General features: G+C 59.9%; 55 protein-coding genes and 1 riboswitch (2 of these 56 cut by a window edge). Of the genes, 34 read left to right on the forward strand and 21 right to left on the reverse strand.

Annotated elements, in window-relative coordinates; genetic code table 11:
* From JZX87_RS15790 to JZX87_RS15870, 17 genes are all read left to right on the forward strand, one after another.
* Positions 1-442, forward strand: partial view of an FGGY family carbohydrate kinase gene (locus JZX87_RS15790; protein ID WP_206826673.1) — the end only. Its footprint begins 1,037 nt before the window's first position; 442 of the gene's 1,479 nt are visible here — the last part of the coding sequence; its start codon lies off the left edge, out of view; the stop codon is at positions 440-442.
* A gap of 254 nt (positions 443-696) precedes the next feature.
* Entirely contained in the window at positions 697-1,935 is a 1,239-nt protein-coding gene (locus JZX87_RS15795) for an ABC transporter substrate-binding protein (protein ID WP_206826675.1), read from the forward strand.
* A gap of 92 nt (positions 1,936-2,027) precedes the next feature.
* The gene (locus JZX87_RS15800) at positions 2,028-2,927 is read left to right on the forward strand and encodes a carbohydrate ABC transporter permease (protein WP_206826677.1); all 900 of its coding nucleotides are present in this window, start codon (positions 2,028-2,030) and stop codon (positions 2,925-2,927) included.
* Complete coding sequence (locus JZX87_RS15805; protein ID WP_206826679.1) at positions 2,924-3,799, forward strand: carbohydrate ABC transporter permease; 876 nt, start codon at positions 2,924-2,926, stop codon at positions 3,797-3,799. The genes JZX87_RS15800 and JZX87_RS15805 overlap by 4 nt, the downstream gene beginning before the upstream one ends.
* Before the next feature lie 27 nt (positions 3,800-3,826).
* A complete protein-coding gene (locus JZX87_RS15810) occupies positions 3,827-5,344 on the forward strand; it encodes a DUF5060 domain-containing protein (protein ID WP_206826681.1) in 1,518 nt (505 codons plus the stop codon).
* Between the two features lie 12 nt (positions 5,345-5,356).
* Positions 5,357-6,415, forward strand: coding sequence for an ABC transporter ATP-binding protein (locus JZX87_RS15815; RefSeq protein WP_206826683.1), 1,059 nt, complete (start codon positions 5,357-5,359; stop codon positions 6,413-6,415).
* 98 nt (positions 6,416-6,513) lie between these two features.
* Positions 6,514-6,625, forward strand: a riboswitch (TPP riboswitch).
* A 97-nt stretch (positions 6,626-6,722) separates the two neighbouring features.
* Positions 6,723-8,558: a phosphomethylpyrimidine synthase ThiC gene (thiC, locus tag JZX87_RS15820; RefSeq protein ID WP_206826685.1), complete on the forward strand. Its 1,836-nt coding sequence runs from the start codon at positions 6,723-6,725 to the stop codon at positions 8,556-8,558.
* Positions 8,558-9,544: a glycine oxidase ThiO gene (thiO, locus tag JZX87_RS15825; RefSeq protein ID WP_206826686.1), complete on the forward strand. Its 987-nt coding sequence runs from the start codon at positions 8,558-8,560 to the stop codon at positions 9,542-9,544. Before thiC ends, thiO begins: the two co-directional genes overlap by 1 nt.
* Positions 9,541-9,738: a sulfur carrier protein ThiS gene (gene thiS, locus JZX87_RS15830; RefSeq protein WP_206826687.1), complete on the forward strand. Its 198-nt coding sequence runs from the start codon at positions 9,541-9,543 to the stop codon at positions 9,736-9,738. The genes thiO and thiS overlap by 4 nt, the downstream gene beginning before the upstream one ends.
* Before the next feature lie 3 nt (positions 9,739-9,741).
* Entirely contained in the window at positions 9,742-10,515 is a 774-nt protein-coding gene (locus tag JZX87_RS15835) for a thiazole synthase (RefSeq protein ID WP_206826688.1), read from the forward strand.
* Positions 10,512-11,141, forward strand: coding sequence for a thiamine phosphate synthase (locus tag JZX87_RS15840; protein WP_206826689.1), 630 nt, complete (start codon positions 10,512-10,514; stop codon positions 11,139-11,141). Before JZX87_RS15835 ends, JZX87_RS15840 begins: the two co-directional genes overlap by 4 nt.
* Positions 11,142-11,338: 197 nt before the next feature.
* On the forward strand, positions 11,339-12,490 hold the full coding sequence (locus tag JZX87_RS15845) for an extracellular solute-binding protein (protein WP_206826690.1): 1,152 nt from the start codon (positions 11,339-11,341) through the stop codon (positions 12,488-12,490).
* A 59-nt stretch (positions 12,491-12,549) separates the two neighbouring features.
* Positions 12,550-13,371: an ABC transporter permease gene (locus tag JZX87_RS15850; protein ID WP_353654203.1), complete on the forward strand. Its 822-nt coding sequence runs from the start codon at positions 12,550-12,552 to the stop codon at positions 13,369-13,371.
* A gap of 1 nt (position 13,372) precedes the next feature.
* Positions 13,373-14,197, forward strand: a complete 825-nt coding sequence (locus JZX87_RS15855; RefSeq protein ID WP_206826693.1) for an ABC transporter permease — start codon at positions 13,373-13,375, stop codon at positions 14,195-14,197.
* Between the two features lie 8 nt (positions 14,198-14,205).
* The gene (locus JZX87_RS15860) at positions 14,206-15,240 is read left to right on the forward strand and encodes an ABC transporter ATP-binding protein (protein ID WP_206826694.1); all 1,035 of its coding nucleotides are present in this window, start codon (positions 14,206-14,208) and stop codon (positions 15,238-15,240) included.
* Positions 15,241-15,243: 3 nt separating this feature from the next.
* Positions 15,244-16,080, forward strand: coding sequence for a glycerophosphodiester phosphodiesterase (locus JZX87_RS15865; protein WP_206826695.1), 837 nt, complete (start codon positions 15,244-15,246; stop codon positions 16,078-16,080).
* A complete protein-coding gene (locus JZX87_RS15870; protein ID WP_206826696.1) occupies positions 16,077-16,886 on the forward strand; it encodes an inositol monophosphatase family protein in 810 nt (269 codons plus the stop codon). Before JZX87_RS15865 ends, JZX87_RS15870 begins: the two co-directional genes overlap by 4 nt.
* Before the next feature lie 357 nt (positions 16,887-17,243).
* On the opposite strand, the gene JZX87_RS15875 is transcribed toward JZX87_RS15870, so the two are convergent.
* From JZX87_RS15875 to JZX87_RS15910, 8 genes are all read right to left on the reverse strand, one after another.
* Positions 17,244-17,555, reverse strand: a complete 312-nt coding sequence (locus tag JZX87_RS15875) for a hypothetical protein (RefSeq protein WP_206826697.1) — start codon at positions 17,553-17,555, stop codon at positions 17,244-17,246.
* Positions 17,552-19,399 (reverse strand): DUF2264 domain-containing protein, encoded by a 1,848-nt coding sequence (locus JZX87_RS15880; protein ID WP_206826698.1) that lies wholly within the window; start codon positions 19,397-19,399, stop codon positions 17,552-17,554. The genes JZX87_RS15875 and JZX87_RS15880 overlap by 4 nt, the downstream gene beginning before the upstream one ends.
* 80 nt (positions 19,400-19,479) lie before the next feature.
* Positions 19,480-20,760, reverse strand: coding sequence for an ABC transporter substrate-binding protein (locus tag JZX87_RS15885; protein WP_183685625.1), 1,281 nt, complete (start codon positions 20,758-20,760; stop codon positions 19,480-19,482).
* 31 nt (positions 20,761-20,791) lie between these two features.
* Entirely contained in the window at positions 20,792-21,523 is a 732-nt protein-coding gene (locus JZX87_RS15890) for a DUF624 domain-containing protein (protein WP_206826699.1), read from the reverse strand.
* Positions 21,524-21,547: 24 nt separating this feature from the next.
* Positions 21,548-22,657, reverse strand: a complete 1,110-nt coding sequence (locus JZX87_RS15895) for an ABC transporter ATP-binding protein (protein WP_148146979.1) — start codon at positions 22,655-22,657, stop codon at positions 21,548-21,550.
* Between the two features lie 12 nt (positions 22,658-22,669).
* On the reverse strand, positions 22,670-23,842 hold the full coding sequence (locus JZX87_RS15900) for a glycoside hydrolase family 88 protein (protein ID WP_206826700.1): 1,173 nt from the start codon (positions 23,840-23,842) through the stop codon (positions 22,670-22,672).
* 4 nt (positions 23,843-23,846) lie between these two features.
* Positions 23,847-24,683: a carbohydrate ABC transporter permease gene (locus JZX87_RS15905; protein ID WP_148146983.1), complete on the reverse strand. Its 837-nt coding sequence runs from the start codon at positions 24,681-24,683 to the stop codon at positions 23,847-23,849.
* A 3-nt stretch (positions 24,684-24,686) separates the two neighbouring features.
* Positions 24,687-25,631 (reverse strand): carbohydrate ABC transporter permease, encoded by a 945-nt coding sequence (locus tag JZX87_RS15910; protein ID WP_404945559.1) that lies wholly within the window; start codon positions 25,629-25,631, stop codon positions 24,687-24,689.
* Positions 25,632-25,853: 222 nt separating this feature from the next.
* Between JZX87_RS15910 and JZX87_RS15915 the strand changes: the two genes are divergently transcribed.
* Both JZX87_RS15915 and JZX87_RS15920 read left to right on the forward strand, forming a co-directional pair.
* Positions 25,854-27,641 (forward strand): heparinase II/III domain-containing protein, encoded by a 1,788-nt coding sequence (locus JZX87_RS15915; protein WP_206826703.1) that lies wholly within the window; start codon positions 25,854-25,856, stop codon positions 27,639-27,641.
* Between the two features lie 10 nt (positions 27,642-27,651).
* Positions 27,652-28,440: a discoidin/SUN/FTP domain-containing protein gene (locus tag JZX87_RS15920; protein WP_206826704.1), complete on the forward strand. Its 789-nt coding sequence runs from the start codon at positions 27,652-27,654 to the stop codon at positions 28,438-28,440.
* Between the two features lie 32 nt (positions 28,441-28,472).
* Here the strand turns inward: JZX87_RS15920 and JZX87_RS15925 are convergent, their stop codons facing one another.
* Complete coding sequence (locus JZX87_RS15925; RefSeq protein WP_206826705.1) at positions 28,473-29,210, reverse strand: FadR/GntR family transcriptional regulator; 738 nt, start codon at positions 29,208-29,210, stop codon at positions 28,473-28,475.
* A gap of 261 nt (positions 29,211-29,471) precedes the next feature.
* On the opposite strand from JZX87_RS15925, the gene JZX87_RS15930 reads away from it, so the two are divergent.
* Together JZX87_RS15930 and JZX87_RS15935 are read left to right on the forward strand one after the other, a co-directional pair.
* Positions 29,472-30,338, forward strand: coding sequence for an SMP-30/gluconolactonase/LRE family protein (locus tag JZX87_RS15930; RefSeq protein ID WP_286194741.1), 867 nt, complete (start codon positions 29,472-29,474; stop codon positions 30,336-30,338).
* Between the two features lie 56 nt (positions 30,339-30,394).
* Complete coding sequence (locus tag JZX87_RS15935; protein ID WP_286194743.1) at positions 30,395-32,074, forward strand: acyltransferase; 1,680 nt, start codon at positions 30,395-30,397, stop codon at positions 32,072-32,074.
* 19 nt (positions 32,075-32,093) lie between these two features.
* Here JZX87_RS15935 and JZX87_RS15940 read toward each other — a convergent pair whose 3' ends face one another.
* Positions 32,094-32,993, reverse strand: coding sequence for a LysR family transcriptional regulator (locus JZX87_RS15940; RefSeq protein ID WP_148146996.1), 900 nt, complete (start codon positions 32,991-32,993; stop codon positions 32,094-32,096).
* Positions 32,994-33,112: 119 nt separating this feature from the next.
* Between JZX87_RS15940 and JZX87_RS15945 the strand changes: the two genes are divergently transcribed.
* A complete protein-coding gene (locus JZX87_RS15945) occupies positions 33,113-34,045 on the forward strand; it encodes a VOC family protein (RefSeq protein WP_206826706.1) in 933 nt (310 codons plus the stop codon).
* A 55-nt stretch (positions 34,046-34,100) separates the two neighbouring features.
* Here JZX87_RS15945 and JZX87_RS15950 read toward each other — a convergent pair whose 3' ends face one another.
* A complete protein-coding gene (locus JZX87_RS15950) occupies positions 34,101-34,664 on the reverse strand; it encodes a hypothetical protein (RefSeq protein ID WP_206826707.1) in 564 nt (187 codons plus the stop codon).
* A gap of 220 nt (positions 34,665-34,884) precedes the next feature.
* Here JZX87_RS15950 and JZX87_RS15955 point away from each other — a divergent pair, with 220 nt between their 5' ends.
* The 8 genes from JZX87_RS15955 (at position 34,885) to JZX87_RS15990 (ending at position 44,033) form a co-directional block, all read left to right on the forward strand.
* Complete coding sequence (locus tag JZX87_RS15955; RefSeq protein WP_210349063.1) at positions 34,885-35,796, forward strand: helix-turn-helix domain-containing protein; 912 nt, start codon at positions 34,885-34,887, stop codon at positions 35,794-35,796.
* Positions 35,797-36,253: 457 nt separating this feature from the next.
* Positions 36,254-36,946, forward strand: coding sequence for a hydrolase (locus JZX87_RS15960; RefSeq protein WP_148147001.1), 693 nt, complete (start codon positions 36,254-36,256; stop codon positions 36,944-36,946).
* A gap of 66 nt (positions 36,947-37,012) precedes the next feature.
* Positions 37,013-37,303: a XapX domain-containing protein gene (locus tag JZX87_RS15965; protein WP_206826708.1), complete on the forward strand. Its 291-nt coding sequence runs from the start codon at positions 37,013-37,015 to the stop codon at positions 37,301-37,303.
* Entirely contained in the window at positions 37,303-39,285 is a 1,983-nt protein-coding gene (locus JZX87_RS15970; RefSeq protein WP_206826709.1) for an amidohydrolase, read from the forward strand. The genes JZX87_RS15965 and JZX87_RS15970 overlap by 1 nt, the downstream gene beginning before the upstream one ends.
* A gap of 328 nt (positions 39,286-39,613) precedes the next feature.
* Positions 39,614-40,057, forward strand: coding sequence for a DoxX family protein (locus tag JZX87_RS15975; RefSeq protein ID WP_206826710.1), 444 nt, complete (start codon positions 39,614-39,616; stop codon positions 40,055-40,057).
* A complete protein-coding gene (locus JZX87_RS15980) occupies positions 40,054-41,658 on the forward strand; it encodes an MFS transporter (RefSeq protein ID WP_183685637.1) in 1,605 nt (534 codons plus the stop codon). The genes JZX87_RS15975 and JZX87_RS15980 overlap by 4 nt, the downstream gene beginning before the upstream one ends.
* Positions 41,659-41,971: 313 nt before the next feature.
* On the forward strand, positions 41,972-42,808 hold the full coding sequence (locus JZX87_RS15985; RefSeq protein ID WP_183685820.1) for an alpha/beta fold hydrolase: 837 nt from the start codon (positions 41,972-41,974) through the stop codon (positions 42,806-42,808).
* A 220-nt stretch (positions 42,809-43,028) separates the two neighbouring features.
* Complete coding sequence (locus tag JZX87_RS15990) at positions 43,029-44,033, forward strand: LysR family transcriptional regulator (RefSeq protein ID WP_206826711.1); 1,005 nt, start codon at positions 43,029-43,031, stop codon at positions 44,031-44,033.
* A gap of 82 nt (positions 44,034-44,115) precedes the next feature.
* Here JZX87_RS15990 and JZX87_RS15995 read toward each other — a convergent pair whose 3' ends face one another.
* The 10 genes from JZX87_RS15995 to JZX87_RS16040 form a co-directional block, all read right to left on the reverse strand.
* Positions 44,116-44,514, reverse strand: coding sequence for a RidA family protein (locus tag JZX87_RS15995; RefSeq protein ID WP_206826713.1), 399 nt, complete (start codon positions 44,512-44,514; stop codon positions 44,116-44,118).
* On the reverse strand, positions 44,511-45,515 hold the full coding sequence (locus JZX87_RS16000) for an ABC transporter ATP-binding protein (RefSeq protein WP_286194782.1): 1,005 nt from the start codon (positions 45,513-45,515) through the stop codon (positions 44,511-44,513). The genes JZX87_RS15995 and JZX87_RS16000 overlap by 4 nt, the downstream gene beginning before the upstream one ends.
* Positions 45,512-46,486 carry an ABC transporter ATP-binding protein gene (locus tag JZX87_RS16005; protein ID WP_206826714.1) on the reverse strand — a complete coding sequence of 325 codons (975 nt, stop codon included), beginning with the start codon at positions 46,484-46,486 and terminating at the stop codon, positions 45,512-45,514. The genes JZX87_RS16000 and JZX87_RS16005 overlap by 4 nt, the downstream gene beginning before the upstream one ends.
* Positions 46,483-48,024 (reverse strand): gamma-glutamyltransferase family protein, encoded by a 1,542-nt coding sequence (locus tag JZX87_RS16010; protein WP_206826716.1) that lies wholly within the window; start codon positions 48,022-48,024, stop codon positions 46,483-46,485. Before JZX87_RS16010 ends, JZX87_RS16005 begins: the two co-directional genes overlap by 4 nt.
* Positions 48,021-48,941: a polysaccharide deacetylase family protein gene (locus JZX87_RS16015; RefSeq protein WP_206826718.1), complete on the reverse strand. Its 921-nt coding sequence runs from the start codon at positions 48,939-48,941 to the stop codon at positions 48,021-48,023. Before JZX87_RS16015 ends, JZX87_RS16010 begins: the two co-directional genes overlap by 4 nt.
* Positions 48,942-48,956: 15 nt before the next feature.
* On the reverse strand, positions 48,957-49,742 hold the full coding sequence (locus JZX87_RS16020; RefSeq protein ID WP_206826720.1) for an SDR family NAD(P)-dependent oxidoreductase: 786 nt from the start codon (positions 49,740-49,742) through the stop codon (positions 48,957-48,959).
* 7 nt (positions 49,743-49,749) lie between these two features.
* Positions 49,750-50,619 carry an ABC transporter permease gene (locus tag JZX87_RS16025; RefSeq protein ID WP_206826722.1) on the reverse strand — a complete coding sequence of 290 codons (870 nt, stop codon included), beginning with the start codon at positions 50,617-50,619 and terminating at the stop codon, positions 49,750-49,752.
* Positions 50,616-51,542 (reverse strand): ABC transporter permease, encoded by a 927-nt coding sequence (locus JZX87_RS16030; protein WP_148147025.1) that lies wholly within the window; start codon positions 51,540-51,542, stop codon positions 50,616-50,618. The genes JZX87_RS16025 and JZX87_RS16030 overlap by 4 nt, the downstream gene beginning before the upstream one ends.
* Before the next feature lie 61 nt (positions 51,543-51,603).
* Positions 51,604-53,112 carry an ABC transporter substrate-binding protein gene (locus JZX87_RS16035; RefSeq protein WP_206826724.1) on the reverse strand — a complete coding sequence of 503 codons (1,509 nt, stop codon included), beginning with the start codon at positions 53,110-53,112 and terminating at the stop codon, positions 51,604-51,606.
* A 2-nt stretch (positions 53,113-53,114) separates the two neighbouring features.
* On the reverse strand, positions 53,115-53,894 hold the full coding sequence (locus tag JZX87_RS16040) for a GntR family transcriptional regulator (protein WP_206826725.1): 780 nt from the start codon (positions 53,892-53,894) through the stop codon (positions 53,115-53,117).
* Positions 53,895-54,230: 336 nt separating this feature from the next.
* Between JZX87_RS16040 and JZX87_RS16045 the strand changes: the two genes are divergently transcribed.
* The 4 genes from JZX87_RS16045 to modC form a co-directional block, all read left to right on the forward strand.
* Positions 54,231-55,733 (forward strand): ABC transporter substrate-binding protein, encoded by a 1,503-nt coding sequence (locus tag JZX87_RS16045; RefSeq protein ID WP_206826728.1) that lies wholly within the window; start codon positions 54,231-54,233, stop codon positions 55,731-55,733.
* Between the two features lie 200 nt (positions 55,734-55,933).
* A complete protein-coding gene (gene modA, locus JZX87_RS16050; protein WP_183685660.1) occupies positions 55,934-56,728 on the forward strand; it encodes a molybdate ABC transporter substrate-binding protein in 795 nt (264 codons plus the stop codon).
* Between the two features lie 51 nt (positions 56,729-56,779).
* The gene (modB, locus tag JZX87_RS16055; RefSeq protein WP_183685662.1) at positions 56,780-57,496 is read left to right on the forward strand and encodes a molybdate ABC transporter permease subunit; all 717 of its coding nucleotides are present in this window, start codon (positions 56,780-56,782) and stop codon (positions 57,494-57,496) included.
* On the forward strand, positions 57,493-57,671 hold the start of the coding sequence (modC, locus tag JZX87_RS16060) for a molybdenum ABC transporter ATP-binding protein (RefSeq protein WP_206826730.1). Its footprint extends 883 nt past the window's final position; only the first 179 of its 1,062 coding nucleotides appear in the window; the start codon lies at positions 57,493-57,495; the stop codon falls past the right edge of the window. The genes modB and modC overlap by 4 nt, the downstream gene beginning before the upstream one ends.

Below are 57,671 nucleotides of genomic sequence, written 5' to 3' on the forward strand. Positions count from 1 at the left end.
GGCTCTTGCCGGGTTGGGTGCACCGCATTGGAACGACAATGTTTCGGGCACGATTTCCGGCATGACGCTGGCGACGACCCGCGCTCATCTGGCGCGCGCTACGCTCGATGCCATCGTCCTGCAGATAGCGGACGTCTTTACCGCCATGGAAAAGGATCTCGGGGCAAGGCTTGATGGCTTGCTGGCCGATGGCGGTGCGTCCTCGAACGATTTCCTGATGCAGATGCAGGCAGATGTTCTGGATCGGCCGGTCGCGAGGAGCGGTCAGGCTGAGGTCGGGGCGATCGGAGTCGCGATGATGGCGCTGCTCAGCCTTTATGGGGATACGCCAGGCACCGATGAAACCCGGAGCGAGTTTCTGCCACAGGCCGATGCCGACGGTTGGCGGCTGGAAGCAATGCGCGGCTGGCAGGCTCTTCTGACGAGGTTGATTGCGCATTAGGGTGGCGAAAACCAACCCTGTCCGGAGCTGGCAGCGCTTCATTGCTGAAGTGTTGTTATGGCAGGTCGGCTTGGCAGAAGATCGCATAGGGATGTCGCTGGATGTTTCGACTACTTCCGCGAGTGGCTTTCAAATGAAAGCAACTTGGTTATGAAATCAAACAAATCGGATGAATTCGAAAACATTTGACATGAAACGAAAATGACTTGATAGTCTTCGATGAGGACTTCAAGCGATCTTTGGGAGGAGATCTTATGAAAACGTTCGCAAGGCTTTTGGCTGCCTCTGCACTGGCAACGGTGGCGACGGCAGCGCATGCAGAGGATCTGACCGTCTGGACGATCAGCTATTCTGCGGAATCGCAGGTGAAGGCGCTTCAGACTGCGGCCGAGAATTTTGAAAAATCCCATCCCGGTGTAAACGTCGAAATCGTCATGCGCGGCGTCGACGAGCACAAGACCGCCCTGCGCGTCGCCGCCGGATCAGACAGAGGGCCGGATGTCTATATGAGCTGGGCAGGCCTCGGGCTTGGCGGCGAATATGTCAAGGCAGGCCTCAGCAAGGACATTACCGCCGATTACGCCAAATACGGCTGGAACGACCGCCTGACGGGCCCGTCCCTGGCATTTTCCAAGAGCTACGGTTCCGGCCAGCACGGCGTGCCTTTCCGCTTCTCCGGCGAGGGCCTGTATTACAACAAGGCGATGTTCGAAAAGGCGGGCATCACCCAGGAGCCGAAGACCTATGACGAGCTGGTCGAGGCTGCAAAGAAGCTGAAGGCAGCCGGTATTCCGGCCTTCACTTTCGGTGGCTCGGTCAACTGGCACCTGATGCGCCTGATGGACGAAATTCTCGAAACCACCTGCGGTGCGGATGTCCATGACCAGCTGAAATCGATGAAGGCGGACTGGAGCAAGACGGAATGCGCCACCAAGGCCTTTGCCGAGATGAAGATGTGGGGACAGAACTATATCCTGTCGCCGTTCATGGGCGTCGACCAGAAGCAGTCCTTCACCCTGTTCCTGGCAAAGCGCGCTGCGATGATGCTCGAAGGTGACTGGCTCGTCTCGCAGATCAAGGAAGGCGGCAACGTCGACGACTACGACGTTTTCCCGTTCCCCAACGGCACCGGTCGCCTCTATGGCTTCGCCGAATATTTCTACATTTCGTCGAAGACCGCCAAGGCGGATCTCGCCGCCGAGTTCATCAACTCGTTCACCTCGACCGAATTCCAGACGCAGATTGCCGGCACGTTCGGTGCGCTGTCCGTCAACAAGGAAGTGAAGCTCAAGGACAATGCGTCGGCCATGCACAAGGAGTGGACGCAGATATTCGCTGACGCGAAGGGCACGTTCGTCAACGGCGACCAGGCATTCCCGCTCGATGTGACGACAGAATACTTCCGCGTCATCAACGATGTCGCGGCAGCAAGGATCGAGCCTCAGGCGGCAGCGGCTGCAATGCAAACGTTTATCGGCAACCGCAAGAAGTAAATCAGGCTTGTGCCTGATCTCTCCGCGGCGTCTTCGCCGCGGAGACTGTCGACCTGCGTTGCAGGTCAGGACTCGGGATAAACGGGTTTCCAATGTTCAATTCGAAAATCATGCAGTCCTCACGGGCGCAAGCCCTGATGCTTATCGGCCCGGCGCTGGCGGTTTATGCCACCTTCGCCATCTGGCCGATGATCGAAGTCGTGTTCCTGAGCTTCCAGCACTGGAACGGCCTCGATCCGCACAGGGAATGGGTGGGGCTTGAGAATTACCGCTACATTTTGACGAATGACGCGGTGTTCTGGGTTGCCCTGCGCAACACCATCACCTGGACCGTTCTTGCCGTCATTTTCCCGCCCACGATCGGCCTGCTGCTGGCGCTCGGCCTCAATCAGCAACTCTTTGGTCGGGTACCGATGCGCGCCGTCTATTATTTGCCGGTCATCATCGCACCGATCGCGGTCGCGACGATCTGGCGATGGATGTATGACCCGTTCTTCGGCCTGTTCAATCAGGTCCTCACCAGTCTGGGCCTGCAGTCGCTGATCAGCGACTGGCTGGGTGACCGCGAGATCGCTCTGTATTCGATGTTCGTCGCTTATACCTGGCAGTATGTCGGCTTTTCCATGGTGCTTTTCCTCGCCGGCCTGCAGAGCGTCGATCGTTCGCTTGTCGAGGCCGCACGCATCGATGGTGCGAGCCGCTGGCAGGTTTTCCGGCATGTGACGCTGCCGGCGCTGCGGGTAACGTTGGCGATCGTCCTCGTCCTGTCGACCATCTCCTCCCTCAAGGCCTTCGATATCGTCTACGGCATGACCGGTGGTGGCCCGGCCCAGTCGACACAGATGCTGGCTCTATGGGCCTTCATGCAGTCGATGCAGATCTTCGATTTCGGCAGAGGCTCGGCGATTTCGGTCATCCTGCTTCTGGTCACGCTGACCATCGTAGTTCCCTACCTGCGCTGGTCGCAACGTGATGAAGGAGCAGGCGAATGACTGCTATAGCACCCCGCCAGGAAGACGACGCCTTGCTGCTCAAGCCGCGCCGGGACCCTTTTCTGATCATCCTCTGGATAATCCTCGTCACCTTTGCGCTGGTCTGGATTGCGCCCGTCGTTCTGATCGCATTCACGGCGCTCAAGTCGAATGCCGAGGTTATGGCAACAAGCGCTTTCACGCCGCCGGAAGCCATCGCCTGGAACAACTTTTCCGGCGCCTGGGCGCGCGGCAATTTCGAGACGACGTTCAAGAACAGCGTCATCATCACCGTCATCAAGGTGCCGCTCGGCCTGATGTTTTCGGCGATGGCCGCCTATGCTCTGGCAAGGATCAGGCTGCGTTTCGGCAAACTGCTGCTTTTGTTCTTCCTCTTCGGTGCGATGATCCCGTTCCAGGTCATGCTGGCGCCGATCTTCACCCTGGTGAACGGTTTCGGCCTGATCGATACCTATCCCGGCGTCATCCTGCCTTATCTGGCCTTCGGCGTACCCTATCAGGTCTTCATTCTGCACGGCTTCTTCAAGGCGGTGCCGAAGGAGTTGTCGGAAGCGGCGCTGATCGACGGGGCCTCGCATGTCACGGTTTTTCGCCGGATATTCCTGCCGATCTCGCTGCCGGTGCTGGCTGCGCTTCTGATCCTCGATTTCGTTTCCACCTGGAACGAATTCGCCATGGCGCTGGTGCTGCTGCAGGACCGTCACATGTGGACCCTGCCGCTCGGCCTGATGTCCTTCCAGGGGCAGTTCTCGACCGATTACGGCCAGCTGAATGCGGCGATCGCGATGACCGTGTTCCCCGCCATCCTCGTTTACATGATCTTCCAGAGATACTTCGTCAGCGGACTGACTTCAGGTGCGGTCAAGGGCTGAAAATCCAATCATATTCAGGAGTTAGAAATGTCAGAAAAAGTGAGCCGCTGGGATGTCTTCGAGTTTTCCGCCAAGGGTCCCGCAGGCGGCAATCCCTATCTCGACGTCAGTTTCGCCGCGACGTTTTCGCTCGGCAATCGCGACGTAACGGTTCCCGGTTTCTATGATGGTGACGGCGTCTACAAGGTACGCTTCTGCCCGGCCACCGAGGGTGCCTGGCGCTTCGTAACGACCGCCAGCGACAAGGCGCTGGCAGGCCTGAACGGCTCGTTGACCGTTGGTCCGGCCAAGTCGGGCGTTCACGGCCCGGTGCGGGTGCGCAACCAGTTTCATTTCGCCTATGCCGACGGCAAGCCATACCTGCCCTTCGGCACGACCTGCTATGCCTGGACGCACCAGACGGTCGAGCTGCAGGAGCAGACCTTCAGGACGCTCGAGACGGCGCCGTTCAACAAGATCCGCATGGGCGTATTCCCGAAAGACTATATCTACAACACCAACGAGCCGCTCTTCGACGTCTATGAGAAGCGCGCCGATGGCAGCCATGACATGGACAGGCCGAATTTCGAATGCTTCCGGCATTTCGAAAACCAGATCGGCCGTCTGATGGAAATGAGGATCGAGGCCGATATCATCCTCTTCCATCCCTATGACCGCTGGGGCTATTGCACGATGACGGAGGAGCAGGATTTCCGATATCTCCGTTATATCGTCGCGCGTATCGCCGCCTACCGAAATGTCTGGTGGTCGCTCGCCAACGAATACGACTTCCTTCTCGATACGAAGCCGATGGAGCGCTGGGACCGCTTCTTCCAGATCATCGAGGAAGGCGATCCGCTGCGCCATCCGAAGTCGATCCACAATGGCGATGTGGACAAGAATTACGATCACCGCAAACCTTGGGTGGATCACGTCTGCATCCAGAACTGGGACGTCAAGAAGACGCTCGACTGGCGCGCCGCCTATGGCAAGCCTGTCGTCAACGACGAGCCCGAATACGAAGGCAATATCCCGAAGGAATGGGGCAATATCGATGGCCACGAACTGGTTCATCGCTACTGGCTGACGCTTTGCCGTGGCGGCTATATCGGTCACGGCGAAACATTCCTCGATGCCAATGACGAACTCTGGTGGGCAAAGGGCGGCGTGCTTCATGGCGAGGCATCGGCGCGTATCGACTTCCTCCGCAAGATCTTCGAGGAGGATGCCGTCAATGGCCTGACCCCCATGCTGGAACGGGGCACGACCTACAAGCGGGTATCCGCGGCTCAGGATGGCGACGTCCGTTACATCTATTTCGGCGAGCATCAGCCGGTCGAATGGGCGCTCGGCCTGCCGGAAGAAGATGGCGACTGGGAAATCGATCTCATCGATGTCTGGAACATGAGCATCACGCCGCTGGAGAAGGGGCCGCTGCCGAAGGTTCACCCGCAGCGCATTACCGGTGGTTCTCATATCACCAACCAGTTTGCCGCCGCGTTCGGGCTGACGCTGCCGGGCCGGCCATATCTTGCTGTGCGCATACGCCCACGCAAGACGCATTAGAGAGGTATCATCATGGCGACGGTTCAAGTCTCCGATCTGCGCAAGAGCTTTGGTGCGCTCGAAGTGGTCAAGGGTGTTACGATCGACATCCGGGATGGGGAATTCCTCATCCTGGTTGGCCCGTCAGGCTGCGGCAAGTCGACCCTTCTCAGAATGATCGCCGGCCTCGAGGACATATCCGCAGGGCGTGTCGATATCGGCGGGCGTGTGGTCAACACGCTGTCGCCGAAGGAACGGAACATCGCCATGGTGTTCCAGAACTACGCGCTCTATCCGCAGATGACGGTCGCCCAGAACATGGGCTTCTCGCTGGAAATCTCCGGCATGAAAAAGGCCGAGATCGACAAGAAGGTTGCGGAAGCATCCGAAATTCTCGGACTGACCCCGCTCCTGCAGCGCAAGCCGTCGCAATTGTCCGGCGGCCAGCGCCAGCGCGTCGCCATGGGCCGCGCGATCGTTCGCGATCCCGACGTCTTCCTGTTCGACGAACCGCTTTCCAACCTCGATGCCAAGCTGCGTGTGCAGATGCGCGCCGAGATCAAGGCGCTTCACCAGAGACTGGCGTCGACCATCGTCTATGTCACCCACGACCAGGTCGAGGCGATGACCATGGCCGATCGAATCGTCGTCATGCGCGGCGGCTGCGTCGAACAGATCGGCACCCCGCTGGAGCTGTACGACCGTCCGGATAACATGTTCGTGGCCGGCTTCCTCGGATCGCCTTCAATGAATTTTCTGCGCGGCAAGATCGAGGGCCAGTCCCTTCTTATTCCGGGCGGAGAGCGACTGGCGCTGCCATCGCTGCCGAAGGGTGGAAGCAGTGGTGACGTCGTGGTTGGCATCCGTCCGCAAGGCTTTGCCGTAGGCACGCAGGATGGCGCCAAGGCGACGATCAAGGTGGTTGAGCCGACCGGCGCAGACACGCATGTTCTGGCCGATGTCGGCGGCACGGAAGTCACCTGTGTCGTCAACGACCGGGTGGATTTTGCGCCCGGTGAGGAGATCCGTCTGTCGATCAGTTCCGCCAAAGTCCACTTCTTCGATCCCGCGAGTGAAGTGCGGCTCGATTGAGGTAAAGCCGACTGCGAGCCCGCGAGATTGAGCCCTCCGATTTCCCGCGGTGCTTGCATCACCTACTTGACCCGCTAGCTCGCCTGTCATAGCCTCATCGCATTCACCAGGGGTGTCCCGTCAAGGGGCTGAGATTCTGCTATCGCGCGCAGTGACCCGTTGAACCTGATCCAGTTCATACTGGCGTAGGGACGGTGCAAAACGCTGCGATAATTCTCAAATCCGTAAACCGGATTCCGTGATCGGCGTTCTTCCATCTTTCCGGCTCTAGGACTGGGTCTCCAACCTTGAAACTTGGAGCCTCACGATGAATATTGCCGCCAAAAATCAAAGCCCGACCGTTACCTCGGGCGCATTTCCGGCTTCCACCAAGATCCATGTTGCGGGCAGGGAATATCCCGATCTCCGCGTGCCGATGCGCGAGATCGCGCTTCACCCGACATCCGGCGAGCCGCCAGTCCTAGTCTATGACAGTTCCGGCCCCTATACCGATCCTGCCCATATCGTCGCGATCGACCAAGGCCTTCCGCGCCTGCGCGAAAACTGGGTTCTTTCTCGCGGCGATGTCGCCCGATACGAGGGGCGGCACGTCAAGCCGGAGGATAACGGTTTTGCCACCGGCGAGCGGCTGACGCCCGAGTTCCCCATCCGCAACATGCCGCTCAAGGCGAATGCAGGCCGGGCCGTCACCCAGCTCGCCTATGCCCGCGCAGGCATCATCACGCCCGAAATGGAATTCATCGCCATCCGCGAAAACATCGGCCGGCAGGCTGCGAAGGAAGCCCTGACGCGGGATGGCGAAAGTTTCGGTGCGCATATCCCGGATTACATCACGCCGGAATTCGTACGCCACGAAGTTGCGGAAGGCCGCGCCGTCATTCCGGCAAATATCAACCACCCCGAAAGCGAACCGATGATCATCGGCCGCAATTTTCTGGTGAAGATCAACGCCAATATCGGCAATTCCGCCGTCACCTCGTCGATGGCGGAAGAGGTGGAAAAGATGGTCTGGGCGATCCGCTGGGGCGCCGATACGGTCATGGATCTTTCGACCGGCCGCAACATTCACAATATCCGCGAATGGATCATCCGCAATTCACCGGTGCCGATCGGCACGGTGCCGCTCTATCAGGCGCTGGAAAAGGTCAACGGCATTGCCGAGGATCTCACCTGGGAGGTCTATCGCGATACGCTGATCGAGCAGGCCGAGCAGGGCGTCGATTATTTCACCATCCATGCCGGCGTGCGGCTTTCCTATATCCACCTCACCGTCAATCGCGTCACCGGCATCGTTTCGCGGGGCGGGTCGATCATGGCCAAGTGGTGTCTGCATCATCACCGCGAGAGTTTTCTCTACGAGCATTTCGACGAGATCTGCGACATCGCCCGCGCCTATGACGTGACCTTTTCGCTGGGCGACGGCCTGCGTCCCGGCTCGATTGCCGATGCCAATGATGCCGCGCAGTTCGCCGAACTGGAGACACTCGGAGAACTAACGAAAATCGCCTGGGAAAAGGATTGCCAGGTGATGATCGAAGGCCCCGGCCATGTGCCGATGCACAAGATCAAGGAGAACATGGACAAGCAGCTGAAGACCTGCGGCGAGGCGCCGTTCTATACTCTCGGTCCGCTTACCACCGATATCGCGCCCGGCTACGATCACATCACCTCCGCCATCGGGGCTGCGATGATCGGTTGGTTCGGCACCGCCATGCTCTGCTACGTCACGCCGAAGGAACATCTGGGCCTGCCGGATCGCGATGACGTCAAGACCGGTGTGATCACCTACAAGATAGCAGCCCATGCCGCCGATCTGGCAAAAGGCCATCCGGGGGCGCAGCTGCGCGACGATGCCCTGTCGCGCGCCCGTTTCGAGTTCCGCTGGGAGGACCAGTTCAATCTGTCGCTCGACCCGGATACGGCGCGGAATTTCCACGACGAGACGCTTCCCAAGGACGCACACAAGGTGGCGCATTTCTGCTCCATGTGCGGGCCGAAATTCTGCTCGATGCGGATCTCACACGATATCCGCGCCGAGGCGCAGAAGGAGGGGCTTGAGGCGATGGCGGCGAAATATCGCGATGGTGGTGATCTCTACATGCCGGTGGAAAACCCATTGGCAAATGCCGGGAGTGAGGCCTGATGTCTCTGTTTCTCGTCAAAGGGGCCGGCGTTGCCGGCCTCACGGTGGCTTATGAACTTCTCAGGCGCGGCGAAGATGTCGATATCGTCGATTATCAGGATACGATCGGGCAGGGCGCATCGCATTTCGCCGGCGGCATGCTGGCGCCCTATTGCGAGCGTGAGGCGGCGGAAGAGATCGTGCTGACACTCGGGCTCGATGCCGCCGATTGGTGGGACAGGGCGGTGCCGGGTGCGGTCATTCGCAACGGCACGCTGGTCGTGGCGCAGCCGCGTGACTTGGCCGATCTCACTCGGTTTGCTTCGCGCACACGCGGTCATGTCTGGCTTGGCAGAGACGAAATCGCCGATCTGGAACCGTCGCTTGTCGGCCGGTTCGACAAGGCGCTGTTCTTCGAAGGTGAGGCGCATCTCGATCCGCGCCGGGCATTGGCAGGGCTGGCAAAGGCGATCCGCAACCATGGCGGACAGTTTCACCTCGGCTGGGGACCGCCGCCCAGGAAAAACTATACCGCCGTTCTCGATTGCACCGGCCCGGCAGCCATTCCCCATATTCCGGGCCTACGCGGCGTGCGAGGCGAAATGCTTTATCTGGAGACCCCCGATGTGGCTCTATCGCGTCCGGTCCGGATGCTGCACCCGCGCCATCCGATCTATGTCGTGCCACGCGACGATCACCGCTTCATGGTCGGTGCAACGATGATCGAGACGGAGGATGACGGGCCGATTTCGGCGCGCTCGCTGATGGAATTGCTGAACGCGGCCTATGCGCTGAATCCTGCCTTCGGCGAGGCGCGGGTGGTGGAAACCGGTGTCGGCATCCGTCCTGCCTTTGATGACAACGTTCCGCGGGTGGTGGAAATGGAAGGCGGATTGGCGATTGCCGGCATGCACCGCCACGGCTTTCTGCTGGCGCCGGCCATGGCGAAAAAGGCTGCTGGCCTGCTTTCCAACGGCTATGCCATTCAGAAGGAACTGACCCTATGAACCTCATCGTCAATGGTGAAACTCAGTCCGTGGAGACGCGCACGCTTGCGGAGCTTCTGGCCGCGCTCGAATACGAGGGCGAATGGCTGGCTACCGCCATCAACGGCGATCTCGTCCATCGCGAGGATCGGGCGGATGCGCGTCTCCAGGAGGGAGACCGGATCGAAATCCTGTCGCCCATGCAGGGAGGATGAACCATGCTGAAACTATATGATGCGGAATTGTCATCGCGCCTGCTGCTCGGCACCGCGCGTTATCCGTCACCGGCCATTCTTTCCGACGCGGTCAAGCGTTCCGGTGCAGGCATCGTCACCGTCTCGCTGCGCCGCGAGACATCCGGCGGCAAGACGGGCGGCGCGTTTTTCGAGCTGATCCGCCAACTGGGTGTTCGCATCCTGCCCAACACCGCCGGATGCCACAGCGCATCGGAGGCGGTGCTGACGGCAAAAATGGCGCGGGAAGTGTTCGGCACCAATTGGATCAAGCTCGAAGTCATCGGCCATCACGACAGTCTGCAGCCGGATGTCTTCGAACTGGTCGAGGCTGCGCGCATCCTCACCGACGAAGGATTTGAGGTTTTTCCCTATACGACGGACGATCTGGTCGTCGGCGAAAAGCTGCTGGCCGCGGGCTGCCGGTTGCTTATGCCCTGGTGCGCGCCGATCGGTTCGGCGGCAGGGCCGCGCAATCCATCGGCGCTTGTCGCCATGCGGGCTGCCTTTCCCGAAATCCCGCTGATCGTCGATGCAGGCCTCGGCCGGCCGTCGCACGCGGCCACAGTCATGGAACTGGGTTACGACGCCGTGCTGCTCAACACGGCGGTTGCCGGTGCGAGCGACCCGCCGGCCATGGCCGAGGCTTTCGCCAAGGCGATAGATGCGGGCCGTCTCGCTTACCTTTCCGGCATGCTGGAGCCGCGCGAGATGGCGGTGCCCTCGACTCCGGTCATCGGCAAGGCGGTATTTTCATGAGGCTCGATCCCTTCTACCTCATCGTCGATAGCGCCGATTGTATCGAGCGGCTGGTACCGCTTGGTGTCAAGCTTGTGCAACTGCGCATCAAGGAAACGCCCGACACCGTGTTGCGCGGGGAAATTCGCCGCTCGAAGGCGATATGCTCGGCGCACGGCTGCCAGCTTGTTGTCAACGATTACTGGCAACTGGCGATCGATGAAGGCTGCGATTTCATCCATCTCGGCCAGGAGGATCTGGCGGAAGCCGATCTCGGAGCCATTCGCCGGGCGGAACTGAAGCTTGGGGTCTCCACCCATGATATCGCCGAACTCGATACGGCTCTTTCCGCAAGGCCGGATTATGTCGCGCTCGGCCCCGTCTGGTCGACCATCCTCAAAAAGATGAAATGGCAGCCGCAGGGCGTCGAGCGTGTTGCCGACTGGAAGCGCCGGATCGGCGATCTTCCGCTTGTCGCCATCGGCGGTATTACCGCCGAGCGCGCGCCGCTTGTGCTTGAGCAGGGTGCGGAAAGCGCCGCAGTAGTGACCGATATCCTGCTCAACGAAAACCCGGAAGCACGCACCCTCGAATGGCTGGCGGCGACGGTCGCGTCGCGACAGAAGTTGGAAGTACAGGTCGGATGAAGGTTTCATGACAGGGCCTGTGCATGCGTGTTCCTGTCAAAACCTGTCATGAAAGCGTTATGGGAGGACAGTAGAAACGGCGCCGATTGGTTCGCACTTGCACGGCTGTGCAGTCGCCGATCAGCGCCGCCTCCGGTCATATTTCGATTGAGTTGGCGGTTCCCAATTTTACTCGCCCGACTGAATCGGAGATAAAGATGAAACGCCGTACTTTTATGATGTCCGCAGCCGGAGCCGCCGCCGGTCTTGCTCTGGCTCCGCGCATGAGCTTTGCCGCCAAGGGCCAGATCGACTGGTACACCAGCTCGGACACCAACATTCTCGATTTCTGGACAAACATTGTTAAGCCCGCATTCGAGGCTGCCAATCCGGGCCTCAAGCTCAACCTCGTCGATGCAGGCGATGGTGCCGGCATCATCGCGATCGGCGAGCGCGCAATCGCCGCCAAGCAGACCAATGCCGATCCGCAGGCCGACTATTTCGAATCCGCCGACGCTCTTCTGCCGGCCGGCGCCATCAAGGCCGGCGTTTACACCAACATCGAGGCTGCCGGTCTTTCCAACTATTCTAAGGTCAATCCGCTTGCCATCGAAAGCGAATACAGCCTGCCTTACCGCGGTTCGCAGGTTCTGCTCGCCTATGACACGACCAAGCTGAAGCCGGCCGATGCGCCGAAAACCTGGGACGCGCTCGTCACCTGGATCAAGGCCAATCCGGGCCAGTTCGTCTATAACCGTCCCGACAAGGGCGGTTCGGGCGGCAATTTCGTCCGCCGCGCCATCCATCAGGCAAACGGCCTCGACCCGAAGGCATTCAAGGTCGACAACTATACCCAGGAATTCGGCGACGAAGCGCTCGGCAAGGCCTGGAAGCTTCTGGCCGATATCGCGCCGCATCTTTACGACAAGGGCGCTTACTCCTCCGGCAACACCCAGTCGCTGCAGCTGCTTTCCCAGGGCGTCGTCACCATGATCCCGGTCTGGTCCGACCAGGTTCTGCAGGCGATCGAGCAGGGCGTGCTGCCGGCTGAAACCGGTCTGGTACAGCTTCAGGATCTGGCGCTTTGCGGCGGTTTTACCCGCTCCGTCGTCATCGAGAATGGTGCAAACCACGAAGCTTCGCTGAAGCTTGCCGATTTCATGCTTTCGGAAGAAATGCAGAGCGCCATCCTCACCGAACTCGGCGGCTTCCCGGGCGTTTCCTGGGATCACGTCTCGGCAGACCTGCGCAAGAAGTTCGCCGACATCATTCCGCAGTCGATCCCGACATTCCCGGGCGGCAAGTGGGAAGCAGCCATCAATGACGGCTGGTATCGCCACGTGGCTCCGAACGTCGACCGCAAGTCGTGAGCGAATTCGTCGAAAGAGCGGTTTCGGTATCCACCGAAACCGCAGCAGGCAGGAGGCCCATCGGCCTCCTGCTTGTCGCCATACCCGTCTATCTGGTGATCTGGCTCGTCATCTGGCCTGCCATCAATGCGATCAGCCGCACCATCTGGCGCACCGATGCCGACGGTAGTTCCAGCTTCGACCTGTCGAGCTACGCCTTCTTCTTTTCCGATCGTTACAGCCTCGACAATCTGGCCGTTACGCTCTGGACGACGCTTGTCTGCGCGGTCCTGCTGCTGGTCATCTGCCTGCCGATCGCGCTGTATCTGCGTTTTTCGCATGGCCGGCTGCCGGCCTATGTGCAGGCCCTCGCCATATTGCCGATGTTCGTGCCGTCGATCATCCTGGCCTTCGCCTTCATCCGCGTGCTCGGCCCCAATGGCATGGTAGATATCCTCTTGAATGCAGTCGGACTGCCAAAGATCCGCACGCCCTATCTCACGCCATGGGGGCCGGTCATCGGTCTTGTGTGGGATAATATTCCGCTGACTGTCCTGATCCTGCTTTCGGGTCTCGGCAGTGTCGCCAACCAGTCCATCGAGGCTGCGCGCGATGTCGGTGCCAATACCATCCGGGTTTTCTGGCACATCATCCTGCCGCGCATTTCCAACTCCATCCTCGTGGCGCTTTCCTTTTCGGTGCTCGGTATCTTTTCGTCCTTCACGCTTCCCTATCTGCTCGGTCCGGCTTCGCCGGAAATGCTCGGCCCCTTCATGCAGCGCACCCTGCGCGATGTGCAGGACCCGATCGGCGCCATGACGCAGGCCGTCGTCGCCTTTGGCTTCTGCATCCTGTTCGGGCTCTTCTATGTGCGCTCCGTCGCCAGAAACCGGGGGAAATGAGATGACCTCGCTTACCCTCAAACGCGCGCGCCTCGACTGGTCCGGCATTGCCTTCGCGGTCATTCTGACGCTGGTCATCATCGGGCCGCTCGTCGTCGTTGCTACCTGGGCCTTTACCGAGGTCTGGCGTTATCCCAACATCATCCCGCAGAAATTCGGCTTCCGTTTCTGGGGCCAGACATTGGGTCGCCCCGACGTCTGGAACGCGCTGACGCTGAGCCTCAAGCTCTCGACGGTGGTGACGCTGCTTTCGGCACTGATCTGCTTGCCCGCTGCTTACGCATTCGCGCGCATGAAATTTCCGGGCAGGGATATCCTCTTCTTCTCCTTCCTTGCCGGCCACGCCTTTCCTAAATTCGGCCTGCTGGTGGCGATCGCCGCGATCTTCCTGCAGCTCAATCTCATCGGCACCTTCTGGGGCGTCGTGCTGATCCAGTTGGTCGGCACGCTGATGTTCATGATCTGGATCCCGGTTGCGGCCTTCCAGGCGGTCGATCGGCGCATGGAAGAGGCGGCCCGTGATGTCGGCGCGAGCCCCTTGCGGGTGTTCTGGTCGATCACCCTGCCGCAGGCGGGACCGACCATTTTCGCCGCCGTGCTGTTGAGCTTCGTCGGCACCTTTTATGAAACCGAAGGCGCGTGGCTGATCGGTGCTCCCGGCATTCGCACCATGCCGGTTCTGATGATCAGCTACATCAACAACCAGATGGTCATCCAGTACGGCGCGGTTCTCTCGGTGCTTCTTTGGGTCCCCTCGTTCATCGCCCTCATGTTCGCCCGTCGCGTTATCGGCGGCGGCGCATTTGCCCGCGGTTTCGGCGGTTAGGAAATATCATGTCCGTTCTTCATATCGCTGAGGTCACCAAGACCTTTTCCGGCGGCACCCATGCCGTCAACAGCTTCTCTCTCGATGTCGCCGATGGCGAACTCGTCTGCCTGCTCGGCCCCTCCGGCTCCGGCAAGTCGACGCTTCTGCGCATGGTCGGCGGCTTCGAACAGCCGACCAGCGGCCGCATCACTATCGATGGCGAAGACGTCACCCATCTACCGCCCGAGCGCCGGCCGACCGGCATGGTGTTCCAGAGCCATGCGCTCTGGACCCATATGAACGTCTTCAAAAACCTCGCCTTTGGTCTCAAGCTGCGCCGCATGCCGGCGGCGGAGATCAGAGGAAAGGTCGAGGCCGTGCTCGAACTGGTCGGCCTCGCCGGTTATGGCGACCGCATGACGAACCAGCTTTCCGGCGGCCAGCAGCAGCGCGTGGCGCTTGCCCGCTCGCTGGTGCTTGAACCGAAAATCCTGCTTCTCGACGAGCCTTTTGCCAGCCTCGACCAGCATCTGCGCGAGCGACTGCGGGAAGAAGTGCGCGATATCCAGCAGCGGCTCCGCATCACCACCCTGTTCGTCACCCACGGCCAGGATGAGGCGCTTTCCATGGCCGATCGCATCGTCGTCATGGCGAACGGCAAGACGGAGCAGATCGGCCGCCCCGATGTCGTCTATCGTGATCCGAAGACGCCTTTTGTCGCAGGTTTCATTGGCACGATGAACCTCGTCGAAGGCGAGGTCACAAACGGCCAGTTCGTGCGTTCGGATTTCACCTTGCTGCTGCCGATCGCAGATGGTCCGGCAACGCTTGCCATTCGCCCCGAAGCGCTCGATCTCACTGCCTCGGACACGCCGAAGGCGACAGTGCATCGTGTGACCGATTACGGTTCGCACGGTCTGGTAGACCTTGATCTTGCCGATGGCACGCGGCTGAAGTCGATGGTAGCCCATCCCGATCTTTTCCGGACCGGGCAGGGCGTCGATCTCAAGCCCCGCGCCGTAGCCGCCTATCGCAACAACCAGCAGATTTTCCGGAGCTGACCCGTGAGCGCACCCATCCATCTTGACCGCGATGGCCATCGCACGGCCATCAAGTGGCATCGCGGCCGTCGCCGTATTTCCGATCCGGTCTTTACCGGCGGGCTTATCGTCGAGGCGATGCGGCTTGGTGCAAGCGTCGAAGTCGATCTCGTCGTCCACGGCGATCACGGTTTTGCGGTCCTGCATGACCTGACGCTGGAGCGTGAGACGACCGGTGAGGGCAAGGTGCGCGACACATCTGCCGCCGCCCTGCAAGAGCTGCATCTGCGCGGCAATGACGGCGAGCCTATCACCGACAAGGTTCTGCTGCTGGAAGATCTCTGCGCGCTTCTCGCAAGCGAGGGCGTGCATCCGGATGCGCTGCTGCAGCTCGATTACAAGGAAAATCTTGAGGCGCTGACCCCGCAGGCGATCGCCAATTTCGGAGAAGGTGCCGCGCCGATTGCCGCGTCGCTCATTCTTTCGGGCGGCGATTTCGACGCCATCCAGGCGCTGGCAAAAGCCGCTCCCGACATCGCCACCGGCTACGATCCCTGTTACGGCGAAAGCCTGGCGCGGCTGAAGGCGACGGGCGATTATTCCGGTTTCATCAAACAGGCGGTGAAGACGGCACCCGATGCCCGGATGATCTATCTGGATTACCGCATCGTCCTTGCCGCCGAAGAGGCCGGTTTCGATCTCGTTGCCCCAGTCCACGCAGCCGGCCGCCGCGTCGATGCCTGGACGATCAATCACATCACCCCTGAAACCATCCGCCAGGTCGAGCGCCTGCTCAAGCTCAAAGTCGACCAGATCACCACAGATGACCCGGAAGGGTTAGCCAAGGCATTCAGTTCATGACAGTCAATTACAGCAAGATCCTCGATCACATGGTCGAAACCGCCCGCGAGGCCGGCGCCCTGACGCTCGAGCATTTCAAGCGGTTTCGCGATATCGAGATCGGCATCAAGGGGCCGGGAGATTTCGTCTCGGACGCCGACAAGCAATCCGAAACGCTGATCCGCGAGCGCCTGCTCAGCCAGTATCCCTGGGGCCTGACCGGCGAGGAATTCGCGCCCGTCGAAGGTTCCGACAGCGAACATCGCTGGCTGGTCGATCCGATCGATGGCACGACGAACTTCATCTATGGCCAGCATTACACGATCACCATTTCGCTGCGCCGTGGCAACGAAACGATGTGCGGGCTCGTCTACAATCCAGTTTCCGACGAGATGTTCACCGCCATCAAGGGCGAGGGCGCCTATCTCAACGGTACGCGGCTCAATGTCAGCGCCTCGACCGATGTGGCGCTGATGTGCGTCGGCACCGGCCTTCCAACGCCGAACCTGTCGCTGCATCCGGGGGCCTATCAGCGCCTTGATGAAATCCGCGCGCCGATCGGTGCGGTTCGCATCGTCGGAAGTGCCGCCAATTCCTGCGCCTATGTCGCTTGTGGCAGGCTGACCGGCTATTACGAGGAGACGGGTTTCGTCGATACGGCAGCCGGTATTCTGCTGGTCCAGGAAGCCGGAGGGATCGTCACCGACTGGTGGGGACGCGGCCCGGAAGTCTTTGAAAAGACAGGCACGCTGATCGTCGCCAATCCGGCGACCCATGCCTACCTCATGGAACGCCTGCGCAGCGCACCGCCCAAGGATGCGGCCTGAAGTGAGGATCACTGGATAGCCGTTCACACCCAAGTGTGTGGCTATTCAGCCCAATTTGCCGACAGCCTATTGCCTGTTTGCGAGCTATGATTATCTCCGAAATATGGGAGATAATCTCGAATACACGGGCTCGATGGCACAGGTGAAGTGATGGCTTTGGCGGCTGCCGTCGCGATCCTGTTGGTGGGGTTGCTGTTTCTCTTCAATCGACGCGCCGCCTATCCGGCGCTGGGCCTGGTTGCGATCATCGGCATTACCGTCGCCATCGCAACCGCGCTGCAACCCTCGACACGCCAGAACACCAGAGAAGCGGTGACGGCAAAGGTGTCGGTCGATCCGGCTAACTGCTCTGATCCGTCAAAACCCATCGCGATCGAATTCCTCAACGGCAATCAGGCGGCGGTTCAGCGGGTGTCCTTCAGCCTTCTGGGGCGGGTAAAGGGCCATTCGTCGGTCGCCTATCGCGGCTTTCTTCGGGACGACACGATCATCGAGCCGGGTCAGGCCGCACTGACCTGCCACGGCCTGCTGCCGCTCGGCTTCGCTCCGCCAAGACCCGCGACCATTACTCCCGAGGACTACGACTGGTCCGTCGATATCTCGCTCGTCGATTTTTCGACGCGCTGGTCTCTCCGGACGGAAACCCGGAGAGACCAGTTTCTGGTTCACTCGCCGAACACCGGCACGACCATTCCTTCGCTGCGGAACAGCTGTTCCAGTGCGGTGATGTCGGGGCATTTCGGCGGGTTCTCTAGCAGATCCGCACCGAAATCCGCCTTCGGCAATGCGACGGCCGCCGTTGCAAGCACCGTCGTTCCGGGTGCGATCTCGCCGCGAAGCTGGGGAACCAGTGTCTTGGCATGGATGAGATTGCTGTTGGCAATGGCGCTGATGGCGGTACCGTTGCGCTTCAAGGCCGGCGACAGGTCGAAAATGGCGCTTATATCCGTCTGGCCGTGCCAGACAGCTCGCCCTCCGGATTGTTCGGCACTATCGATATTGAAATCGGCCCGCGGGATGGCAAAGCCTCCTTCGCTTGTCTGCAGCGGGCGCGGTGTGACGATCCGGTGCAGGCGAATGTGCCAGGGATTGGCCGGCAGCAGCCAGGTCTCGACCGTGACATCACCCCATGGTTTCCAGCGGGAATAAAGCTTGTCGCCGGCAATCAATGCCTCTTCCAGCGTTTCACGCATGCGGAAATGCACGCCATCGTCGGAAATGCCCAGCATGCCGTCGAAGCTTGCGGCGACAAAATGCCGGTCGTTGAGTTCGATGTTGAAGCCGTAACGGGTCGAATAGACGAATTTCGAATATTTCTCGTTGGCGCCGAGCATCCTGTCATGGCTCTGGCCGGACGAGAGGATGACCGTGTTGCCCGTCGTATGCATCGCCACCATGCCGGCTTCCTTCAGCGGCACCGGATCGGTAAATTCGGGCGCATCGGTTTCTTCCGCCGCCCAGAACGGATCATCGGCGGAAAGCGCCAGCGGCAGGAAGAATTTCAGCGCCCAATAGGGAGATCCGGCCGAGTTATAGCTCTCGCTCATCATCAGGTTCGGATAGCCGTAGCCGATGGAAAGCACACCGTCGCGCTCGGTGATCGGCAGCTCGGACCACCAGCGGATATGGCGCATGTAATAGCCCTTGATCTCGCTCCAGGGCAGCGCCTCGACACCGGCAAAGGCAAGCGCCCCCCAGATGCCGCCGCAGGCAAAACGATAGGTCTGGCTGCGGCCGAAGGCGAGGCTCGCGCCGTCGGGCCCGAACCAGTGGCGGATATCCTTGGCAAATACATGTGCCCGCTCGCGATAGGCGGCAGCGCGTTTGGTATCGTGCTTGGCAATGACCGAATAGATCAGCGCATAGAAATGCAGGGCGAAGGGCACGTAATGATCAGCGCGCTTTACCGGCCCGTCGCGATACCAGCCTTCGCCAAGCCGGAAGGCTTCCACTTCATCGAGATATTTTTCCGTCAGCGAGCGGTCGAAATCGATACCGGCGCGTGTTAGCCCGAGATCGATCAGAACGCGGAAGAATTTCCAGTTATTGTCGACGAATTCCTTGTCGCGCGCCGAAATCAGATAGGCGGCAATCGTCTTCTTCTGTGTCTCGCTCAAAGGCTCCCAGATGAACTGTGGCACCATGGCGATGGCAAAGCCGATCGCTGCAAGTTCCACCTGCCGCTGGTCTGTGCGGGAAACATCGCCCCAATATTCCGGGTGGGAGGGATCCGTGCCGTTTGCCAGACCGCGCCGATAAAGCTCCCAATGTGGAAAGTCATATCCGCCTGCGGCGAGCGGCACGATGCCCCAGAGCGGTCGGGCAAAACCTTCTAGATCGGCCGCAGTGCGATCGAAATGGGCGCCGGTGGCGCTAAGGCGCACGCGTGCTCCACCCTCGGAAAAGTAGGGAAGCAGCGGCTTGAACAGATCCATCACCGCTTTCGCGATGTCATCGCGCGTCTTGAGGGGATTGCCATGAAGCGGATTGGCGCGGGCGGGATCGTAGATCATCGGTCTTCCATTCAATCGGGCATGTGTTCGGGCAAAAGAAAACCCCGCGGCAACCAAGGTCACCGCGGGGGCAGGGAGTGTTACTTGATGGCCTTCACGCCATCGGTCATTTCCTTCAGACCGTCGTCGATCGAGATATTGTCGGTCATCAACGAGTCATGCGCACGGTTGAGGATGACCTCGATACGGGCTGCATTCGGCGTCACGGCCATTTCCAGATAGGACTTGCCGGGTTCCAACGCCGCCTTGCTGGTCGCGTCCTGCGGGAAGCCGTCGAGCGAGGCGATCTTGGCCGTCACTTCCGGCGTACGCACCGTCGGGATCGTGCCGGTCGATGCGATGATCGAGGCGCCTTCCGCACTTGTGACGAACTTGATGAAATCGAGAACGGCTTCCTTGTGGGTGGAATTGCTGTTCACCGAAAGGCCGGAGATCTGTGCTGCGGTCGTGCCGGCAACAACACCTTCCGGATGCGGGAACTTGACGATACCCCAGTTCTTGCTCTTCGATTCACCCGACTTGACCTTGGCGATCTGCGTGCCGACGAACCATGTGCCCATCGGCAGCATGCCGATCGTGCCGTTGAAGAACGGACCCGAATAATGGGTGTTCGAGGTCTTCAGCGTTGCATAGGACGGGACGACGCCGTCCTTCTGCAGTTTGAGCGCCCGCTCGTACCAGGGCTTCAGGAATGAATAATCCGGGCCAGCCAGCGTGTTCTTGCCGTCTTGAATACCGGCCAGTTGAACCGTGGAGCGCCAGGTATGCAGAAGCGCACCATAGGTCTTGTTGACACCCATGCCGCCGGCGAGCTTGGTTGCCGTCTCGTCGAACTGTGCCCAGGTCATGTCATTGGTCGGGTAGGGCACGCCGGCTTTGTCAAAGATGTCCTTGTTATAATAGACGACCCAGAAGTCCGAGCGGAACGGCAGCGAATAGATCTTGCCGTCTACCGTCATTTCTTCGGCCAGACCGCCGAAGGAGGCCGGGTCGATATTGGCTTCCTTCATGTAGGCCGAAAGATCCATGATCGAACCAGCGCGGATGAGGTTCGTGTAATTCGGCACGTCCTTGACAGTGACGATGTCGATGTCCTTCGAACCGCCAGCGAGCTGCGTGGCGATCATCTGCTGATAGTCCTGCGAGCCGAGGTCGATATGCTCGAACTTCACATTGGGTTTCTTGGCCTGATAGGCTTCGATCAGCGGCTTGTAATAGGCAACCTTGTCCCAGTCCCACAGCGCCCAGCGCAGCGTGACGGCGTCACCGGATTGCGCGAGCGCCGCACCTGCGGTGGAAGCCGCAAGGGCCAGGCCCGCCAGAGCGAGCTTCATGCCTCTCCCGAAAGTCTCCAAATACATCCTGTTTCTCCTTCCCTGGATTGTCTCTGGTTCAGATATGCTTTGCGGCTGCCGCCTCTGTTTGAAGGTTGGGCTGTGTCGCAACAGGCAGGGCAAGCACCATCACGGCCGCTCTGTGCGCGGCAAAGGCGATGGCAAACATGCCGAGAGAAAAATTGAGTGTGGCCGGCATGAACACCGACACCGGATAAAATGCGATATGGGCAAGCCACAGGCCCGCCACGAAAAACAGCGCTGCCATCACCGGCAGTGGCCGGATGATCGAAGCGACAGCCGAAAGCTGCAGCAGTTTTTTGGCGGGTATATCGCGCATCACCATCAGGACCAGCAGATGGCATGCGGTGATGCAGAGGAAGAGGGTGACGACGAAAGCGATTGCCAGCGGCACTGCCATCATCAGATTTTCCCGCGCTGCCGATGCGTATGTGGCAACGGCATAACCACCGAGGCCGATGGCTGTAGCAAACAGCAGGCCCCAGATCGTTGCACGCCAGAAATAGCGGCGCAGCGCCTCGAGAAAATCGCGCAGCAGATAGGTGTTACGGTCCTCGACAAAGGCGACGCAGACAAAGGCCATGGCTGCGAGTGCGGCCGGCAGCGGAATGATAAAAAGGGCAGCCAGAATGAACAGGATGTTCAGCTTGACCATCTCCCACCATTCACGGGCAAATGTCTGGCCGAAAAGGGCAAGGCCGGTCTTTTGCGGCGCATTCTTCGGAATGCCCGGCCCTTCCTTCGTCCACATGTCCCGCAGCCACTGCATGGCCTTCCTCCAGACTCGATCTCCTCAATAGAGGATCGAGCGTTCCGTTTCCTTGTCGAACAGCTGCATATTGGTCGTATCGACAACCAGCTTTGCCGTTTCGCCCGTCTTCGCCTTGAAGCGCGGCGAGACACGAACGGTCATCGCCTTGTTTCCGGCGGTGATGTTGAGATGAATCTCGGACCCCATCGGTTCTGCAAGATCGACCACGGCGTCGAACGGCGCGATATTGTCCGGGTTGATGTCGCCCGGCGCCAGTTCGTGAAAGTTTTCCGGGCGAATGCCGACGATGACTTCCTTGCCTTCATAAGGGGCGATGCGGGCCTTGTCGAAGCTTGCCGGGATAGGCAGCACGCGGCCATCGAACACGGCGACATAACCTTCGCCGCGCTTCTCGATCTTCGAAGGCAGCATGTTCATCTGCGGTGCACCGATGAAGCCGGCCACGAACATGTTGATCGGGCGGTCGTAGAGGTTCTGCGGCGTATCGACCTGCTGGATATGGCCGTCGGCCATGACGACGATACGGTCGGCCATGGTCATAGCCTCGATCTGGTCGTGGGTCACATAGATGAAGGTCGAGTTCAGCCGCTTGTGCAGCTTGGTGATCTCGGCGCGCATCGTGCCGCGCAGTTTTGCGTCGAGGTTGGAGAGCGGCTCGTCGAGCAGGAACACTTCGGGATTGCGCACCATGGCGCGGCCCAGCGCCACGCGCTGCCGCTGTCCGCCGGAAAGCGCCTTGGGCTTGCGGTTCAGAAGATGCGTGATGTCGAGGATTTTTGCCGCTTCCTGCACCTTCTGGTCGATGACCTCACGCGAGGCTTTCCTGAGCTGAAGGCCGAACGCCATGTTCTTGTAGACCGTCATATGCGGGTAAAGCGCATAATTCTGGAACACCATGGCGATGTCGCGGTCCTTGGACGGCACGTCGTTGACCACATCGCCACCGATGATCAGTTCGCCGCCGGAGATTTCCTCGAGACCTGCGATCATGCGCAGCGTCGTGGATTTGCCGCAACCGGACGGGCCGACCAGAATGATGAATTCCTTGTCGGCGATTTCCAGATCGATGTCATGAACAACGGTCAGTGCACCGTAGGTCTTGTTCAATTTCTTCAGTGAAATGCTGGCCATCGGTTTACTCTCTCACCAGTATGAAGACCACGAACGCGACAGACGCGTCAGGGCTTCCATGTAATAATAGTCACCCCAGGACACGCACTCGTCGACGCCTTCGCCGCGGCAGGTGTTGTAGGGAGATTTTTTGGAATAGGTGCCGTGCAGGACCAACCCGTTCGAAATCGCGGGATCTTTCACGGCGTAATGATCGGCAAGGCTTTTGATCATCCGGCGGGCGAGATCGCGGTAACGATCGGCCGCCTCGCCACCGACAAGATCCGCCATTTCCAGAAGACCGCAGGCAACGATCGAGGCCGCCGACGTGTCGCGCGGTTCGTTGTCGCCGTCGGAAAACACCATGTCCCAATAGGGCACCATGTCCGCCGGAAGCTTGTTCAGATAGAAAGCCAGAAGCCGGTCGAACGTGTCGCGATATTCGTCGATGCGCTCGTAACGATAGGAAAACGCCATGCCGGCTACGCCCCAGGCCTGACCGCGCGCCCAGAAACTGTCGTCTGCATAACCCTGTTTGGTGGCGCCGCGCACCGGCGCGCCGGTCACCGGGTCCATATAGAATGTGTGGTAAGTGGAATCATCCGGCCGCACAGAGTTTTTCAGTGTCGTGCGAGCATGGATCAGCGCGATATCGCGGTATTTCTGGTCGCCGGTCTGTTCGGTTGCCCAATAGAGCAGCGGCAGGTTCAGCAGGCAATCGATGATGTAGCGGTATTCCTCCGACACGCCCTTGCGGCCCCAGGCCTGAATGAACTGGCCGATCGGCTGGTAACGCTCGATCAGCTGGTCGGCGGCCAGCAGCGCTGCCTTGCGACCATCCTCATCCCCCACCAGTTTCCATGCGGCGATGCAGGAAGGCGAGTAGAGGAAGCCCATGTCGTGGTGGTCGGTTTCGATGCGGTTTTCGATCCGGTGCAGAAAGCTCTGCACCTGGATCTGCGCCGCATACTGAAAGGTCTTGTCGCCGGTATGCTCGAAGGCCAGCCAGATTTCGCCCGGCCAGAAACCGGCAGTCCACTGGTTGTTGGCAACGGGCGGGTAGAAATTGTTCACGCTCGAATGGTTCTGGGCGCTGTAGGTAAATTCCGTCAGATTGCGACGGATCTGCGCCACAGCGACGTCGAGAGCAGCTTTCACCTCTTCATCGGTAATCGGCTGCGGAGCGATGGAGGAAACGGCATTCATGAACTTAACCCTTCAGACCGGAGGATGCGACGCCTTCGACGAAGAAGCGTTGCAGCGACAGGAAGACGATCAGGACCGGGATCAGCGCCACCACGGAGGCGGCCATGATCAGCCCGTATTCGGCCGAATATTGCGAGATGAACATGCGCAGGCCGATCTGGATGGTCTTCAACTCGGTCTTGGTCAGGTAGATCATCGGCCCCAGAAAATCGTTCCAGGTGGTGACGAAGGTGAAGATCGTCAGCGTGGAAAGTGCCGGCTTGGAGAGCGGCAGCATGATCTTAGCCCAGATCTGGTATTCGTTCATGCCGTCGATACGGGCTGCTTCGCAAAGCTCGGTCGGGATCGACATGTAGAACTGGCGCATCAGGAACACGCCGAAGGCGGTGAAGGCCTGAAGGCAGATCAGCGCCAGGTGCGTGTTGTTGAGGCCGAACTCCCGCATCAGCAGGAACTGCGGCACCATGTAGACCTGCCATGGCATGGCGATGGTGGCGATATAGCCCAGGAACAGCGCGTTCTTGTAGGGGAAGTCCAGCTTGGCAAAGGCATAGGCCGCGAAGCTTGAGGTGAACAGCTGCATCAGCGTGACGATGATCGTCAGCTTGGATGTGTTGTAGATGAACAGCGCCAGCGGAATCTTAGTCCAGATATCGACGTAGTTCTGCCACTGCGGGTTGGACGGGATCCATTCGATCGGGAAGACGAAGACTTCGCTGCTCAGTTTCAGCGAGGCCGACAGCATCCAGGCGAAGGGAAGCAGCATGATTATGGTGATCAGGATCACCGTCATATAGATGGCGGCGAGTTTCCCGGTGAGTTTCTGGCCGGCAATACGCATGGCTCAGTCCTCCTTCTGGCGGCGGAACTGGATGACGGTGATACCCAGCACGAGGAAGAACAGGACGAGCGCGATCATGCTGGAATAACCGAGATCCCAGGAGACGAATGCCTCGTTATAGATGTGATAGACGAGTACGAGGGTCGAGGTGCCGGGACCGCCCTGCGTGATCATGTAGATCTGGTCGAACACCTTGAATGACTGGATGGTCAGCATCACGGTGACGAAGAAGGTCGTCGGGCCCAGCTGCGGCACGGTGACATAAAGGAATTTCTGCCAGGCATTGGCGCCATCGAGATCGGCGGCCTCATAGAGCTCGGAATTGATGCCCTGCAGGCCGGCCAGATAGATGACCATGAAATAGCCCATGCTCTTCCACACGCCGAACAGGATCACGGTGACCATCGCCCAGTGGCGGTCGGCGGCCCAGCCTGGCATATCCTTCGGGTCAAGCCCGAGCGTGTAGAGAAGCATGTTCACCGGCCCCATTTCGGGGTTGAAGATCATGTTCCAGACGACTGCCACAGCTACCAGCGAGGCGACGTAGGGGAAAAACATCGCGGTGCGGAAAAAGTCGCGACCGAGGATTTTCTGGTTCAGAAGGATGGCAAGGCCGAGCGCGCAGGCAAGCGTCGCTGGCACTGAGACCACCGTATAGATGATCGTGTTCCAAAAGGCGGCGATAAACGCCTTGTCCTCGAAAAGTCGCCAGAAATTGTCGAGGCCAGCAAAGGTCATGGCATTGCTGCCGTCCCAGTGCATGAAGGCCAGCACGAAGGCGAACAGAATCGGGCCAAGCGTGAAGACGGCAAAGCCTAGGAAATTCGGGGCAATGAAGGAATAGGCGACGAGCGCGTCCTGCGCCCTGCGACGACGTCTGGACACGACCTTGCGTCGTCTCGTCACGATCGGCGTGTCGCCGGCGGCAAAGGTAGAGTTAGCCATCATACTCCTCCGAGAAAAGATGCCGCAGACAACGCTTCTTCGTGAGCCTATCCGCAGATGCACGGCAAAAAATTGATCTGCCTTCCGTGCCTCCTCCCACGATCGACATATCATATCCACGACATTGGTCAAACAACTTCTAAATGGATAATATGAATTCTGTAGAAAAGCCAAAATACATATGATAGGCGATGTCTCACGCAGTTTTGATGGCAGGAGGAAACGATGTTTCGCGAGGCTGCAGCGCACATCCCTTCGGTTTTCCCAGAGTTTCTCCCCGGTGCTCGATTTGATGATCGAAATGCATGGCGGGGCGTCGCCGATGAATTGAAGGCGCATGTGCTCAATGATGCCGAAGCGGCATCCGGTCGCAGATGGTCGGTGATCAGGGCCGAGGACTACCGGCAATTCTCGATTACCGGCAACAGGGCGGATTTCGAGGCGCTGTATTTCTCCCGTCGGCGGATGCTGAACGATCTTGTGCTTGGCGAACTGGTCGAGGGCGCAGGCCGCTTTTTGCCGTCGATCGTCGATGGCGTCATGTTGATCTGTGAGGAAAGCGGCTGGCAGCTTCCGGCGCATAATTCCTATGAGCGCGGCGGCGTGCGCCATGCCTTGCCGGATGTCGAGCGTCCGGTCATCGATCTTTTCGCCGCCGAAACCGGTGCTTTGCTCGCCACCGTGGCCGCTCTCCTCGGCGGGCCGCTGGATGAGGTCAGCCCCATCGTCCGACGCCGCATCGAACATGAAGTGCATGTTCGAATTCTCGCCCCCTATCTCGGGACTCATTTTTGGTGGATGGGCAACGGTGCGGAGCGCATGAACAACTGGACGGCCTGGATTACCCAGAACGTTCTCCTCGCGACCTTCAGTCTCGATACCGATGATCAATTGAAGCGCCGTGTCGTGGAAAAAGCGCTCGGCAGCCTCGATTGCTTCATCAAGGATTATGCGGAAGACGGCGCCTGCGAGGAGGGCGTGGTCTATTACCGGCACGCCGCTCTTTGCATGTTCGGCGCCATGACGATCCTGGATACGGTCGCGCCCGGCTCCATGTTGTTGCTTTGGGGTGCACCGAAGATCCGCAACATGGCGGAATACATACTCCATATGCATGTGGACGGCCGCTATTATTTCAATTTCGCCGATTCCGCTGCCGTCATAGATCCCTGCACAGCTCGCGAATATCTGTTCGGCAAGGCTGTCGGATCGGATGCGCTTGCGGACTTTGCAGCAAGGGATCGCGCAACAAGCGTAGCGCCGCATCTGCCGGAAGAATGGAACCTCTGGTATCGCGTTCAGGAGCTGTTGACCAATGTGGCCAGACCTGATGCATCGGCGCAGCCTGCTGGCGATGCCGCCTATCCCGGTATCGGACTGTATATTGCCCGCGACGATCGTTTTGCGCTTGCGGTCAAGGGCGGAAATAATGGCGAAAGCCACAATCACAACGATGTCGGCAGCGTCACACTCTACAAGGACGGTCAGCCGTTCCTGATCGATGTCGGTGTCGAGACCTATACGGCGAGGACGTTTTCGTCCTGGCGTTACGAGATCTGGACGATGCAGTCCGCCTTCCACAATCTTCCGACATTCGGTGGTGTTATGCAGTCGGACGGTGCGGCCTTTGCCGCGCGCGACATGCAGGCGGAATTTTCGGCCGAAGTTGCGGAGATCTCGCTCGATATCGCCGCTGCCTATCCGCAAGAGGCAAGGCTGCGCGCCTATCGCCGCAAGGTTTCCCTGCGCCGCGGCCATGGTGTGGAGATCGCCGATGTCCACGATGGAGACTTGCCCGCTGTCCTGTCGCTGATGACCTGCGATGAGCCGGTTCTTCGTGGCGATTCGGTTCATGTGGGCGAATTGGGCCGCATCGAGATCGAGGGAGGCGGAGAAGTCGAGATCGAGGCGATCGAGATCGACGATGCTCGCCTGGCGATTTCATGGCCCTCGAAAATTTATCGGCTGCGCATTCCGCTTATCGGCAAGCAGCTGAAATTGCAGATCGTCTGAGGAGGACGGAATGGAACTGAGACTGAAGGTGATCGGCGCGAGCGGCGTGGTACGCGCTGAGGCGGCAAATGGCGACGAAGCGTTTCTGATCTTTCGCGGCGCCTACGAAGATGGGGATTATGTGGTTGTCGAAGCCTCGGAAGCGGGGCATGTCGTGCTTGCGCTCGATGATGCGATGAGCCCGACACTCGTCTACCTGAAGGGCAGGGATTACGCTCTCGCTGTTCCCTTCGATATCCGCCGTGCGCCCTATTCGCCCCGCGCTTTCGATGGCGAGCTACATCGCCTGCATGTCCGCAAGGCGCGCCCGGAAGAGGTGGCGCAGCGCCGCAATCTCGCGCTCAATCCGTGGGATGACAAGGGCAATAAAACGCTGTTTCCGCATGCAGAAGCAAACGTCCAGACCCGCGGCGAGACCCAGTTTGCCGCCCGAAATGCCATCGATGGCGAAAAGGCCAATGATGACCATGGCCGCTGGCCCTATACCAGCTGGGGCATCAACATGGACCCGGCAGCGGAACTGACGGTCGAGTTCGGCCGGCCCGTCAAGGTGGACGAGATCGTACTCTATCTGCGTGCCGATTTCCCGCATGATGCCTGGTGGAAAAATGCCAGCGTCACGCTCTCGAGCGGACAGGTACACAGCTTTCCTCTGGTGAAAACCGGCAATGCGCAGAGTTTCAGGATCGAAGAACAGCAGGTGGAGTGGGTCAAGCTGCATAGCCTGATCAAGGCCGAGGACCCGTCGCCCTTCCCGGCATTGACGCAGATCGAAGTATGGGGTCGCGATATAGGCTGAGCCTATCGTTAGTCCCGGTTGGTCAGCGAGGGTCAGCCGGGGATGGCACGCGAGTTGCGTAGCAGTTCGCGATAGCGGGCCTGGCTGCCTCTCAGGTGGTCGCGCATGGCGTTGCGTGCGGCCTCTTCGTCGCGATCTGAAATCGCCATGACGATAGCTTCGTGTTCCTTGTGTATCAGGCGGCGATAGGCGGTCTGCTCGGCAAAATCCGGGTCCGGCAGCGGGCGTGATTGAGGGATGACGGCGGTGCCATGAAATTCCAGATGCTGGCGAAACAGCGGATTGTTGGTCGCCTCGGCGATTGCAACGTGAAGCGCCAGATCGGCCTCACGGATCGATTCATCTTCCTCGATGCAGCGCAGGACCTGCCTGTGACATTCGAAGATCGCCTCTTCCTGCGCGGGCGAGCGACGCGCAGCGGCAAGGCCGGCCGCCTCGATTTCCAAAGGTGCGCGGACTTCCAGCACTTCGAGATCGGACGATACGCGTGCCTTGTCGACAATTCGGGCCGGTGTCATCTGAAAGGCTGGATCGAGCACGAAAATACCTGCACCTTGCCTGACCTCGACAATGCCATCCGATTTGAGCGCGGCAACGGCCTCACGAATGACCGTGCGGCTCACCTTGTGGGTTTCGGTCAGCTCCACCTCGCTCGGCAATTTCTGCCCGGGCGAATACTGCCCGCTCGAAATGGCGTGCCGTAGGCTTGCCCCCACTTTTGAAACCAGTGATCCCGGTCCCTTTTGCCGAACCTTGGTCTGGACCGTCACAGCTGTTCCTCGCGATACCGCGGATAGGTCGAACCGATTTCCGACATATCCGCATGCTTCCTAAATAGGTATGACAAATTTCAATTATTATCAATCGCAGAAAGATGATCTCCAGAGGTTTTGCGTCCAATTGACGCTTTTAAGTTGAGGGAAACGAAAGCTGGACGCAGGTATTTGTCTGCTGTATCTCTCGAAATCGAGCGCAGCCATTTTAGTCATATGATGACATGCGCGGCAGCATTTCGGGAGGATGCAGGCGTCATGGCCATGAATGACATTTTCGATCAGCGTCGTTGCGAACTCGGGGAGGGTGCCTTCTGGCATCCGCAGCGTCAGCAGTTTTTCTGGTTCGATATCGTCAACAATCTGCTCCTGAGCCGGGACGGCGACAAGCCGCTTGAATGGGCATTCGGTGAAAACGTGTCGGCGGCCGGCTGGCTTTCCACCGATGAATTGCTGATTGCGGGAGAGAGCGGCCTTTCGAGCTTCAATCTCGTGTCGGGAAAGCGCGCGTCTGTGGCTGCATTCCCGCATGATCCAAGCCTGCGCTCCAATGACGGGCGAGCAGACCCCTATGGCGGTTTCTGGATCGGCACGATGGGCAAGCGCTCGGAACAGGAAGCCGGGGCAATCTGGCGCTACTGGCGCGGCGAGTTCCGCATTGTCTTCGACAGGATCAGCATCACCAATGCCATCTGCTTCGACGCAGAGCGCTCGCTCGCCTATTTCTCCGATACCCGCCTGAAAAAGATCTGGCGCGTCCGGCTGGATGAGCAGGGTTGGCCGTCGGGCGAGCCGGATCTGTTCGTCGACCTGACCGGGGCCGGTCTCAATCCGGATGGCGCGGTGATCGATGCCGCCGGCAATCTGTGGAGTGCCCAGTGGGGCGGGCGCCGCGTTGCCTGTTACGCATGGGACAGCGGAGAGGAGATCGCTGCCGAATATTTCGAGGCGACGCGCATATCGTGCCCGGCTTTCGGCGGTGCGGATATGCAGAGCCTTTTTGCCACATCGGCCTGTCAGGGCATGAGCGCCGAAGCGCGCGAGGCCGAGCCGCTGGCCGGCATGACCTTCGAGCGCAAAGTCTCGGTGCGCGGAGTGAGCGAGCCGCAGGTGATCCTGGGCTGACACTTGTTGCTCCGGCAGACTGAACTTGATGCTGCAGGCATGAATAGGAAAATCGGATGAACCACGCAACGCACGCAGATCCTGATGCTGACGAGGGGGTTATGAAGCGCAAGGCGCGGCTGGAATTCATGACCTGGGAGCGCCAACCGGCCGAAACCGACAGTGCCGACCAAAGGGCGTTGAAGCAGAAGCTTGCGCGCTCCGCCAATGCGCAGATTGCCGACACGGCTTATATAGCCAAAGACGCCCGCATCTTCACCACGTCGCTCACCGTCGGCCACCGGTCCTGGATTGCGGCCAATGCGCTCGTTCGCGGAGATATCGAACTCGGCTCGAACTGCTCGGTCAATGCCTATGTCTGCATTTCGGGAAAGGTTCGTTTCGGGGACGGCGTACGTATTGCCTCGCTAGTCTCGATCGTCGGCTTCAATCACGGCTTCGATGACCCGGATACGCCCATCAATGACCAGCCGCACGAGATCAAGGGTATCGTCATCGGCGACGATGTATGGATCGGCGCCAATGCAGTCGTTCTCGATGGCGTGACGATCGGCAATGGAGCGGTGATCGCGGCGGGTGCTGTCGTCAACAAGGATGTGCCGCCGCTGGCGATCATGGCCGGCGTGCCCGCAAAGCTTGTCCGCCGTCGTGGGGAAAAGCCGGTATCTGCGAAATCCCGCCGGAGCGAGGTGGAAAAAGCACTTCGTTCGATCAGCGACATGGCGGAAAGCCAGTGGCGGGACGTTCTGAGCCACTATCGCCGGCCTGAAGGTTATGTCTCGCCGGATGCCAGCGGTGTCGCCAGCGAGAGTGCGCGGCATCAATGCGACGCGATCGAAATTGCCGCAGGTTTTGGTACTCCGCCTTCCGGCGACGAGGCAAAGGCGATCCTCGATCGCCTGCAATCGATGCAGGACTCGCAGACCGGGTTGTTTCCCGATCCCTACACACCCGCCGATCCGTCTCTGCCGGTTCTGGAGGATAACCTCTCACTCTATAACGTGCTGGCAGTCGGCTACGCCCTCGAAATTCTTGGGTCCAAACCGCAATATCCGATCGCCAGTGCTGAGATGGATGTGGTTTCCCTATGTGATTGGCTGGACGCATTGCCGTGGAAGAACCGAGCCTGGCGCTGTGGCGATCGCATCGATGGCATCGCGACGGCGCTCTATTTCAATGCGCGCTATTTCGAAAGTGGCAAGGGGCGAGGCAGGGGACGAGAGGTTCTGTTCGGATGGCTGGCAACCCATGTCGACCGCGCCACCGGCCTTTGGGGCGGGCCGACTGCGGAGCAGGGGCTTCTCCAGCCGATCAACGGTTTCTATCGCCTCACACGCGGAAGCTATGCGCAATTCGGTTTGCCTGTTCCGCATCCGGAGGCTGCGATCAATTCGGTTCTGGCCCATTATCGGAATTATGAGGGCTTTTCCGCCGAAAACTACAACGCCTGCAACCTGCTCGATACGATCCACCCGCTCTGGCTTTGCCTGAAACAAACGGATTTCATGCGCGCCCAGGCGGAAGCCATTGCGGAAACCATCATCCTGCGTGCGCCGGAGCGCTGGCAGGCGGGAACGGGTTTCGCCTTCGCGGATGGTCAGCAGGCCGGCCTGCAGGGCACCGAAATGTGGCTTTCGACCCTGCATCTGGCCGCCGATCTTCTCGGCCTCAAGGACCAATTCGCCTTCGCGCCGCAAGGCGTGCATCGCACCCGTGCGGCCGGATTGGGAATTTAGCCCGGTCGCAGGTCGATCCTCAATCGAGCATGACCATGTAGGACGCAACCTGCTCCTCGAAGAATTTCGAGAAGGAGGCGATGCGCGGTGGCAGGGCTTGATAGGGCGGATAATAAAGCGTCAGCCAAAGTTCCGGCGGTGCCCAGCCCTGCAGCACATGAACGAGGCGACCGGTTCTCAGATGTTCGGCAATATGGAAGCCGGGCAGCATCGCAACACCGGCGCCATCGGCCGCCATGTCTGCAAGCACTTCGCCATTATTGGCGCTGAAAGCCCGACCGGCTGAGATCGTCATGCTCGACCCGCCATCCGACAGAACCCAGTTCTCCCGCCGGCTCTCGCCGCTATAGGCAAGACAATCGTCAGGCGAAAGCTCGCTCGGATGCTGCATGTCGACAAACCGGCTGCCGGGGGCCGCGACCAGAATGCGCGGCACGACGCGGATTTTGCGCCAGATGGTGAATTTGTCTGACGGTTGCGACGAGATACGGATCGCCAGATCGTAATCGTCGTCGACGATGTTGACGAGACCATCGGAGAGCGAGATCTCGAAGCTCATCTTCGGATACCGTTCCTTGAAACCGGAGAGGATCGGCGGCAGCACTGCCTTGCCGAACCATGTGGGCGCGCTGATCCGCAGTCGTCCCTCATCGGTCTTGTGGGCGTTCATCACATCCCGGCGGGCATTTTCAAGCGACTCTATGGCCGGCTGGACCTGCGCCGCAAAAACCGCGCCGTCCGTCGTCAGTGAAACCTGCCTTGTGGTTCTGACGAAAAGCTGAACGCCGAGATCGGTTTCCAGTGCCGCAATGGCGCGCGTCACCGCCGCCGGCGTCATGTCGAGTTCGCGGGCCACCTGGGCGAAATTTCGCTTTTCGGCGGCAAGCAGAAAGATCCTGAGGGCTTTGTAATCGTTCATCTGATTATTTCAAAAATTGCAACTCAATCGAAAGCAATATTGCAATTCCGCACGCTGATCAATCGGCCTAAATCTCTGTCCACGAACACAGACGAACGCCCAGAAAGAAAGGCACTCAGATGATCAAGGATATCAAGGGACTGCACCACGTCACGTCTATGGCGTCGGATGCCCGTCAGAACAACCGCTTCTTCACCGAAACGCTCGGCCTGCGCCGGGTGAAGCAGACCGTCAATTTCGACGACCCGAGCGTCTACCATCTCTATTACGGTGACGAAAAAGGCTCGGCCGGCACGGTCATGACTTATTTCCCGTTCCAGCACATGATGCTTGGCCGCCCGGGCGTCGGCGAAGTCGGCGAAACCCAGTTTTCGATCCCCAAGGGCGGATTGAAATTCTGGCAGGAGCGTTTTGCTGCACAGGGCGTCAGCGGGCTTGAAACCGATACCGTCTTCGGTTCCAACCGGTTGCGCTTCATGGGGCCGGATGGCGATGCGCTGGCATTGATCGAATCGGCCGATGACAGCCGTAAGCCCTGGCTTGCGGAAGGGATCCCCGATGATGCGGCGATCCGCGGTTTTGCCGGTGCACGTTTCAACCTGCATGACACGGCGGCGACGGAAGAACTGATCGGCTTCATGGGCTATCAGCGTGCCGAGACGGAAGGCGATGTTACGCGCTTCATCATCCCCGGTGGCAACGGTGCCGATACGATCGATCTCGTCTCCCTGCCGAAGACGCCATTTGCCCGTCAGGGTGCAGGATCGGTGCATCATATCGCCTTTGCCGTCGACAATCGCGAAAAGCAGCTCGAAGTCAGGAAGGCGCTGATGGATACTGGATATCAGGTGACGCCGGTCATCGACCGTGACTATTTCTGGGCGATCTACTTCCGCACGCCGGGCGGCGTGCTGTTCGAGATTGCCACGAACGAGCCTGGCTTCAACCGTGACGAAGACACGGCTCATCTCGGCGAAGTGCTGAAGCTGCCGACCCAGTACGAGCCCTTCCGCGACCGCATTGAGGCCAATCTTGAGCCGTTGGCCGCGTAACGGCTGGTAGAACAACAAAAATTGAGACGCCGCGTGTCCCAGTGACCGCGGCGTTTCAATGTTTATGCCGGGAGCGTCCGTAGCGCTTGGCAATATGGGCGTTGAACGCCAGCGCCACATGCACAAGCAGCCGGTCTCGCACATCGTCGGCCATATCGAAAAGCGGCATCAGGGCCGCGCCGATATTCTGCACCGTCCGGTCCTCGATCCCCCGACAGATCAACAGATCTTCGACGCGCGGTTCGCCCGCCTCGTCGGCAAGTTCCACCAGGTGCTGACGTGGAATATGGAAGACAAGCGCTTCGAAGCCGCCGCGTATCGCAATGCCCGCTCCCTGTCTCAGGCTGATCAGGCAGATGGAGCCTTTCGGATAAGACTTTATCGGTGCCGCAGGCCTGTCCGGCCAGACATCGCGATGCTCGACATCGGTCAGATAGAGAACGACGAGAAAGGCATCGTCAGCCGGCAGGATAACCGGCTGGTCACCATCCTCATAATTCCGCCAGAGATGAGTAATCGAAAGCTCCGCTCGCCGCAGCGGTCTCGTCATCATCAATCGGGCATTGTCTGTCCCGAAATATTCAGCAATCCTCTCGCCGACCGGCAATGCTTCACTCACATGCGTCTCGCTTGTTCCCGTATCGGCAGCTTCTGTGCCGTTCGTGGCGGGTATTGAGAAAGGTTGCAGGGTCCAGTTAGCCATTTCGACTGAAGCGGTATGGCGTAATCAATCATAATCGACAATCATGTGCGGTATAGAACGGAATAGACTAAATCTCGCAGCCATGGCATCAAATAGCGTGTCACCCATAAGCGGTTGAAAGAGAAAGTAGTGCCCCTTGCTCCGTAAATCCATTAGCGGGTCGAAATATTCTGCCGGCCAGAAAACCGACAGTTTCGGATGCCCTTTCGACAAACTCTACAAGGATCAATCTCTCCAGGGGGCGGATATCTCTTTTTTCCGCAAGGGCACGCGTGAGAACAGGATCGAGCAGGTCGTAACGCCTGCCAGCGATCGTGGTTTTGCCATCGGCATATCTACGCTTGCCGGTCACACACGCCGGATCTTCCACGAACATCATTCGACCACCCACGCGTTTGAAGAAAATTCGCTCTACATCCGCAATCTCGCCGAGCCCTACAGGGCCGATCTCGTCGGGGCATTCGACATGCTCCTGCTTGAGATTTCCCCTGCGTCGCTGAGAAAGATCGCGCAAGAATCCGATTTTTCCGGCGTCACGATGCTGGAGGCGGAAACTGCGTCGATCGACCCGGTGCTTGCCAACCTGGTGCGCGCGCTCATCCCAGCGTTGGAGCGTCCCGAGGAAGCGAGCAAGCTGTTTGTCGATCAGTTAGCAGCGGCGATCGGAACGCATCTGGTCCAGCGTTACGGCAGCAGGACCCCGGCAAGTTCGCTGCGGTCGAGGAAACTGTCGCGTTCACACGAGGCGCTGGCCAAAAACCTCCTGCTCGAAAACCTCGATGGAGACATATCCATTCTGGATGTCTCGCGTGCCTGCAATCTCTCGCGCGGCTATTTTATCCGCGCCTTTCGCGAAACCACCGGTGTGACACCCTATCAATGGCTCCTCAATGAGCGGATAATGCGTGCACGCGAACTGTTGAAGGGTTCGGAAGCTCCGCTGTCCGAAGTGGCAATCGCTTGCGGTTTCGCTGACCAGAGCCACTTTACCCGCGTTTTCACCAATGTCGTGGGAACAACACCTGGGCACTGGCGGCGGAACGCCTGAGCGGAAGCCGCTGATTTAAACGCTATAGTCCGCCGGCGCTGAGGTTTGCAGCCCCGCGGCCGTTTTTGCCGTCTGTCAAACTAACGTTCCTTACGTTCAATCCGCAGGACTTTAAGACAAGACCCTTGCCGGCAATTAAGCAATTTTCCGCAGAGCTGCCGAATGAGTGTTTGGTGACGGCCAACGATGCGAGCTGTAGAGAAGGTGCAACTACATTGTTTCGAAAATCGTAATTCATTCGTAATTAATATTGCAATTCCGTGAATTTCAAAATCGCTTTAGGTTCCTTCTCAGCAGCCAAGATGAACGAGAGTGAACGGAGCGGCAAAGCCTGAAAGGCTCCGAAAACTTGAGAACTCCTGAAACGAGCGCCGACACCCCGGCGCCCGGCGGGGTGCTGCTGCCAAGTCAAAACCTGCCGCATCAGCGGTTCAACAAACGCCAAGAGGAACCTGAAATGTCCAAGCTCGAAGTCCTGACCCCGAAGAACAGCCAGCTTATCTTCATCGACCAGCAGCCGCAGATGGCTTTCGGCGTCCAGTCCATGGACCGCCAGGTGCTGAAGAACAATGTCGTCGGCCTCGCCAAGGCTGCCAAGATCTTCAGCGTTCCCACCACCATCACCACGGTCGAGACCCTTTCCTTCTCCGGCCACACGTTCCCGGAACTGCTGTCGGTCTTCCCTGAAAACGATATCCTCGAGCGCACCTCGATGAACTCCTGGGACGACCAGAATGTTCGCGATGCACTCGACAAGAACGCAGCGAATGGCGCCAAGAAGATCGTCGTTTCGGGCCTGTGGACCGAAGTCTGCAACACGACCTTCGCCCTGTCTGCAATGAACGACCGTTCCGACTTCGAAATCTACATGGTGGCAGACGCCTCCGGCGGCACCACGTCCGACGCCCACAAGTATGCGATGGACCGCATGGTTCAGGCAGGCGTCATCCCCGTCACCTGGCAGCAGGTCCTGCTCGAATGGCAGCGCGACTGGGCGCACCGCGAAACCTATGATGCCGTCACCTCGCTCGCCAAGGAACATTCCGGCGCTTACGGCATGGGCATCGATTACGCCTATACCATGGTTCACGACGCTGCCGAGCGCGTCACCCACGGCAAGCGCATCGGCCCGAACCCCGCCAACAAGTAAGGCCCGATGAGACCGCTCCGATAGCCCCTGATCGGAGCGGTTTTCTGTCACCGAGGAGGTTTCCCCATGAAAGTCTATCTTCTGTCTCTCGGCGCCGGTCTGCTGGTCGGCATCGTCTACAGCCTGCTCAACGTTCGCTCGCCCGCCCCGCCGGTCATCGCTTTGGTCGGCCTGCTCGGCATTCTCGTCGGCGAACAGATCATTCCCCTGGCGAAAACGCTTCTGGCCAAGGAGCCCGCGGCGATCTCGTGGATCCAGCAGATCAAGCCGCACATGTTCGGTCATCTGCCCAAGGGCAATGAGCGCACTGCCGATATCGCCGGTAGCCAGATCTCATCGACCAAGGAGCAAGGCTGATGCCGACGCGCCGGACCCTTCTCGGCGCGGCGTCCAGCCTCGCCTTTCCCTCGCTTTTCTCGTCGGCCCGCGCTGCCGATCCCGTCAAAACCGGAACCGATACGATGAATCCCGACACCATTCTTCATAACGGCCGGGTCACCACGCTCGACCGCACCAATCCAAATGCTACGGCCATCGCCATCAAGGATGGCCTATTCCAGGAGGTCGGCACCGATGCCGAGATCATGGCGCTTGCCGGTCCCGACACGAAGATAGTCGATCTCAAGGGCAAGCGCGTCCTGCCCGGCCTGATCGACAACCACACCCACGTCGTGCGCGGCGGCCTCAACTACAATATGGAGTTGCGCTGGGATGGCGTCCGCTCGCTGGCGGATGCGATGGACATGCTCAAGCGTCAGGTGGCGATTACGCCTGCGCCGCAGTGGGTGCGCGTTGTCGGCGGCTTTACCGAAAACCAGTTCGCCGAAAAGCGCCTGCCGACGATCGAGGAGATCAACGCGATCGCGCCTGATACCCCGGTTTTCCTCCTGCATCTCTATGACCGCGCTCTGCTCAATGGCGCCGCCCTTCGCGCCGTCGGCTACACCCGTGATACGCCGAACCCGCCCGGCGGCGAGATCACCCGTGACGCCAATGGCAACCCGACGGGCATGCTGCTAGCCAAGCCGAACGCCGGCATTCTTTATTCGACGCTGGCCAAGGGGCCGAAGCTGCCGCTCGACTACCAGGTCAACTCCACCCGCCATTTCATGCGTGAGCTGAACCGCCTCGGCGTCACCGGCGTCATCGATGCCGGCGGCGGCTTCCAGAACTATCCCGACGATTACGAGGTCATCCAGAAGCTCTCCGACGAGAACCAGATGACCGTCCGCCTGGCCTATAACCTGTTCACGCAGAAGCCGAAGCAGGAAAAGGAAGACTTCCTCAACTGGACGTCGTCGGTCAAATACAAGCAGGGCAACGACTACTTCCGCCACAACGGCGCCGGCGAAATGCTGGTGTTCTCCGCCGCAGATTTCGAGGATTTCCGCCAGCCGCGCCCGGAAATGGCGCCGGAGATGGAGGGCGAGCTCGAGGAGGTGGTGCGGGTTCTGGCCGAAAACCGCTGGCCGTGGCGCATGCACGCCACCTATGACGAAACCATCTCTCGTTCGCTGGATGTGTTCGAGAAGGTCAACAAGGACATTCCGCTGGAAGGCCTCAACTGGTTCTTCGACCATGCCGAGACCATTTCCGAGCGTTCGATCGACCGCATCGCGGCGCTTGGCGGCGGCATCGCCACGCAGCACCGCATGGCCTATCAGGGCGAATACTTCGTCGAGCGCTATGGCCACGGTGTTGCCGAGGCCACGCCGCCGATCAAGCGCATGCTCGACAAGGGTGTCAACGTCTCCGCCGGCACCGACGCCACCCGGGTCGCCTCCTACAATCCATGGGTATCGCTCTCCTGGATGGTGACGGGCAAGACCGTCGGCGGCATGCAGCTCTATCCGCGCGCCAATTGCCTCGACCGCGAGACCGCGCTTCGCATGTGGACGGAAAAGGTCACTTGGTTCTCGAACGAGGAGGGCAAGAAGGGCCGTATCGAGAAGGGTCAGTTCGCCGATCTCGTCGTGCCGAGCAAGGACTTCTTCGCCTGCGCCGAGGACGAGATCTCGTTCCTGACGTCGGATCTGACCATGGTGGGCGGCAAGATCGTGTACGGCTCCGGCGACTTCAAGACGCTCGACGAAAGCAACATCCCGCCGGCCATGCCGGATTGGTCTCCGGTGCGAAAGTTCGGCGGTTATGCCGCCTGGGGCGAGCCTGATGGTGCCGGCGCCCGCTCGCTGCGTCGCACGGCGATCTCTACATGCGGCTGCGCCAGCGATTGCGGTGTCCATGGTCATGACCACGCCGGTGCCTGGACCTCGAAACTGCCGATCGCCGACATGAAGGGCTTCTTCGGTGCGCTCGGATGCTCCTGCTGGGCGGTGTGAGGCCGGGGCATAGGGCTGTCGGATAAGAAGCACCCCCCTCTGGCCTGCCGGCCATCTCCCCCACAAGGGGGGAGAAAACCAACCGCAAGCGCCTGACTCGATTGAGCTTCGGCGGATCAGCTGGGTTAAGCCCTCCCCTTGTGGGGAGGGTGGGGAGGGGCCTTTCTGTCCTAGGTGACAGCCTATTCGATAGATTTAATTGCGATTTTTGCAATTAAATCTGAATTTTTACTGCAATTGTTGGCGGCAATCTTTCCGGCCAATATCGCTCCATCAACAGACAACAGCGCCGCTCGGTTCGACCGGCCAAACCTTAAGAGGAGCAGACATGACCGATCATTCTCCAGCCGCAACGCGCCCGGGCACATTGCTCGCCCGTGTAGTCACCGCCCCTGCGACGCGCAGCATCGCGCTTCTGGCGCTCTGCGCCGCCTATATCCAGGGCCCGCTGACCAAGATCTTCGATTTTAACGGCGCTCTGGCCGAAATGGAGCATTTCGGTCTGCATCCGGCCGGCTTCTTCGCCGTTGCCGTCATCGCCTTCGAACTGACGGCCTCCGCCATGGTCGTGTCCGGCTTCCTGCGCTGGGCAGGCGCGCTTGCGCTGTCGGGCTTCACGCTTCTCGCAACCTTTATTGCCCTTCGCTTCTGGGAAATGGCACCCGGCATGGATCGCATGATGGCGACCAATGCCTTCTTCGAACATCTCGGCCTCGCCGGCGCTTTCGTCATCGTTGCCGCAATCGATCTTACCAAAGGACAAGGCAAATGAGCGCCGCACCCTCCAAATCTGGCGGAGGCAGCTTTGCCCCGCTCGCCCAACCGGTCTTCGCAGTCCTCTGGGCGGCAACGGTTCTCGGCAATACCGGCAGCTTCATGCGTGATGTCGCAAGCTCCTGGCTGATGACGGATCTTTCGGCTTCACCGGCCGCGGTCGCCATGGTTCAGGCGGCGGGCACCCTGCCGATCTTCCTGCTCGCCATCCCGGCGGGTGTGCTCACCGACATTCTCGATCGCCGCAAATTCCTCATCGCGGTGCAGATCCTCCTGGCATCGGTCAGCCTGACGCTGATGGCGCTTGCCCATACCGGCCTTCTGTCGATCAGCTCGTTGATCGCCCTCACCTTCGTCGGCGGCATCGGCGCCGCGCTGATGGGGCCGACATGGCAGGCGATCGTGCCCGAGCTCGTGCCGCGACAGGATGTCAAAAGCGCCGTGGCATTGAATTCACTCGGCATCAATATCGCCCGGTCGATCGGCCCGGCTGCCGGTGGTCTCCTGCTTGCCGCCTTCGGGGCAGGTGTCACCTATGGTGCGGACGTTGCGAGCTATATCGTTGTCATCGCCGCTCTCGTCTGGTGGCCGCGGGCAAAGAACGCCAATGATGCACTTGCAGAAGGTTTCTTCGGTGCATTCCGTGCCGGCCTTCGATACACCCGTGCCAGCCGTCCGCTGCATGTCGTGCTCGCCCGTGCTGCAATCTTCTTCGCCTTCGCCAGTGCCGTCTGGGCGCTCCTGCCGCTCGTTGCCCGCCAATTGCTTGGTGGTGATGCAGGCTTCTACGGTATCCTGCTTGGTGCGGTGGGTGCCGGGGCCATCGGCGGTGCGCTGATCATGCCAAAGCTTCGTCAGCGTCTCGATGCCGACGGTCTTCTGCTCGGTGCGGCTATCATCACCGCTCTGGTCATGGGAGCGCTTGCACTCGCCCCTCCGAAATGGCTCGCCATCGTCGTTCTTCTCTTCCTCGGTGCCGCCTGGATCACGGCTCTCACCACACTCAATGGTGCTGCCCAATCCATCCTGCCCAACTGGGTGCGTGGCCGCGGACTTGCCGTCTACCTTACCGTCTTTAACGGCGCGATGACGGCAGGCAGTCTTGGCTGGGGTGCGGTCGCTGAAGCTGCCGGCATTCAGGGAACGCTGCTGATCGGCGCTGCCGGATTGCTCGTCGCCGGCGTGATCATGCACCGCCTGAAACTGCCGACTGGCGATGCTGACATGATCCCATCCAACCACTGGCCCGAGCCGCTTGTTGCGGAACCCGTCGCCCATGACCGCGGCCCTGTGCTGATCCTCATCGAATACCATGTCGAAAAGCACCACCGTACCGCCTTCCTGCATGCTCTCGACGAACTTTCCCAGGAACGCCGCCGAGACGGTGCCTATGGATGGGGTGTGACCGAAGACAGCGGTGATCCGGAAAAACTGGTGGAATGGTTCATGGTCGAATCCTGGGCCGAGCATCTGCGCCAGCACAAGCGGGTCTCGAATGCCGATGCCGATCTGCAGGGGAAAGTGCTCGCTTATCACAGCGGCCCGGAAAAACCCGTCGTGCGTCACTTCCTGACAATCAACCGGCCCGGTACGGCTTGAGCAGCGATGGAGAGGCGGTGTCCGCCGCCTCTCGTGATAATTTCAAAAATCGCAATTAATTCGAAATTATTGATGCAATTGTTGGCTGCAATATTTTTCGACAATATTCGGTGCATCAGACACGCATACCTTGGCTTTCAAAACCACACGGACACCCCCGGAGTTCAAGATGACCAACACGATCCTCCCCCTCACTCGCCGCGGCGCTCTGCTCTCTGGAGCTGCCGTTGCTGCAACTCTCGCAATTCCAACCTCGTTCACCCTTGCAGCCAATGCTGCATCCACCAAGCACCCCACAGAAGGAAACAAGACCATGGCTTATGTAACCACCAAGGACGGCGTCGAAATCTTCTACAAGGACTGGGGCCCGAAGGACGCCCAGCCGATCGTTTTCCATCATGGCTGGCCGCTGTCGTCGGACGACTGGGATGCGCAGATGCTGTTCTTCCTCTCCAAGGGCTATCGCGTCGTCGCCCATGACCGCCGTGGCCATGGCCGTTCTGCCCAGGTCTCCGAAGGTCACGACATGGACCATTATGCAGCCGACGCATTTGCCGTCGCCGAGCATCTGGACCTGAAGAATGCGGTCCATATCGGCCATTCTACCGGCGGCGGCGAAGTTGCCCGTTATGTGGCCAAGCACGGCCAGAAGGCCGGCCGTGTCGCCAAGGCGGTTCTCGTCTCTGCCGTCCCGCCGCTGATGCTGAAGACCGACAGCAATCCGGAAGGCCTGCCGATGGAAGTTTTTGACGGTTTCCGTTCTGCACTTGCCGCCAACCGCGCGCAGTTCTTCCGCGATGTTCCGGCCGGCCCGTTCTATGGCTTCAACCGTGACGGCGCCAAGGTTCAGGAAGGTGTGATCCAGAATTGGTGGCGTCAGGGCATGATGGGCGGCGCAAAGGCACATTACGACGGCATCAAGGCCTTCTCCGAGACGGACCAGACGGAAGACCTGAAGGCGATCACCGTACCGACGCTCGTCCTGCATGGCGAAGACGACCAGATCGTTCCGATCGCTGATGCGGCACTGAAGTCGATCAAGCTTTTGAAGAACGGCCAGATCAAGACCTATCCCGGCTTCTCGCACGGTATGCTCACCGTCAACGCCGACGTCCTGAACGCCGATCTGCTGGCGTTTATCAAGGGCTGAAATTGAACAAGGGCCGCGGCATTGCATTGCCGCGACCCTTTCTGTCTGCGCCGGATAAGGACGCAGTGAGATTTGTTCCTGTTTCATGACAATGATCAATCTCCCCCTGCTCTCGATGCTTTAGCCATTATTTCGATCCCCCGCCTCGGCGGACGGCATTTCGCAATGCCAGCCCTCAGGCGATCGAAATGAAACGTCTATGCGAAAGAGCCCGGTTCCCATGGCACTTCCTCCCAGCTCCCGCCAGGTGCGCGCCTTTCTCGCCCTTGTCCATCATTTGAAATTCACCCGCGCGGCCCAGGAACTGAACGTCTCCCAGCCGACATTGACGGTGCAGATAAATCAACTCGAGGAACAGCTGGGCATCAAGCTATTCGACCGCAACAAGCGGCGCGTCGAGCTGACACCGGCCGGGCGCAACATCCTGCCGCTGATGGAACGCCTCGCCATGAACATGGACGAGATCCTGCTCGCGGCAACCGACCTCACCTATGCGCGCAGAGGTATAGTCAAGATCGCCGCCCTGCCATCGGTTGCGGCAAGTTTCCTGCCGCGTGCGATCATGGTTTTCCGCGATCAGAACCCCGGCATCGAGATCAATGTCTGGGATGTCGTCGGTGAAGATATTATGAAGCTGGTAAAAGCCGAAGAAGTCGATTTCGGCATTGGCACGCGCATCAGTTCCGACCGGACGATCAAGGTCGAGGATTATGTGTCCGATAGCCTCTGTGCGTTCTTTCCTGTCGACCACCCGCTGGCCAATGCTGCGCCGGTTCTGCAGATCAGTGACTTTGCCTCCTATCCGCTGGTGCTGACGCGAAAAAACAGCACCGTCCGGGTGCTTTTCGAGCGTTCGATGGAGCGTGAAGGCTGCGAGGTGAGCGTCGTCATGGAAGCCAACTACATGTCGACGGCGCTGAGCATGGTGCGGGCAGGGGTCGGCGTCGCCATTCTGCCGACATCCGCCGTCGAGGCAGGGAATATGACAGGTCTTGCCTACAAGCTCGTGGATGCTCCCTGGTTCAATCGCCGGGTGGGCATTATCCGCAAGGCGGACCGTTCACTTCAGCCGGTCGCGCAGCGTTTTATCGAAACCATGCACAGCATGCCGGATCTTCGCACCGACGAAAGTTTCAAATCGGTCCGCAGGCTCGATAAGGTGCCGGCCAGAACATCAGGACCGGGGGGCGGCAGATCGGATGGTTTACTGGCCTCGGCTCCATGAGGCTCGGCCTGATCGGCCGCGGCCAGTCCCGCCGAACTGGCTTTAAATTGCACAAGCCTCTGCGTAGGATTGTAGCCTAACCTTAAGCGGCGGCGATCGCCTCCATCTCAAGCAGCCAGTCCGGGTCGTAGACATCCGTGATTATCGTCGAGAGAGCGACAAGATGCTCGCCCATCACCTCGAAGCGTACCTTTGCATTGATATCGCGGTCTTCATAACGCTTGAGGAAGGTCGTAACCTTTACCAGGTTAGACAGGCCCATGTCGGCAGCTTCGAGCTGGGCAATGACATTGGCCCAGCAATGCCTTGCCTGCTCCTCGAAGCCTGCGGGCACCTTGCCGTCCTTGTCTGCCGGTATCTGCCCGCTGATGAACAGCAGCCTGCTGTGGCCGGATAGATCGACCGCCTGCGAATAGCGCCGATGCAGGGATTGCGGTGCGTTCTCGGCATTGACTGGTGTGATCTTCAGTTCTTCTGTCATGCAAAATACTCTTCATCGTTGAGCCGGGACGCGCGCACATGGCATGCCGCCTGCTCCTGCATACCAACCTTGACGAGCGGCGGCGGCTCGCGTCGGCAGATCTCTTCGGCCAGCGGACAGCGGGTGACGAAAGAGCATCCGACCGGCGGATTGGCCGGGCTCGGCAGGTCGCCCGTCAGAATTATCCTTCTGCGGGCGCGTTGCGCGATCGGATCGGGCAGCGGTACGGCAGAAAGAAGCGCCTCGGTATACGGGTGAACCGGCCGCGCGAAAACCGCTTCCGTAGGCCCGGTCTCAACCAGTTTTCCCAGATACATGACCGCCACGCGATCGGCGAAGTGACGCACGACCGAAAGATCGTGGCTGATGAACAGGTAGGAGAGGCAGAAGCGCCTCTGCAGGTCGAGAAGCAGGTTGAGGATCTGCGACCGGATCGACACGTCCAGCGCCGAAACCGGCTCGTCGAGAATGAGCAGTTTCGGCTGCAGCGCCAATGCCCGTGCGATGACGATGCGCTGGCGCTGGCCGCCGGAAAATGCGTTTGGCCGCCGCTCTGCATGCTGCGGATGCAGGCCGACAAGCGAAAGCAGTTCGGCTACCCGCTCGGCCCGCGACTTCGCATCGCCCACGCCATGGATAGCCAGCGGTTCGGCAATGCTGTCGCCGACTGACATTTTCGGGTTGAGCGCCGAAACCGGATCCTGAAACACGGTCTGGATATCGCGGGAAAGCCGGATACGGGTCTGGCGTTCTCCATGCCTGACCTCCTCGCCGGCAAAGGAGATCGTGCCGGCGGTCGGGATCTGCATTCCAAGGACGGCCGCACCGAGCGTCGATTTTCCACATCCGCTTTCGCCGACCAGCGCCATGCTTTCGCCGGGCGCGATATCGAAATCGATACCGTCCACGGCCTTCACATGACGGATATCGCGGCCCCAGAAGCCTTTGCTGATTGGGAAATGGACCTTCAGTCCACGAACCGAGAGAAGAGGTGCCATCAGACAAGCGCCTCCACGCGATCGCTGTGCCAGCAGGCGGCGCGGCCGGTGTCGGGCCTTGGCGCAAGTGCCGGCATTTCGCTCAGACACCTGTCGCCGGCCACCGGACAGCGTGGATTGAAACGGCATCCGGCCGGCCATGAGCCGATATCGGGCACCGTGCCCTCGATGACCGGCAGTTCGGTCTTTGCCTGCCCGTCGAGCCGGGGAATGGTGGAAAGAAGAAGGCGCGTATAGGGGTGGCGCTGGCTGGCAAAGATCGTCTCGACCGGTGCCTCCTCGACGATCCGGCCGGAATACATCACCGCAACACGGTCTGCCATATCCGCGACCACACCCATGTCGTGGGTGATCAGCAGAATGGCCGTGTCGGTCTCGTCCCTCAGCCGTTTCATCAGTTCGAGGATCTGCGCCTGGATCGTCACGTCGAGCGCGGTCGTCGGCTCGTCGGCGATCAGGAGTTTCGGTCGACAGATCAGCGCCATGGCGATCATCGCGCGCTGGCACATGCCGCCGGAAAGCTCGAACGGATATTGCCGGTACCGCAGCTGCGGCTCGGGAATGCCGACCTCCGCCAGCATGTCGATGGCGGCGGCCTTGGCCTCACGGGACGAGACGCCGCGATGGATGATCAGGCTTTCCTCGATCTGCCTGCCGATCGGCATCAGCGGATTGAGCGAGGCGACCGGTTCCTGGAAGATCATCGCCAGCTCCGCGCCGCGCCGCAGCCGTCGCCGTTCCTCGCTGATACTGACAAGATCGGAGCCGCCGAGCTCCACTCTGCCCCTGTCGATCTTCGCCACCTTGGGAAGCAGCCCCATCACGGCAAAGGCCGTCATCGATTTGCCGCAGCCGGATTCTCCGACCAGCGACAGGATCTCTCCTGCACCGATCGCAAGCGAGACACCATCGACCACCGTATTGCCGCGGATCGAGACCGAAAGATCGCTGACGTTGAGGACTGGTCCGCTCATCGCATCTCCTCGGCCGTTGCGGCCCATGGGTGGTTCGGATGCGCCATAGCGACGAATTCATCGCCATTGCGCATCACGGCGGAGGGGATGGCGAAATTGACGGGATAGAGCGTGTCCTCGACGATCTCGACGGGAAATTCGCCCGACAGCCGGTTCGCGACATCGGCCCGCGCCCGGCGGTCGACTATGATCGTCACCCCGCTCGCGTCGATGCGCGGGCTCATGAAAGCGTCTTCCAGCGACAGTCCGAAACATGCCACATAGGATAGAAGCTGCACCACGGCAGGCATGATCTGGCGTCCGCCCGCGGCACCAAGTGCCATATAGGGCCTGCCGTCGAGGGTGGCGATGATCGGGCACATGTTGGCGAGCGGTCGCACACCCGGTGCGATCGAATTCGGCTGTCCTTTTCGCGGATCGAACCACATCATGCCGTTATTCATCAGGAACCCGGTCTGCGGCAGCACCACTTTCGAGCCGAAACGGGAAAGCAGCGTATTGGTGAGCGACACCATCGTACCTGTGGAATCGACGACGCTGACATGGGTGGTGCAGCTCCCACCACCGGCATGGCCAAGGCTATGCAGGCGATATTCCGATGCCCGGCGCAGCGCCCGCGCGAAGGCGAGCGCGCTCTTGCCGGACAAGGGGTCTTCCGTCGGCAATGTCTTGTCGAGTTCGCTGATTGCGTCGATCATCGTCGGCCCGCCGGACAGGCCGCCCATGGCATAGATGTCGAGGCCGCGATAACCGTGTTTCAGCGGCTCGAGCCAGCGAGGACGGTAGCTTGCCAGATCCTCGGCACCAATGCGCGATCCGCCATCCTGCAGATCGGCAACGATCTTGCGGGCCGTCTCGCCCTCATAAAAGTCGCGCGCCCCGGCCTTTGCCAGCCGCTCCAGCGTTACAGCCTTTACCGGCATCGGCAGAAAGGCCTCGACGCCGCGCTCGGGCGCACGAGGCGGACGGCCATCGACAAGGAATATTTCTGACGATGCGGGGAAACGCGACAAGCCTGCAGCATCGATTGCCAGAGCCAGAACGGTAAACCAGTCGAGTTTCGTTCCCCGCCGCGCATGTTCGATTGCCGGCTGCAGCGCCTCTTCCCATGTCAGTGTCCCGAATTTCTCCAGCGCTTCCGCCAGTCCCGCAATGGCGCCGGGCGTGGAGATCGAGGAATACCCGATAATATTTCGGTCGCCGACGATCGATGGCCAGTTGAACCAGTCGCCGTCGCGGCCGGCAGTCAGCGGATAATCTTCCGGATCAAGGTTCTGCGCCGAGATCACGTTGAAATCGAGCGTGTCTACAACGCCTGTAGTGCCATCCGCCCTTAGCATGAAACCGCCGCCGCCGATGCCGGAAAGCCAGGGTTCAACGATACTCAGCACCAGTGTGGTCACGACTGCCGCATCGACGGCATTGCCTCCGCGCGAAAGCACTGCGGCGCCGGCCTCTGCGGCAAGTCGGTTCTGACAGGCGACCAGCCCGTTGCGGCTGCGGGTCTCGCCCTTGCGGATGGTCCAGCTCTCGGTCATGCGTTTTTTCCAAATCGCCGCGCGCCGATCGGCTGCGGTATTCTTGCCTCGACTGCGAAGCGGTTTTGATTGGCAGAGCCCTGATGAAAACGGGCGATCTCGTCTGCGGTGGCCACCCAGGCCGCCGGCTCGGCCGCAATCTCCTGCAGCAGATCTTCGAGCAGTGCGATGCGCTGAGCGCGACCGGAAATCCAGTCATGCACGGTGAGGGTAAAAAGGCCGCCGAAACGGTGCAGGGTGCGCCACTCCGATTTCCAGTCCTCCAGCACCATGCGGCCGGATTGCATCGGAAAACGATCCCGCCCGCCCCCTTCGAACTTGAAGAAGATAGCGTCGTCGACGGCCCATTGAACCGGGATCTCCGTCACGCCCTCGATCTCGTAAGGATGGTCGAAACCGGAGAGCGAGCTGTCATAGCTGAGCCCCAGCCGCCTGACCTCGGACAGCATATGCGGTGTCATTTCCCAGGCGGGTGAGCGAAAGCCTGTCGGGCGCTTACCTGTCTGCTTGACGAACAGTTCGAGGCTCGCTTCGATCGCACCGGTAAACTCTTTATCGGAGATTTCCGAGACGATCTCGTGGAAATAGCCATGCAGGCCGATCTCGTGCCCGGCATCCAGCAGGGCGGGCAGCATGTCCGGATGCTGTTCCGCGACATGGCCAGGCACGTAGAAACTGGCCTTGAAGCCGAACCGGGCGAAAAGTTCGACCAGCCGCCATAGCCCGGTGCGTGGGCCGAAATTGCGGATCTCGTGGGTGCCGAGCCGCTGCGGCGCACTGTCACCCTGCGACCACAAGAACGGCGAGTTGGCATCGACATCGACGGACAAAAGCACAGCGGATTGCTTTCCCTCCGGCCATTGGTAGGCAGGGAAGGCGGAAAGTGGTGCGGCCGGATCCTGCTTCTGTTCTGGCATGGCTTCCTCCTCGGCCTAGAGGGCTTTCTTCTTGTCCTGATAGACGGCGAGCGATCCGATCGAATTGCCGCCATCGACGGCAAGCGTCGCACCGGTGATGTAGGATGCGGCGGAGGACGACAGGAACAACACGGCATTCGACACGTCGTCGCTGGTTGATGCACGGCCGAGCGGAATGGCGTCGGTCACCGTCTTGATGTGTTCCTTGCTCAGGGCGCTAACGCTGCTGCCGGCGGCAAAACCCGGCTCGACGATGTTCACGCGAATACCGTATTCAGCAAGCTCGATGGCAAATCCCTTTGTCAGCCGATCGAGTGCGGTCTTGGAGGTCGAATAGGTTACGGCGGTGCGCCGCATCTTGCGGGCGGCACCTGAGGAAATGTTGACGATCGATCCCTTCACGCCCTTGCCGACCATCTGCCGGGCAAACAGTTTGGACAGATAGAACGGCGCCCTGAGGTTCACGCCCATGATTGCGTCGAAATCGTCGATATCCATGTCGAGCAGAAAGCCCGAGGGATAGATGCCGGCATTGTTGACGAGAATATCCGGCGCACCCCATCGTTTGGCGATCTCGGCGGCGAAACGGTCCATGTCGGGCGAACTCATCAGGTTCGTCGTGATACCGAAAGCCTGATCTCCGTAGATGCCAACGGTCGCAGCCAGTGCCTCGGCGCGGTGGTCGGTGAGGCAGAGCTGCGCGCCGGCCTCCGCGAATGCCTTGGTTATCCAGCCGCCGATAATGCCGCATGCACCTGTGACGATGACCTTCTTGCCGGCAAATTCATTCTTGAAATCCATGTCGGGATTACCTTGCTTTCGGATCGAGGCGGTCACGCACGTGGTCGCCGATCAGGTTGATCGATAAAACGAGAAGGAAGAGGGCAAACCCCGGAAAGGTGGCGATCCACCAGGCCGTTGCCACATAGTTGCGGCCGGTCGAAAGCATCGCCCCCCAGCTTGCCGTCGGCGGCTGAACGCCGAGGCCGAGGAAGGAAAGCCCCGCTTCGAAAAGCACCATCAGGCCGAATTCGAGCGTCGCGACGACCGCAAGCGAGCCTGCAATATTCGGCAGCACATGCCGGCCGAGCAGCCGCAGCCAGCTCGCGCCCATGAAATGCGACAGCCGCACATAGGGCATGTTGGCGACCGAAAGCGTCTGGCCATAGGCGACGCGCGCATAACGAGGCCAGCGGGTCAGCGCCAGCACGATGACCACGTTGACGAGGCCCGGCCCCATCACCGCAACGGTGATGATGGCAAACAGGATCGCCGGTACCGACAGCACGATATCGACCAGCCGCATGATGACGATCTCGACCCAGCCGCGATAAAAGGCGGCGATCATGCCCAATATGCTGCCGAGCGTGCCGGACAGGAGGACCGAAGAAAAGGCGACGAACAGCGAAATCCGTGCGCCGTAGATCAGCCGGCTCAGGACATCGCGCCCGAGTTCGTCCGATCCGAGAATATAGGTGACGCCGCGCGAGACAGTGCCGGGTGCCTTCAGCCGGGCAAGAAGGTTCTGCGTGTTCGGATCGACCGGCGCCACCAGCGGTGCGGCGAGCGCGAGCAGCACCATGGCTGTGATGATTATGAGGAAGGGCAGGGCAGCCCAGGGTATATTGGAGGACCGTGCCGGTTTGGTGGGCGCGACAGATTGTGGTTGCGCACTCATGAGCCGGCTCCCATGCGGATGCGCGGATCGATCAGGCTGTAAAGCAGGTCGGCAACGAGATTGAGGCCGATGGCCGTGATCGCGCCGAGCATAACCACACCCTGCACGACCATGAAGTCGCGGGCGGTGATCGCCTGTATGGTCAATTGTCCAAGCCCCGGCCAGGCAAACACCGTCTCGACAATGACCGCACCGGCCAGAAGATTGGCGATCTCCAGCGCCGAGACCGTCACGACCGGGATCGATGCATTGCGCAACAGGTGGCGGAAGATGATGCGGCGCATCGGCAGGCCCTTGGCGTGGCCGGTTCGCACATAATCCTTCTCCAGTTCGTCGAGCACGGCCGTCCTTGCAACGCGAGCGAACGTCGCCATCGACAAAAGGCCGAGCGCGATCGAAGGCATGACGATGCTCGACAGTTCACGCGCACCCGATGGCGGTGCCCAGCCGAGCCAGACGCCGAAGACCATGATCATCAGGATGGCGCTCCAGAAGGTCGGCATGGATTGTCCGGCAAGCACGAGGGCGGAAAGCAGCCGCGCGATCGGCCTGCCGCGACGGATCGCCAGCGTGATGCCGACCGGAATACCGATCCCGAAGGCCACCACCAGCGCGCCGGCGGCCAGCATCAGCGTATAGGGCACACGGGTCCAGATCAGTTCGGCGACCGGGATGTTCTGCACGTAGCTGCGCCCGAGATCGAAGAACATGAGGTTGCCGATATATTCGAGATACTGGATGGCGACCGGCCGGTCGAAGCCAAGCGCGATCCTCATCCGGTCGACATCCGCCTGCGAGGCATCCATCGGCACCAGCAGCAGAACCGGGTCGCCAGCCAGCCGCTGCAGGAAGAAAATCAGGGTCATCACGCCGAAGATGGCGATCAGCGCTTGAAAAAGGCGCTTGGCAAAGAAGATCGGCACTTGCTTTTCCGCTGGTTGGGAGGGCAGCAATCCGACGATTGCAGATCGCTGCCGGCTTCCATCAGTCGTTCCAGGACATACGGTTCAGGAACATGCTTTCGTTGGCGGTCGGCTGCCATTCAAGGTTTTTGGCTCCGCCGTAAAGAACGGCAGCTTCGTAGAGCGGTACCATCGGCACGTCGTCGGCGACAAACTTGGCGACGCCGTCGTAGGCCTGCTGGCGTTCCTTGTCATCGAGCGTATTGCGGGCGGCGACAAGCAGCGCATCGATCTTCGGATCGCGCAGTGACGACCACGAGCTTGAGGAATGCAGAAGCGGGAAGAGCACGCCGTCGACATCCTGGCAGGCGCAGGACCAGCGGCCGAAGGCGAAATTCGCCTGCTGCGCCGGTTCGCTCTGGGCACGCTTCAGATACGCCGCCATGTCGGTCAGCTGGATCTCGACATTAAAGCCGACATCGGAAAGCATCTGTGCGAGCGCCTGCACGATACGCTGGTCGAATACCGGCGAGGTCGCAAACGAAAGCTTGGTCTTGCCGGCGCCCGTCTCCTCGACGATCTTCTTTGCGGCTTCCGGGTCGAATTCCACGTTCTTCAGGTTAGGCACGAAACCGAAATAGGTATTGTTCGCCATCTGGCTTGCCGGCTTGTCGAAACCGCCGAGCAGGCCTTCGACAATGCCCTGCTTGTCGATCGCCATGGCGACAGCCTGGCGGACTTTCGGTTTGTCGAGTGGCGCGATCGTCGGGTTGAGCTTCAGATAGGCGATACGCTCCGTCAGCGCACTCAGCACCTTGGCCGAACCACTGCCTTCCAGCTGTTTCGCCTGGTCGGCATCGAGTGTCACGATCAGGTCTGCATTGCCGGCCTGAAGATCGGCAAGGCGCGTTGCTGCATCGGGAACTGCGCGGAATTCGGCCTTTTCAAACGGTCCCTTGTCGCCCCAGTAGTCGGCATTGCGCGAAAGTGCGACCAGCGAGCCGCGGTCCCAGCGGTCGAACTTGTAGGGGCCGGAGCCGACGGGTGCCGCATTGAAGGCGTCGTCGCCGATTTTCTCGACCACATGTTTCGGTACGATCGACAGCTTTACCAACTGAGCGAGCAGAACCGGATAAGGCCCGTCGGTCGTGATCGTGACCTCGTTCTCGCCTGTCACCGCAGCCGACTTGATCTTGTTGAACTGGCTGAGCTGCGGGCTCTTGAAGGCCGGATCGATGATCCGCGTGACCGAGAAGGCGACATCCTCGGCGGTCAGTTTCTCGCCGTCATGAAACTTCACGTCGCTGCGCAGCTTGAAGACGACTTCGGAGGGAGACTTGTATTCCCAGCTTGTTGCGATCTGCGGTGCGATCTTTCCCGCATCGTCGCGAGTGATCAGGTTGTCGAAGACGTTGCGGTAGACGTAATAGCTGTCGGGGTTCCACTGCTTCTGCGGATCGAGCGAGGATGGCTCGTTCACCAGATCGACGACGAACATGTCCTTGGCGCTCGCGGGGCCGCTAAGGAAAGTTGCTCCGCCCAAAGCGGCGGCAAGCAGAAGTGCCGAAGTAATACGTCTCAAACCTGGCATTGTCAGTTCGTCCTTGTTCGTTCCTGGTTCGGTTGAAATTCATTGGTCTCGGCCTTGGTCCTTGCGGCCCGCTTGCGGCGGGTGACCGGTTCGTTAAGGATGGCCGAAGATTCAAGAAAGCGTGCTGCAAGATAGGCTTCCAGCAGGTCGGTCGCGGCGGCGAAATGCGCTTTGACCCCTTCGCTGTCGCCGGCAAGCAGGCAGGCTCCAAGTGCCGCACGGTCGGCTCCCTTAAGCTTTGCCGTGCTGCATGCCTCGAAAAATGTGACGAGCCGCGCCGAACGATCCCACAGGTCGAAAAGCCAGCCGCTCACCGTCGGCATGTTGAGCCGTGTTGCCAGCAGTGAAAGCAGGTCGCGTTCAGCGCGCCGCAGCGTTCCCTGCAGATCGAGAGACGGGTCGCTGCGTCCGTGAAGGGCCGCATACATGTCGCACAGCTTCGCTACATGTGCCTGGTCCGCCTCGGTCAGTTTCACCTCCGCCAGAATGGCTTCCAGATGCCGCCGCCCGGCAACGATTTCGCGAATCTCGCCGGCAGAAACCGGGGCGACCTGCCAGCCGCTTCTGGGTGCCGCCGTCACAAGGCCGCTCGCCTGAAGGCGCTGAAGGGCCATGCGCACCGCACCGCGGCCGATGGCGAACTCATCGCAAAGCTGGGCCTCCGAAAGCACTTCGCTGGGCTTCAATACGCAATGCACGATTGCGCTGCGCAGCGTCTGTTCGGCAGAGAGACCTTTGCCCAGACCGGGCACCGGCGACGAATAGGCATCACTATCAAGCATTCTGGTATCTCAATTCGTTATTCTGGCAGCCGAAATGGCCGTCCTCTGATCCCTTCATCGTCAGATTCACGAAACTTGTCAAAGCTGATTCCTGGAGCCGACCGTGTTCGGCCATACCCTCTAACCTTCTAGCTATTCCGGCTTTCTGGCATCAAGCTGTTCACCTCGACAATCAGGATTGCATAGCGAAATTTAAGATGTCAACATGAGTTTATGAAATGTCATTTATTTTAATTGACATCTCAGAATTAGAATAAAGTTGCATGACCTGCGCCGGTCAGCAGTTCAAGCTAAGGCGTTTCGAGAACTGATTTTCGCTGATAAGGGGAACAACTCATGCGATCACACAGGCATATTCTCGCTGGCATCATTTTCGCCGCAACCAGCATTGCATTACCGTTACAGGCTTACGCCTCTAAGGATCTTTTTGTCATTGATCTGCCGGGCGAGCCGTCGTCGCTTGACCCGCATGTCCAGTGGAATCCGGACAGCTACAACGTCTATCGCAACGTCTTCGACAACCTCGTCACGCGTGATGACGAGGGCAAGATCGTCCCGCAGATTGCCACCAGCTGGGATTATCTTTCCGACACACAGATCCGCTTCAAGATCCGCGATGACGTCACCTTCCATGATGGGACTAAGCTGACAGCCGAAGATGTCGCCTTCTCGGTGAAGCGCATCACCGATCCCGCCTTCGCCAGCCCCCAACTCGGACAGTTCAACCAGATCACCGATGCGGTCGCTGACGATCCGACGACGATGACGCTGACCACCAACGGTCCGTATCCGCCTCTCTTCGCCCAGTTGGTCAAACTGTCGATCGTGCCGAAGGCCGTAGTCGAGAAAGTAGGCAAGGACGCCTTCAATCTCAGCCCTGTAGGCTCCGGCCCGTACAAGTTCGAAAAATGGCAGCGCGGCGTCGAGGTGACGCTCGCGCGCAATGATAGCTATTGGGGCGACAAGGGAGCCTTCCCGAAAGCCGTCTTCCGCGCCGTGCCGGATGCCGCGACCCGCGTTGCCAATCTGCAGGCTGGTGCGAGTGATCTTGCGACCTATCTGAACGGCGACCTCGTTGCGCAGATCCAGTCGTCGGGCAAGGGCAAGGCCCTGGTTGGCAATACCGAGCGTGTCGCCTATCTAGGCATGAATGTCACCAAGGCGCCGCTCGACAAGCCTGCAGTTCGCGAGGCGATCGCCATGGCGATCGACAAGGTCGGCATTGCCGAGGGCATCCTGGCGACCGGAGAAAAGCCGGTCCCGGAAATCGCCTCACCCGCCCATATGGGCTGGGTCGAAGGCATCGAGGCGCTGCCTTTCGATGCGGCCAAGGCAAAGGAGATCATCTCTTCCACGCCCGGCGCAGACACACCCATCAAGCTCTTGACTTCGCCGGTCTATGACCAGCGCGTCGTGCAGGCGATCCAGCAGATGCTCAACGATGCCGGCATGAAGATCGAGATCGAGATGACCGACATGCCCAACTGGCTGAAGCAGATGCAGGGTGGGCCTGGCGTCATCCCCGCAATCGCCTTCAGTCGTTGGAGCTGCGGATGCCAGGATGCCGACGGAATTCTCTATCCGCTGCTGCATTCGTCGAGCGGCTGGTCGAGCATCAAGGATGCCGAGATCGATGCAGCGCTCGATCTAGCCCGCAAGTCGCTGTCGCAGGAAGAGCGACTGGCCGCCTACAAAAAGGTGCATGAGAAGGTGAATGCGGAAAACCTCATCATCCCGCTCTATCAGGCCTCCGTTGTCTACGGCGCCGCCGAACAGGTCTCCTTTACGCCGACGCCGAACGAAAGCATTTTCCTCAACCGGATCGAATGGAACGATTGAGCGTCGCCTCGTGGAGGAGGTTGTCTCGACCTCCTCCAGCGATATTTACGCTCCCCCGCCGAGCCTGGATTGCTGCTTGCGTGACGATCGACAAAAGTGCTCCGCGAAAAATCATTATATCCGGATAAATATAACGCTGGCCAAGGTGGTGCGTCTCGATATATTTGCCGGAATATTTCGATGATTGAGGGGGCCTGACAATGAAAATCGTTGACCGTCGCTGGATCAATAAAGCCGTAGTTGCGGCCGCAATGACCTTCACTGTCATGGCATCGGCCATGACACCTGCCTCCGCGCAGGAAAAAGTCACCGTATTTGCCGCCGCCAGCATGAAAAACGCGCTCGACGCAGCCAACAAGGCCTGGAGCGCTGAAACCGCTAAGGAAGTGACTGCCTCCTATGCGGCAAGTTCGGCGCTTGCAAAACAGATCGAAAGCGGCGCGCCGGCAGACATCTTCATCTCGGCCGACCTCGACTGGATGAAATATGTTTCCGACAAGAAGCTGGTGAAGGAAGACACCAAGTCCAACTGGCTCGGCAACCGCATCGTGCTGGTCGCACCGAAGGAAAATGCCAAGCCGGTCGATATCAAACAGGGCTTTGATCTCGCGGGTCTTCTCGCCGGCGGCAAGCTTGCCATGGGCGCACCGGACAGCGTTCCGGCGGGCAAATACGGCAAGGCCGCGCTTGAAAAGCTCGGCACCTGGGCATCGGTCGAAAAAAGCGTTGCCGGTGCCGAAAGCGTGCGCGCCGCACTCGCACTCGTCTCCCGCGGCGAGGCGCCCTACGGCATCGTCTACGCAACCGATGCCGCTGCCGATCCGGGCGTTGCCGTCGTCGGCACCTTCCCGGAAGAAAGCCATGCTCCGATCATCTACCCGATCGCTATCCTGTCCGAATCCAAGGCGCCGGATGCTAGTGCCTATCTCGACTATCTGAAGTCCTCCAAGGCCGCCCCCTTCTTCGAGAAGGAAGGTTTTACGGTTCTGAAGTAACGTCTTGAACAACAGGAAATGGCGGCTTCCGCTTCAGCGGAGGCCGTTTTCATGCGGAGTGGATCGTTGGACTGGCTGGTATTGAGCGATGAGGAATGGGTGGCGATCAGGCTCAGTCTCTGGGTCTCCGGCATCGCCATGATCGTCAGTCTGCCCTTCGGCATCGTTACCGCCTATCTACTGGCGCGGGGAAAATTCTGGGGCAAGTCGATCCTCAACGGCATCGTCCATCTGCCGCTGATCCTGCCGCCTGTCGTTACCGGTTTCATCCTGCTCGTGCTTTTCGGCCGCCGCGGCGTTATCGGCTCTTTCCTCAACGAATATCTCGGCATCGTTCTTTCCTTCCGCTGGACGGGGGCTGCGCTTGCCTGCGGCGTTATGGGGTTTCCGCTGATGGTGCGCTCCATCCGCCTGTCGATCGAGAGCGTCGATCGCAAGCTTGAGGAGGCCGCCGGAACGCTTGGTGCAAGCCCTGCCTGGGTGTTCTTGACCGTCACGTTGCCGCTGATCCTGCCCGGTATCATTGCCGGCATGATCCTCGCATTTGCAAAGGCGATGGGCGAGTTCGGCGCAACGATCACCTTCGTCTCCAACATTCCGGGCGAGACGCAGACGCTGTCGGCCGCCATCTACACCTTCACTCAGGTGCCGGGCGGCGATCTCGGCGCCATGCGCCTCACCATCGTCGCGATCGTCATTTCCTTTGCCGCATTGCTCGCGTCGGAACTGCTTGCTCATGTCGTTGGAAAGAGGGTGAGCCCGCAATGACCCTTCTCGTCGAAGCAAGACAAAAGCTTGGGGCCTTCTCGCTCGATGCCGGCTTTTCATCCGAAGGCGGGGTCACCGCGCTGTTCGGCCGTTCGGGGTCCGGCAAGACGTCCATGGTCCGGATCATTGCAGGTCTTTTGAAACCCGATCATGGTCGGCTGGTGATCGATGGCGA

This window comes from Agrobacterium sp. Ap1, from assembly GCF_017313375.1.
GTDB lineage: Bacteria > Pseudomonadota > Alphaproteobacteria > Rhizobiales > Rhizobiaceae > Neorhizobium > Neorhizobium cellulosilyticum.

Coding starts and splice junctions, on each gene's coding strand:
- JZX87_RS15795 (WP_206826675.1), top strand. CDS start 697: ATGAAAACGTTCGCAAGGCTTTTGGCTGCCTCTGCACTGGCAACGGTG.
- JZX87_RS15800 (WP_206826677.1), top strand. CDS start 2,028: ATGTTCAATTCGAAAATCATGCAGTCCTCACGGGCGCAAGCCCTGATG.
- JZX87_RS15805 (WP_206826679.1), top strand. CDS start 2,924: ATGACTGCTATAGCACCCCGCCAGGAAGACGACGCCTTGCTGCTCAAG.
- JZX87_RS15810 (WP_206826681.1), top strand. CDS start 3,827: ATGTCAGAAAAAGTGAGCCGCTGGGATGTCTTCGAGTTTTCCGCCAAG.
- JZX87_RS15815 (WP_206826683.1), top strand. CDS start 5,357: ATGGCGACGGTTCAAGTCTCCGATCTGCGCAAGAGCTTTGGTGCGCTC.
- thiC (WP_206826685.1), top strand. CDS start 6,723: ATGAATATTGCCGCCAAAAATCAAAGCCCGACCGTTACCTCGGGCGCA.
- thiO (WP_206826686.1), top strand. CDS start 8,558: ATGTCTCTGTTTCTCGTCAAAGGGGCCGGCGTTGCCGGCCTCACGGTG.
- thiS (WP_206826687.1), top strand. CDS start 9,541: ATGAACCTCATCGTCAATGGTGAAACTCAGTCCGTGGAGACGCGCACG.
- JZX87_RS15835 (WP_206826688.1), top strand. CDS start 9,742: ATGCTGAAACTATATGATGCGGAATTGTCATCGCGCCTGCTGCTCGGC.
- JZX87_RS15840 (WP_206826689.1), top strand. CDS start 10,512: ATGAGGCTCGATCCCTTCTACCTCATCGTCGATAGCGCCGATTGTATC.
- JZX87_RS15845 (WP_206826690.1), top strand. CDS start 11,339: ATGAAACGCCGTACTTTTATGATGTCCGCAGCCGGAGCCGCCGCCGGT.
- JZX87_RS15855 (WP_206826693.1), top strand. CDS start 13,373: ATGACCTCGCTTACCCTCAAACGCGCGCGCCTCGACTGGTCCGGCATT.
- JZX87_RS15860 (WP_206826694.1), top strand. CDS start 14,206: ATGTCCGTTCTTCATATCGCTGAGGTCACCAAGACCTTTTCCGGCGGC.
- JZX87_RS15870 (WP_206826696.1), top strand. CDS start 16,077: ATGACAGTCAATTACAGCAAGATCCTCGATCACATGGTCGAAACCGCC.
- JZX87_RS15880 (WP_206826698.1), bottom strand. CDS start 19,399: ATGATCTACGATCCCGCCCGCGCCAATCCGCTTCATGGCAATCCCCTC.
- JZX87_RS15885 (WP_183685625.1), bottom strand. CDS start 20,760: ATGTATTTGGAGACTTTCGGGAGAGGCATGAAGCTCGCTCTGGCGGGC.
- JZX87_RS15890 (WP_206826699.1), bottom strand. CDS start 21,523: ATGCAGTGGCTGCGGGACATGTGGACGAAGGAAGGGCCGGGCATTCCG.
- JZX87_RS15895 (WP_148146979.1), bottom strand. CDS start 22,657: ATGGCCAGCATTTCACTGAAGAAATTGAACAAGACCTACGGTGCACTG.
- JZX87_RS15900 (WP_206826700.1), bottom strand. CDS start 23,842: ATGAATGCCGTTTCCTCCATCGCTCCGCAGCCGATTACCGATGAAGAG.
- JZX87_RS15905 (WP_148146983.1), bottom strand. CDS start 24,683: ATGCGTATTGCCGGCCAGAAACTCACCGGGAAACTCGCCGCCATCTAT.
- JZX87_RS15910 (WP_404945559.1), bottom strand. CDS start 25,631: ATGATGGCTAACTCTACCTTTGCCGCCGGCGACACGCCGATCGTGACG.
- JZX87_RS15915 (WP_206826703.1), top strand. CDS start 25,854: ATGTTTCGCGAGGCTGCAGCGCACATCCCTTCGGTTTTCCCAGAGTTT.
- JZX87_RS15920 (WP_206826704.1), top strand. CDS start 27,652: ATGGAACTGAGACTGAAGGTGATCGGCGCGAGCGGCGTGGTACGCGCT.
- JZX87_RS15930 (WP_286194741.1), top strand. CDS start 29,472: ATGGCCATGAATGACATTTTCGATCAGCGTCGTTGCGAACTCGGGGAG.
- JZX87_RS15935 (WP_286194743.1), top strand. CDS start 30,395: ATGAACCACGCAACGCACGCAGATCCTGATGCTGACGAGGGGGTTATG.
- JZX87_RS15940 (WP_148146996.1), bottom strand. CDS start 32,993: ATGAACGATTACAAAGCCCTCAGGATCTTTCTGCTTGCCGCCGAAAAG.
- JZX87_RS15945 (WP_206826706.1), top strand. CDS start 33,113: ATGATCAAGGATATCAAGGGACTGCACCACGTCACGTCTATGGCGTCG.
- JZX87_RS15960 (WP_148147001.1), top strand. CDS start 36,254: ATGTCCAAGCTCGAAGTCCTGACCCCGAAGAACAGCCAGCTTATCTTC.
- JZX87_RS15965 (WP_206826708.1), top strand. CDS start 37,013: ATGAAAGTCTATCTTCTGTCTCTCGGCGCCGGTCTGCTGGTCGGCATC.
- JZX87_RS15970 (WP_206826709.1), top strand. CDS start 37,303: ATGCCGACGCGCCGGACCCTTCTCGGCGCGGCGTCCAGCCTCGCCTTT.
- JZX87_RS15975 (WP_206826710.1), top strand. CDS start 39,614: ATGACCGATCATTCTCCAGCCGCAACGCGCCCGGGCACATTGCTCGCC.
- JZX87_RS15980 (WP_183685637.1), top strand. CDS start 40,054: ATGAGCGCCGCACCCTCCAAATCTGGCGGAGGCAGCTTTGCCCCGCTC.
- JZX87_RS15985 (WP_183685820.1), top strand. CDS start 41,972: ATGGCTTATGTAACCACCAAGGACGGCGTCGAAATCTTCTACAAGGAC.
- JZX87_RS15990 (WP_206826711.1), top strand. CDS start 43,029: ATGGCACTTCCTCCCAGCTCCCGCCAGGTGCGCGCCTTTCTCGCCCTT.
- JZX87_RS15995 (WP_206826713.1), bottom strand. CDS start 44,514: ATGACAGAAGAACTGAAGATCACACCAGTCAATGCCGAGAACGCACCG.
- JZX87_RS16005 (WP_206826714.1), bottom strand. CDS start 46,486: ATGAGCGGACCAGTCCTCAACGTCAGCGATCTTTCGGTCTCGATCCGC.
- JZX87_RS16010 (WP_206826716.1), bottom strand. CDS start 48,024: ATGACCGAGAGCTGGACCATCCGCAAGGGCGAGACCCGCAGCCGCAAC.
- JZX87_RS16015 (WP_206826718.1), bottom strand. CDS start 48,941: ATGCCAGAACAGAAGCAGGATCCGGCCGCACCACTTTCCGCCTTCCCT.
- JZX87_RS16020 (WP_206826720.1), bottom strand. CDS start 49,742: ATGGATTTCAAGAATGAATTTGCCGGCAAGAAGGTCATCGTCACAGGT.
- JZX87_RS16025 (WP_206826722.1), bottom strand. CDS start 50,619: ATGAGTGCGCAACCACAATCTGTCGCGCCCACCAAACCGGCACGGTCC.
- JZX87_RS16035 (WP_206826724.1), bottom strand. CDS start 53,112: ATGCCAGGTTTGAGACGTATTACTTCGGCACTTCTGCTTGCCGCCGCT.
- JZX87_RS16040 (WP_206826725.1), bottom strand. CDS start 53,894: ATGCTTGATAGTGATGCCTATTCGTCGCCGGTGCCCGGTCTGGGCAAA.
- JZX87_RS16045 (WP_206826728.1), top strand. CDS start 54,231: ATGCGATCACACAGGCATATTCTCGCTGGCATCATTTTCGCCGCAACC.
- modA (WP_183685660.1), top strand. CDS start 55,934: ATGAAAATCGTTGACCGTCGCTGGATCAATAAAGCCGTAGTTGCGGCC.
- modB (WP_183685662.1), top strand. CDS start 56,780: ATGCGGAGTGGATCGTTGGACTGGCTGGTATTGAGCGATGAGGAATGG.